Annotated in this window: 46 protein-coding genes, 1 tRNA gene and 4 pseudogenes (1 of these 51 only partly in view); 32 read left to right on the top strand and 19 right to left on the bottom strand. The window is 56.8% G+C overall.

Annotated elements, in window-relative coordinates; translation table 11 throughout:
• Nucleotides 1-104 (bottom strand): annotated as a pseudogene (locus CU103_RS32650) (polyphosphate kinase 2); the annotation flags it as partial.
• A gap of 251 nt (nt 105-355) precedes the next feature.
• On the opposite strand from CU103_RS32650, the gene CU103_RS17140 reads away from it, so the two are divergent.
• A complete protein-coding gene (locus CU103_RS17140; RefSeq protein WP_106665242.1) occupies nt 356-550 on the top strand; it encodes a hypothetical protein in 195 nt (64 codons plus the stop codon).
• A 60-nt stretch (nt 551-610) separates the two neighbouring features.
• On the opposite strand, the gene CU103_RS17135 is transcribed toward CU103_RS17140, so the two are convergent.
• Nucleotides 611-2215, bottom strand: a complete 1605-nt coding sequence (locus CU103_RS17135; RefSeq protein ID WP_162707084.1) for a CYTH and CHAD domain-containing protein — start codon at nt 2213-2215, stop codon at nt 611-613.
• 394 nt (nt 2216-2609) lie between these two features.
• Here CU103_RS17135 and CU103_RS31450 point away from each other — a divergent pair, with 394 nt between their 5' ends.
• Entirely contained in the window at nt 2610-2933 is a 324-nt protein-coding gene (locus tag CU103_RS31450; RefSeq protein ID WP_162707085.1) for a hypothetical protein, read from the top strand.
• A 114-nt stretch (nt 2934-3047) separates the two neighbouring features.
• On the opposite strand, the pseudogene CU103_RS32805 reads toward CU103_RS31450, so the two are convergent.
• Nucleotides 3048-3158, bottom strand: a pseudogene (locus CU103_RS32805) (IS1595 family transposase); the annotation flags it as partial.
• 43 nt (nt 3159-3201) lie between these two features.
• Here CU103_RS32805 and CU103_RS17125 point away from each other — a divergent pair.
• The 7 genes and pseudogenes from CU103_RS17125 to arsH all read left to right on the top strand — a co-directional run bounded on the left by CU103_RS17125 (nt 3202) and on the right by arsH (nt 6468).
• On the top strand, nt 3202-3558 hold the full coding sequence (locus CU103_RS17125) for an ArsR/SmtB family transcription factor (protein WP_106665239.1): 357 nt from the start codon (nt 3202-3204) through the stop codon (nt 3556-3558).
• Nucleotides 3551-4075, top strand: a pseudogene (locus CU103_RS32085) (arsenate reductase ArsC); the annotation flags it as partial. The gene CU103_RS17125 and the pseudogene CU103_RS32085, both read left to right, overlap by 8 nt.
• Nucleotides 4049-4483, top strand: a complete 435-nt coding sequence (arsN2, locus tag CU103_RS32080) for an arsenic resistance N-acetyltransferase ArsN2 (RefSeq protein ID WP_410010385.1) — start codon at nt 4049-4051, stop codon at nt 4481-4483. The pseudogene CU103_RS32085 and the gene arsN2, both read left to right, overlap by 27 nt.
• A 9-nt stretch (nt 4484-4492) precedes the next feature.
• Nucleotides 4493-4633: a hypothetical protein gene (locus CU103_RS31445; protein ID WP_162707086.1), complete on the top strand. Its 141-nt coding sequence runs from the start codon at nt 4493-4495 to the stop codon at nt 4631-4633.
• Entirely contained in the window at nt 4633-5340 is a 708-nt protein-coding gene (locus CU103_RS17115; RefSeq protein WP_106665237.1) for an aquaporin, read from the top strand. The genes CU103_RS31445 and CU103_RS17115 overlap by 1 nt, the downstream gene beginning before the upstream one ends.
• A complete protein-coding gene (arsC, locus tag CU103_RS17110; RefSeq protein ID WP_210203776.1) occupies nt 5337-5765 on the top strand; it encodes an arsenate reductase (glutaredoxin) in 429 nt (142 codons plus the stop codon). Before CU103_RS17115 ends, arsC begins: the two co-directional genes overlap by 4 nt.
• Before the next feature lies 1 nt (nt 5766).
• Nucleotides 5767-6468, top strand: a complete 702-nt coding sequence (arsH, locus tag CU103_RS17105) for an arsenical resistance protein ArsH (protein WP_410010384.1) — start codon at nt 5767-5769, stop codon at nt 6466-6468.
• Nucleotides 6469-6638: 170 nt separating this feature from the next.
• Here arsH and CU103_RS17100 read toward each other — a convergent pair.
• From CU103_RS17100 to CU103_RS17070, 7 genes are all read right to left on the bottom strand, one after another.
• Nucleotides 6639-6728, bottom strand: a tRNA-Ser gene (locus CU103_RS17100).
• 158 nt (nt 6729-6886) lie between these two features.
• Nucleotides 6887-8269, bottom strand: a complete 1383-nt coding sequence (locus tag CU103_RS17095; RefSeq protein WP_106665235.1) for an FAD-binding oxidoreductase — start codon at nt 8267-8269, stop codon at nt 6887-6889.
• Nucleotides 8266-9078 carry an ABC transporter permease gene (locus CU103_RS17090; protein ID WP_106665234.1) on the bottom strand — a complete coding sequence of 271 codons (813 nt, stop codon included), beginning with the start codon at nt 9076-9078 and terminating at the stop codon, nt 8266-8268. Before CU103_RS17090 ends, CU103_RS17095 begins: the two co-directional genes overlap by 4 nt.
• A gap of 4 nt (nt 9079-9082) precedes the next feature.
• Nucleotides 9083-9916, bottom strand: coding sequence for an ABC transporter permease (locus tag CU103_RS17085; RefSeq protein WP_106665233.1), 834 nt, complete (start codon nt 9914-9916; stop codon nt 9083-9085).
• A gap of 42 nt (nt 9917-9958) precedes the next feature.
• Complete coding sequence (locus tag CU103_RS17080) at nt 9959-11074, bottom strand: ABC transporter substrate-binding protein (protein WP_106665232.1); 1116 nt, start codon at nt 11072-11074, stop codon at nt 9959-9961.
• A gap of 46 nt (nt 11075-11120) precedes the next feature.
• Nucleotides 11121-12227 carry an ABC transporter ATP-binding protein gene (locus tag CU103_RS17075; protein WP_106665231.1) on the bottom strand — a complete coding sequence of 369 codons (1107 nt, stop codon included), beginning with the start codon at nt 12225-12227 and terminating at the stop codon, nt 11121-11123.
• Nucleotides 12228-12356: 129 nt separating this feature from the next.
• Nucleotides 12357-13247 (bottom strand): LysR substrate-binding domain-containing protein, encoded by an 891-nt coding sequence (locus tag CU103_RS17070; RefSeq protein ID WP_106665230.1) that lies wholly within the window; start codon nt 13245-13247, stop codon nt 12357-12359.
• Between the two features lie 111 nt (nt 13248-13358).
• Between CU103_RS17070 and CU103_RS17065 the strand changes: the two genes are divergently transcribed.
• The 12 genes from CU103_RS17065 (at nt 13359) to CU103_RS17010 (ending at nt 25396) form a co-directional block, all read left to right on the top strand.
• Nucleotides 13359-14951 carry a zinc-binding metallopeptidase family protein gene (locus tag CU103_RS17065; RefSeq protein ID WP_106665229.1) on the top strand — a complete coding sequence of 531 codons (1593 nt, stop codon included), beginning with the start codon at nt 13359-13361 and terminating at the stop codon, nt 14949-14951.
• A gap of 11 nt (nt 14952-14962) precedes the next feature.
• Nucleotides 14963-15898, top strand: coding sequence for a dimethylarginine dimethylaminohydrolase family protein (locus CU103_RS17060; protein WP_106665228.1), 936 nt, complete (start codon nt 14963-14965; stop codon nt 15896-15898).
• Nucleotides 15899-16072: 174 nt separating this feature from the next.
• Nucleotides 16073-16954 (top strand): glycine betaine ABC transporter substrate-binding protein, encoded by an 882-nt coding sequence (locus CU103_RS17055; RefSeq protein ID WP_106665227.1) that lies wholly within the window; start codon nt 16073-16075, stop codon nt 16952-16954.
• 114 nt (nt 16955-17068) lie between these two features.
• Entirely contained in the window at nt 17069-17686 is a 618-nt protein-coding gene (locus tag CU103_RS17050) for an ABC transporter permease (RefSeq protein WP_106665226.1), read from the top strand.
• A 4-nt stretch (nt 17687-17690) separates the two neighbouring features.
• Nucleotides 17691-18332, top strand: a complete 642-nt coding sequence (locus CU103_RS17045) for an ABC transporter permease (RefSeq protein ID WP_106665225.1) — start codon at nt 17691-17693, stop codon at nt 18330-18332.
• Nucleotides 18329-19261, top strand: a complete 933-nt coding sequence (locus CU103_RS17040; protein WP_106665224.1) for an ABC transporter ATP-binding protein — start codon at nt 18329-18331, stop codon at nt 19259-19261. Before CU103_RS17045 ends, CU103_RS17040 begins: the two co-directional genes overlap by 4 nt.
• 28 nt (nt 19262-19289) lie before the next feature.
• Nucleotides 19290-20039, top strand: coding sequence for a DUF427 domain-containing protein (locus tag CU103_RS17035; protein ID WP_162707087.1), 750 nt, complete (start codon nt 19290-19292; stop codon nt 20037-20039).
• Nucleotides 20039-21121, top strand: a complete 1083-nt coding sequence (locus tag CU103_RS17030) for an LLM class flavin-dependent oxidoreductase (protein WP_106665222.1) — start codon at nt 20039-20041, stop codon at nt 21119-21121. The genes CU103_RS17035 and CU103_RS17030 overlap by 1 nt, the downstream gene beginning before the upstream one ends.
• Nucleotides 21118-22443 carry an LLM class flavin-dependent oxidoreductase gene (locus tag CU103_RS17025; protein WP_106665221.1) on the top strand — a complete coding sequence of 442 codons (1326 nt, stop codon included), beginning with the start codon at nt 21118-21120 and terminating at the stop codon, nt 22441-22443. The genes CU103_RS17030 and CU103_RS17025 overlap by 4 nt, the downstream gene beginning before the upstream one ends.
• Before the next feature lie 14 nt (nt 22444-22457).
• Nucleotides 22458-23459, top strand: coding sequence for an ornithine cyclodeaminase family protein (locus CU103_RS17020; RefSeq protein ID WP_106665220.1), 1002 nt, complete (start codon nt 22458-22460; stop codon nt 23457-23459).
• A complete protein-coding gene (locus CU103_RS17015; RefSeq protein ID WP_106665219.1) occupies nt 23456-24931 on the top strand; it encodes an HAL/PAL/TAL family ammonia-lyase in 1476 nt (491 codons plus the stop codon). The genes CU103_RS17020 and CU103_RS17015 overlap by 4 nt, the downstream gene beginning before the upstream one ends.
• Before the next feature lie 39 nt (nt 24932-24970).
• A complete protein-coding gene (locus tag CU103_RS17010) occupies nt 24971-25396 on the top strand; it encodes an OsmC family protein (protein ID WP_106665218.1) in 426 nt (141 codons plus the stop codon).
• A gap of 10 nt (nt 25397-25406) precedes the next feature.
• Here CU103_RS17010 and CU103_RS17005 read toward each other — a convergent pair whose 3' ends face one another.
• Nucleotides 25407-25940, bottom strand: coding sequence for a carboxymuconolactone decarboxylase family protein (locus tag CU103_RS17005; protein WP_106665217.1), 534 nt, complete (start codon nt 25938-25940; stop codon nt 25407-25409).
• Nucleotides 25941-26171: 231 nt separating this feature from the next.
• Between CU103_RS17005 and CU103_RS32800 the strand changes: the two are divergent.
• The 9 genes and pseudogenes from CU103_RS32800 to mazG form a co-directional block, all read left to right on the top strand.
• Nucleotides 26172-26837: pseudogene (locus CU103_RS32800) on the top strand (septal ring lytic transglycosylase RlpA family protein); the annotation flags it as partial.
• 574 nt (nt 26838-27411) lie between these two features.
• Nucleotides 27412-28641, top strand: coding sequence for a D-alanyl-D-alanine carboxypeptidase family protein (locus tag CU103_RS16995; protein WP_210203775.1), 1230 nt, complete (start codon nt 27412-27414; stop codon nt 28639-28641).
• A gap of 85 nt (nt 28642-28726) precedes the next feature.
• Nucleotides 28727-29398: a dTMP kinase gene (tmk, locus tag CU103_RS16990; protein WP_106665215.1), complete on the top strand. Its 672-nt coding sequence runs from the start codon at nt 28727-28729 to the stop codon at nt 29396-29398.
• On the top strand, nt 29395-30456 hold the full coding sequence (locus CU103_RS16985; protein ID WP_106665214.1) for a DNA polymerase III subunit delta': 1062 nt from the start codon (nt 29395-29397) through the stop codon (nt 30454-30456). Before tmk ends, CU103_RS16985 begins: the two co-directional genes overlap by 4 nt.
• Nucleotides 30457-30539: 83 nt before the next feature.
• Nucleotides 30540-32087, top strand: coding sequence for a methionine--tRNA ligase (gene metG, locus CU103_RS16980; RefSeq protein ID WP_106665213.1), 1548 nt, complete (start codon nt 30540-30542; stop codon nt 32085-32087).
• A 6-nt stretch (nt 32088-32093) separates the two neighbouring features.
• A complete protein-coding gene (locus CU103_RS16975) occupies nt 32094-32882 on the top strand; it encodes a TatD family hydrolase (RefSeq protein WP_106665212.1) in 789 nt (262 codons plus the stop codon).
• The gene (locus tag CU103_RS16970) at nt 32875-33684 is read left to right on the top strand and encodes an MBL fold metallo-hydrolase (RefSeq protein ID WP_106665211.1); all 810 of its coding nucleotides are present in this window, start codon (nt 32875-32877) and stop codon (nt 33682-33684) included. Before CU103_RS16975 ends, CU103_RS16970 begins: the two co-directional genes overlap by 8 nt.
• Entirely contained in the window at nt 33681-34151 is a 471-nt protein-coding gene (locus CU103_RS16965) for a YbaK/EbsC family protein (protein ID WP_106665210.1), read from the top strand. Before CU103_RS16970 ends, CU103_RS16965 begins: the two co-directional genes overlap by 4 nt.
• Before the next feature lie 131 nt (nt 34152-34282).
• On the top strand, nt 34283-35104 hold the full coding sequence (mazG, locus tag CU103_RS16960; RefSeq protein WP_106665209.1) for a nucleoside triphosphate pyrophosphohydrolase: 822 nt from the start codon (nt 34283-34285) through the stop codon (nt 35102-35104).
• Between the two features lie 20 nt (nt 35105-35124).
• On the opposite strand, the gene hflX is transcribed toward mazG, so the two are convergent.
• The 8 genes from hflX to CU103_RS16920 form a co-directional block, all read right to left on the bottom strand.
• Nucleotides 35125-36495 carry a GTPase HflX gene (gene hflX, locus CU103_RS16955; RefSeq protein ID WP_245448844.1) on the bottom strand — a complete coding sequence of 457 codons (1371 nt, stop codon included), beginning with the start codon at nt 36493-36495 and terminating at the stop codon, nt 35125-35127.
• A gap of 50 nt (nt 36496-36545) precedes the next feature.
• Nucleotides 36546-36785, bottom strand: a complete 240-nt coding sequence (gene hfq, locus CU103_RS16950; RefSeq protein WP_008129219.1) for an RNA chaperone Hfq — start codon at nt 36783-36785, stop codon at nt 36546-36548.
• A gap of 122 nt (nt 36786-36907) precedes the next feature.
• The gene (locus CU103_RS16945) at nt 36908-37774 is read right to left on the bottom strand and encodes a D-amino-acid transaminase (protein ID WP_106665207.1); all 867 of its coding nucleotides are present in this window, start codon (nt 37772-37774) and stop codon (nt 36908-36910) included.
• Nucleotides 37775-37785: 11 nt separating this feature from the next.
• Nucleotides 37786-38889 carry a lactonase family protein gene (locus CU103_RS16940; protein WP_162707088.1) on the bottom strand — a complete coding sequence of 368 codons (1104 nt, stop codon included), beginning with the start codon at nt 38887-38889 and terminating at the stop codon, nt 37786-37788.
• Between the two features lie 8 nt (nt 38890-38897).
• Nucleotides 38898-39662: an MBL fold metallo-hydrolase gene (locus tag CU103_RS16935; RefSeq protein ID WP_106665205.1), complete on the bottom strand. Its 765-nt coding sequence runs from the start codon at nt 39660-39662 to the stop codon at nt 38898-38900.
• A 19-nt stretch (nt 39663-39681) separates the two neighbouring features.
• Nucleotides 39682-41058: a Trk system potassium transporter TrkA gene (gene trkA / locus CU103_RS16930; RefSeq protein ID WP_106665204.1), complete on the bottom strand. Its 1377-nt coding sequence runs from the start codon at nt 41056-41058 to the stop codon at nt 39682-39684.
• A gap of 7 nt (nt 41059-41065) precedes the next feature.
• Nucleotides 41066-42427: a nitrogen assimilation response regulator NtrX gene (gene ntrX / locus CU103_RS16925; protein WP_106665203.1), complete on the bottom strand. Its 1362-nt coding sequence runs from the start codon at nt 42425-42427 to the stop codon at nt 41066-41068.
• On the bottom strand, nt 42428-44692 hold the full coding sequence (locus CU103_RS16920; protein WP_106665202.1) for a sensor histidine kinase NtrY-like: 2265 nt from the start codon (nt 44690-44692) through the stop codon (nt 42428-42430).
• Between the two features lie 251 nt (nt 44693-44943).
• Here CU103_RS16920 and CU103_RS16915 point away from each other — a divergent pair, with 251 nt between their 5' ends.
• Together CU103_RS16915 and CU103_RS16910 are read left to right on the top strand one after the other, a co-directional pair.
• Complete coding sequence (locus CU103_RS16915; RefSeq protein WP_106665201.1) at nt 44944-45297, top strand: DUF1428 domain-containing protein; 354 nt, start codon at nt 44944-44946, stop codon at nt 45295-45297.
• Between the two features lie 213 nt (nt 45298-45510).
• Nucleotides 45511-45881, top strand: the 5' portion of a protein-coding gene (locus tag CU103_RS16910; protein WP_106665200.1) for a DUF1993 domain-containing protein. 139 nt of this gene lie beyond the right edge of the window; the window shows 371 of its 510 coding nt (coding positions 1-371); it begins with the start codon at nt 45511-45513; its stop codon lies off the right edge, out of view.

Genomic DNA, 45881 nt, shown 5'->3' with positions numbered 1-45881 from the left:
AGCGCCGGTTCGGAAAGTTCGAGTTCGTAGTCCTCGTCGAGCGTATCGGCGAGCTCTGCTTCCAGCCAATCCGTATTTTCGCCCTTGTCCTTCGAATAAGTCATCGCACCACTCCAAATCTGGCCAACTGTTGCGCCCGTTTTATCCCTTTATGCCAGGATCGCGTGACGGCAATCTAAAGTTTCGTCGCGATCAAAACCGTGCCGTCGATCCAGCGGCTCGAAGGCAGGCTCCGCCTGCAGCTTGGTCCTGAAGCCTGTAGCGGCCAAAACGGGCGTGATTTACCGTTTCGACTCTTGATTGTGACAGAGACATTGCGGATATGTGACGCCCGTCGTGACAATTGGAAGAGAAGATGCGCCTCAGAGAACTACAGGAAATGAGATACGATCAGGACACCGGGCAGCTCAAGCTTTCCGGGCTGAATGCTTTCAACAAAGCAAAGAGTGTCACGGTCTCTATCGATAGCCCCGAGGAGTTTCTCAACGCGGTCAAGACAGCGCTTGCGGATGCCGACAGCAAACCGATTGCCATGGGCAAGGACAGATAGCACCCTCCAAGCGGTCATTCTGAATGAATTATCGGGATTAGGGGTCTTGCATCAGGCGGGTCAGTGCGGCCAGAACGATTTGGTGTGCAGAAACTTGCGCCAGCATCTGTTCAATCCGCCGGCCCCGGAAATCGCAACATGGCCCTGCCAGCCAATCACTGCGCCAATCGCACGTTGCACGTTGGAATCCTCTGTCGTTTCACGCACATCGGATAACAATCCCCGCGTGGTCTGGATGTCGTTAGCCACGCCGAGTGCGTCCTGCAGTCGCGAGAGGGACTTGAGATATTTTTGGGTGGCCGCCTGATTGCCATAGAGCGGCTGGAAAAATTCCATCGCGTAACGAAATTTCTTCAACAGAATCCGTAATTTGTGTCGTGCTTCCGGTTGCATATGACGAAAATGACGTCCGCGCTTTCTTGCCTTGCGCTCAAGCCCGGCAAGGACGCGCGCCGCGAGCGTCTCGATGGGGTCAGCCAATGTGGCGAGATCCTTACTTTCGATATCGCTGCGCCAGCTTCGTTGTTCGATGGCGAGCCCCAGCGACAATAGGAAACGGTTGGTTTGGCGGTCGGAGATTGCCTCCCGCACCTGCAGGTACGCTTGGTCATGAAAGGGCATGGAATTCGCATGCAGACCTGAAAATTCAATGTCAACGAGGCCTGCCTTTTCGATCGCCGGAAGCGTCGAGCCGATAAAGACATCCCAATTCCGCGCTGAATCCAACCCGTGGGCAAAGCGTTGGGCTTGCGTGTCGAGCGCCTGCAGCGACGGAGCATCAAATTCGCGGCGCAACAGGTAAAGCGCCGCGCGCAGTCGCCGCAAGGCGACGCGCAGTTGGTGAACAGCTTCCGGTTCTCGTCCGATTGCGGCCGGGCAAAGATTTGCCAGGATCTGGTTGTGGCATGCTGACAACAACGTGGCGATCCCCTCGTCGACAGTCTCACCGCCGCGCAAATTAGACTTACCCGCCTTACAGGCAGCGGGTTGACTGCCTAAAGCAAGGGCATAGCCGCGGGCCGATTTCGACTGCGTTGCGACACGCAGCGAGGAAACATCCATCAATGCCAGTCCAAGCTGGTAAAGAGTCGCGGCCTTGCCCTGTTTCAATTCGAGTTCGATCTCCGATATAGGCTCCTGCAGGGCTCCTGCCTCGATCAATCCTTCATCGAAGGCCACCTCGATTTGTCCATCGGTTAAGTCAACAGCGATCGTATGCCGCCGAACCTTGGTGATAAAAATCGGCACCAACTGATTGACGGTGATCTTGCTGAAAATCTCGTCGATTTCGGCGGTCGGCAATGCGCCAAGATCAGGTTGAAGCGCCGCCACGGAGGCTTCCCATTCGTCGCGGGAAAGCCGATCCTTGTCTGACAGGCGTTTAATCGTTTGCACATAACGCCTTCCGCTGCGTCGAACACGGAGGGTCAGGCCGGCACAAAGTAGTTGATAATCTGCCGTGTCGTAGTACGTCGCTTCAAGCCGCCGGAAATTTCCCTTGTTGCGTGAGAACTGAAGGATAACGGGTGAATTTCTCAATTGGACTAGCGTCTCGGGATCACAATGCAGTTTCAACTCGGTCTCGACCGGAACAGACTGCTGTTGCTGAGAAGCGGTTTTCCCCGTCTCGGGCCGATTTTCTGCGTTATCGACAGACACCACCATTATGCCGCTACCCACATCCCTTATGAACCGGACCATGGTACCGAATTGACTGAGCTTTGGAAAAGGTAAATTGGCTTTCGGTCCGTGATCAGCCCGACCAGAAGCATCAGACAGCTTGAACGCGGCCTGAGTCGTAAAGAGTTGCTCTGGCTGTTCGCCGGACGCTCGGGATAACGTTAAGCAGATGACATATAAATCGAAGGAATGTTCGCCGACTTGACGCTCTCATTCGTGCCCGCTGCATCAAAAGGTGGAGCGGGCACATGCTTAATCTAACTTCCAGCCTTTTGGCTAGAAACCTCGTCGAGGCGCTCTGCTCACCTTAGGTTGAATTCAAGGTAAACGCCGTTTCTGCGACCATAATAATACGGATCGCCGTAGTAGGGATCATAGTATGGTCGATAATAGTATGGGCGGTATGGGCGATAATACGGACGGCGATAATAGCGACCACGATAATATCGACGGTTCCATCCAAGGTGGCGGCCACGATTCCAATGACGATGATAGTATCGACGGTAGTGGACTTTCTCACCGTTCGCAACTGGAGCAGTTGTCGTTTCCAACGGTGGCTGAATTATCAGCGGTGCAGCGCTTGGCGTTTCGACGACGCCAAACGTCCCGGCCGTCAGCAGGACTGCGCAAAGTCCTGAAATCAATCTTCTCATTTTGTCCTCCAATCGAAGGTCCAAGCTTCGGAAGGCATTCAACATGTTAACTGAAAATTAAACATACGCTCTGTCCCCTGAACGACAAATGAACAACACGGAGGACACTGCTTCATTCTTCTCGATTAATTGAGCACCGCTGCGGGTCCCACACCGGTAGGCACCAGAAACCACGTCCTAAGCGGCAGACGCCTCCCATGCATCACTGTCCCGGCAATCAGGGAGGTCTGGCGGCCGCAAGCCGAAGATTCCGCCCATAGCCGCGACTCGAGCCGAAGAACCTTGACGGCCTAGCATAATATCGGTAAATCCCGATATATGGAAAAAGATCGCACCATCGAAGCCTTTTCGGCTCTTGCACAACCTACTCGCATGGATGCGTTCAAGCTCATCGTCATGCATGAGCCCGACGGGATCGCAGCCGGCGAAGTCTCCCGAATTCTCGACGTGCCTCAGAACACCATGTCGACGCATCTTGCGATCCTGTCTAGGGCAGGATTGATCTCTTCGGAACGGCAGAGCCGTTCGATCATTTACCGCGTCAACTTCGAGAACCTTCGCGAGGCGATCAATTTCCTTCTGAGGGATTGCTGTGCCGGACATCCGGATATCTGCGCACCGCTCATCGCCGACATCGTTCCGTGTTGTCCGCCCAAGGAGAGATTCAATGGCTGACCATGTCTACAATGTCCTCTTTCTCTGCACTGGGAATTCTGCTCGTTCGATCCTCGCTGAATCCATTTTGACCAAGGAAGGCAAGGGCCGCTTTCGGGCTTTCTCCGCAGGAAGCCAGCCGAAGGGTGAAGTGAACCCGTTCGCGCTGAAGGTTCTTGACGCGCTCGGCTATCCAACTGAAAGCTTTCGATCGAAAAGCTGGGATGAATTCGCTGTCCCGGGCGCTCCGAAGATGGATTTCATCTTTACGGTCTGCGACACCGCCGCAGGCGAAACGTGCCCGGTCTGGCCGGGTCAGCCCGTCACGGCTCATTGGGGTATCGAGGATCCGGCCGTGGTCGAGGGAACCGATATCGAAAAGGAGACTGCGTTTTCATTGGCGGCACGCTACATGAAGAACCGGATCGGCGCGTTTCTAAACCTGCCGTTGGACTCTATCGACCATTTGTGGCTAACAACACAGCTGCAGGCCATTGGCCGTCGCGAAAAGATCGAAGCCCACGAGATTTCTGCATCCGACGTTGCCTTTAGGGACGCGCTGCGCGCTGCGTCGCTCCCAGTCGAAGATCTCAATGAGTCGAGCGGAACATTTTTTCGCTTCTTCGACAAGAACGGCGCTGCCATCGGCTATGGCGGCATCGAAATTTACGGCAAGAATGCTCTGCTGCGCTCAATCGCAGTGCCAGAACAGCTGCGGAAAAAGGGTCACGGCAGTGCTATCACGCGTCTGTTGCTTCGCCTCGCAGAAGCGGAGGGTGCGGAGTCAGGCTATTTGCTGACGACCGACATTGCGCCGTTTTTTGGCAAGTTGGGCTTCCACGTCGTCGACAGGGCAGCGGCACCATCTGAAATCCTGGCTACTCCTCAGGCCTCCAGTCTCTGTCCTTCGACGGCGTTAGTATTGACCCGACGCGTTTCCCTCTAAGGAGATACAATGTTCGAATTCGACCGTTATCTCCCGCTGTGTGTGTCCTCGTGCAACGTCCTCGGTATCATGCTCGGCCATGCGATGGCGGACATATCTCAAGCCATCTGTTCGTCCGAAATTGGCCGCAATCTGCCGAAGGTGGCTTAATGGCTGTAATACCCGACCTGTCCCGCCGCCTCGCGGCAGAAGCACTCGGCACGGCGATGCTCGTTACCACTGTCGTCGGTTCGGGAATCATGGCCGACCGACTGACCAACGATGTGGCACTTTCCCTGCTCGGCAATACGATCCCCACTGGCGCGATCCTGGTGGTGCTGATCACCATCCTCGGACCAATCTCGGGCGCGCATTTCAATCCGGTGGTGACGATGGTCTTCGCGCTACGGCGGGATATCGAGGCGAATGCATCATTTCTCTATATCGTTGCCCAGATCGCGGGTGGCATGGCCGGATCACTCATAGCCCACGCGATGTTCGAACTTCCAATCATCGAAGTTTCGGCCACGGTTCGCACCGGGACGGGACAGTGGCTTGCGGAAGCCGTGGCGGCCTTCGGACTCGTCTTTACCATTCTTGCCGGCCTCCGCTTCCGGCCGGATGCAATACCCTGGCTGGTCGGACTCTACATTACCGCCGCCTACTGGTTCACGGCCTCGACATCGTTTGCCAATCCGGCCGTCGCGATCGCACGGGCCCTGTCGAACACCTTCGCGGGCATCCGGCCCGCCGATTTGCCTGGCTTCATTATTGCAGAGTTCCTCGGCGCTCTGCTGGCTATGGCGCTGGCCAGTTGGATACTGACAGATCAGAAACCCGCCACCCAAGCGCTCAACAACCTGAAAGGTGCTGAATGACCATGAACGTCACCATCTACCACAATCCGTCTTGCGGCACGTCCCGCAACACATTGGCTCTCATCCGCAATGTGGGCATCGAACCGATCGTCATCGAATATCTAAAAACGCCACCCAGCCGTCAGGAGCTCAAAGACTTGATCCGCAGAGCCGGACTGACGGTCCGGCAAGCCATCCGCGAAAAAGGCACCCCGTATGCCGAACTCGGTCTGGATGACAAGACGTTGACCGACGAGCAACTGCTCGACGCGATGGAAGCCCATCCGATCTTGATCAATCGTCCTTTTGTCGTCACGGAGAAAGGTGTGCGTCTCAGTCGGCCGTCGGAAGTGGTCCTCGACATTCTGCCAAGGTCGCAACAGGGGGCGTTCACAAAGGAAGATGGCGAGGTCGTAATCGATACCGAAGGAAAGCGTGTTGGCTGATCTGCCGAATATTCAATCCGATGCGCTGCAGGTGCCGGAACCATCGAAGCTTTCTCCTCCGCGATCCACGCACTGTCCGCGCATTTTGCTTCTCTATGGATCGTTGCGGAAAGTCTCATATAGCCGGCTCCTGACGCAAGAGGCGGCGCGGCTGCTGGAGCATTTTGGAGCCGAAACCCGCATTTACGATCCGGCCGGGTTGCCGTTGCCTGACGACGCGCCGGTCGACCATCCGAAGGTGCAGGAACTGCGCGAACTATCTCTGTGGTCGGAGGGCCAAGTCTGGACCAGTCCGGAACGCCACGGAGCGATGACAGGTGTGATGAAATCGCAAATCGACTGGATACCGCTGGCAATGGGTTCGATCAGGCCCACCCAAGGGCGTACGCTTGCGGTCATGCAGGTGTCAGGCGGTTCGCAATCGTTCAATGCCGTCAACCAAATGCGGGTGCTCGGGCGCTGGATGCGGATGATCACGATTCCCAACCAATCATCGGTGGCCAAAGCCTACCAGGAGTTCGACGAGAACGGCCGCATGAAGCCGTCGGCCTATTATGATCGCGTCGTCGATGTGATGGAGGAACTGGTCAAATTTACTCTACTGACACGAGATACTTCCGGATACCTGACGGATCGATACAGCGAGCGCAAGGAAAGTGCAGCCGACTTGGAAAAGCGCGTCAATCTCAAGAGTGCGGTTTGAATTTCCTCCGCACTTTTTGACCACCTTGTGACCTCAGTTGCTGGCGCGAGCCATCACAATCGAGCAGTTCAACGACGGCAAGAAGGGCAACAGGTCAACGCCCGCCACGCCGATTGCCAAAAATGGCGACATCTGCAAATGATCCAAAGGTTCGCACTTATATCGGTAACTGGCGGAAGAGGTGAGATTCGAACTCACGGTACGGTTCCCCGCACGACGGTTTTCAAGACCGTTGCCTTAAACCACTCGGCCACTCTTCCAGCCTCGTATAGCGCTTGCCGCTTTTCAACGGGCGAACAACCAGACTCTGGTTTCCAGTGCGTTACACGCGGCCTTTATAGCTTTTCGAATTGCGGCGTCAACCTGCTCCATTGAGGTTAATTGACGGGTTGTTCCGGAGATTGGGCGAGTAAGCTCCTTATCCAATGATCTTTCCTGGATTCATGATGCCGTTGGGATCGATCATCTGCTTGATCGACTGCATGAGCCTGAGCTTCACCGGATCGATGAGCGCATGCAATTCCGGCTTCTTTTCGAGTCCAATTCCGTGCTCGGCGGAAAATGATCCGCCTGTCTCGCGTATATTTGCGTAGACAATTGATTTTATTTTGTCTTTGTCGGGTTTTGCGGTTTCACCTGCAACACCGATATGCAGGTTGCCATCGCCCAGGTGGCCGAATGCGAAGCCTTTTATATCGGATCCTAACGCGGCGATGCCGTTGTTGAATTGCGTCAACCAGCTTTCAAGATGTTGCAAGGGAATGGAAATATCGAACCAGTAGCCGTGCGGACAGACGCGCGTGACCACATTGCTGTCTTCGCGAATGTTCCAGATTTCGTTCCGCTCTTTCTCACTTTGGGCGAGGATCGCATCGAGGACAAGACCTGCGTCGATCGCTGCCGCCAGCGCCTCTTCCAGCGCCGTTTGCGCAATTTGCTGATCGGTAGCATCGCTCTCAATAATGATGTAGGCGGGCGCACGGGTGAAGGCAGCCAATGAAGCGGGACCGAGGTTGCTCGAAGCCAGCGCAAAATACTCCCGCGCCATAAATTCCGCGCGCAGGAGATTAAGGCTGCGATTGCGCTGCAGTGTTTGGAATAGTGCGACTGCATCGGTTGCGGAGGGGCACGCAACGAGCGCCGTGGCGGTGAATTCGTCGCCAGGTGCAAGCCTGATGACGGCGCGTGTGACGACCCCGAGTGTGCCTTCCGCGCCAACGAACAATTGCTTGAGGTCGTACCCTTCGTTGGATTTGGTGACCTGTGCCATGTCGCTCATGATGGAACCATCCGGCAGTACGACTTCGAGGCCAAGCACGCGTTGACGCATGACGCCATGACGGAAAGCATCCATGCCGCCAGCATTGGTCGAGATCATGCCGCCAATCGTGGCGCTGCCGCGCGAAGCTATATCGATGCCGGTGGAAAGGTTCACCCGCGCTGCAGCCTCTTGCAACGCCTGCAGTGTGACACCGCTTTCGACGATGGCGGTGCCGGCGGAAGCGGTGAGGGATTCGATCCTGTTCAAGGCGGAGAGCGACAGGATGATTTCTCCAATCGCCGATACGGCGCCACCTGCCAATCCTGTGCGCCCGCCATGCGGCACGACGGCAATGCGGTGTTCGTTGCAAAAACGAAGGATGGATGCGACCTGCGCGGTATTTTGCGGGACTACCATGACACCGGCGTCGAGATTGTGCTGGTCGGCCCCGGGATCAAGAACACTGAGCGCGTCGCCGGTCTTCAGGCCGCTTGCCCCCACGATTTCACGCAGGTCAGCTAGAATGTCGCCGGCGATCATTGGGGTTCTGACGCTCCGCGTCTTTCGATGAAGATTCGAAAGCCAAGTATGACCGCCGTGATCACGATCAGCAAGACGGAGATGGCGGCGATTGCCGGATCGATATTGTCGCGCAGCCCCATCCACATCAGGCGGGGCAGGGTGATGGCGTTTACACTGGTGATAAACAGGGTGACACCGATCTCTTCCCACGAAAGCACGAAAGACAACAGCGCGGCCGTCGCGATGCCGAACTTGATATTGGGGATGATGATCCTGAAGGCGCGTGTCGCCAGATTGGCGCCAAGGCCGCGCGCAGCAAGGTCGATGCGGCGGTCGACCTGATAAAGGGCAACCAGGATGAGGACGACCGCGAACGGCGTGATCATCACGGCATGCGCCAATGCAACGCCGAGCCAGGTGTCATAGCCGATCCAGTTGTTGAAAGCCGAAAGGGTGGTCATCAGGAAATACAGCGTCATGGCGGAGACAACGGGCGGTACCACCAGTGGCAGGAGCACGAAGCCGATCAGTACCGCAGCAAATCGCGGCTGGAACATCCAGATACCGAGCCCGAACATGGTGGCCAGCGCCGTTGCGATGGCACTCGACAGAATGCCGATGCGCAGGCTGAGCAGGATGCTTTGGCCCCAGGCCGGATTATCGATCAACGCCTGATAGTGCCGCAGCGACAGGGTCCCGGACGGCATGGAGAGAAAGCGTGCCGGTGTGAACGATACCGGTACGACGGCAATCAGCGGCATCAGCAGGAACAGGGCGACAGCTGTTGCGGCGATGAGCAGAACGGGGCCGGGACGGGATGATGGCATGATCCTATCCCACCAGGTGCGCAGGTTTGATGAAGCGCCGCATCAGCGCGAGGAGCACGCCGATGAACAGCACCAGAACGACGCTGATGGCCGCACCGAGACCCCAATCCGGGCTCTGGAAAATGCGCAGATAAACGAGTTCCGCCACCATGACGCTGCGGCCGCCGCCGAGGATGGCCGGCGTGACGAAAAAGCCGAGCGCGAAGACGAAGACGATAAGCGCCGCGCCGATCAGTCCGCCATAGGTGAGCGGTACGAAGACGGTCCAGAAGATGCGGATACGCGATGCACCCATGCCGCGTGCCGCCAGCAGGACACGCTCGTCGATACTGCGCATAGCTGAGGCAATCGGGAACACCGCAAAGGGAATGAGAAAATGCGTCATGCCGATGATGACACCGAGCTCGTTGCGTGCCAGCGCCAGAGGTTCGCTGATGATGCCGGCGGACTGCAACCATGTGTTGATAAGACCGCGGTTCGACAACATTGCCAGCCAGCCGAAGGCGCGCGTCAAAACCGAGATCCAAAAGGGGACGAGGATGCAGAACTCCGCCAGCATGCGCTGCACCGAACTGCCGCGCACCCAGACATAGGCGATGGCATAAGCCATGACGAGTGTTGCGGCGGTCACGACCAGGCAGATGCGCAGGGTGCGGGCGAAAACCGACTGGACGAGGGGGTCGGTGAGCAGCGCGCGGTATTGGCCCACCCCCGGCTCCGGCAGCGTGAAACTCCAGCGAACAACACCAAGAAAGGGAACCACATAGGCAAGCCCGAGGAACAGCAGCAGCGGTGCCAACAGCAACATTTTTCTGGAGGTGGCTGACTTCCCGGTCATTCAGAGTCCTTCGTGTGGTGAAAAAGTCAACGAAGCGGCGCCTCAAGCCGAGATGACTTTCGTATATTCGTCGAACGCCTTGCCGTAGTTTTCAGCATACCATTCCATATTGAGCGGGATCTGCTTCGTCATATTGGCCGGATCGACGCAGTTCACCCGCTTTTTGTCGGCCGGGATCAGCGCATCGGTCGCCGGATTGGCTGGACCCTGACCGAGCAGGTTGAACATTTCCAGCTGGCGTTCCGGCGTCTGGGCGCTTGCTATGAATTTCATCGCATTGTCCTTGCCGCCGGGATTGCCCTTCATTACGCCAAGCGCGCCGGGCGAAATCAGGCCCTGATCCCAGATGAATTTGATGTTGCCGCCGGAATCCTGTTCGAGCAGTTGTGCCCGTGTGGACCAGATGATCGCCATCGACGCTTCGCCGTCCATCAGCACTGACTGGCTTTCGGCGCCGCCGCCCCAATAGGCCACGACGTTTTCCTTGAACGCCGCGATCTTGTCATGCGCGCGCTTGAGATCCAGCGGGTAAAGTTTCTCAGGTGCAACTCCATCGGCGAGTAGAGCTGCTTCCCACATCGCCGATCCCCACTTGTAGAGCGATCGTTTGCCGGGGAATTTTTTGACGTCGAAGAAGTCGGCCATGCCGGTCGGCACCTGGTCGCCGAATTTCGAAGAGTCATAGGCAATGATATAGGAGAAGAAATAAGTCGAAGCAGCATGATCCCAGCCGAAGCCTGGCCGCATCTTGCTCTTGTCGACGATTTTATAATCGATTTCCTCAAGCATCCCCTGCTTGCCGAGCGATATTCCGGAGAACGGGTCTATGTCCAGCAGGTCCCAACTCGGCTTACCGCTCTTGAACTGGGCAGTGATGGCGCCTTCCGTCGGGCCAGAGCCGTCCATCTTGACGGGAATGCCCGTCTCCTTGGTGAAGGGCTGACCATAGGCCTTGTCATAGGCGGTCATGGCATCGCCGCCCCAATTGACCAGGACAAGCTCCTTGGCCTGGGCGGAGGATTTGGTCGAACGCAGAAGTGCGGGCGCTCCGGCAAGCAGCATCGCCGCCATCTGCGTGAAACGCCGCCGGCTGATTTCACCATTCTCGACCTTGCTGGCCAGTATCTCGAGGCAGTCTTTTTGAAATGCGTTATCCATTTTGTTTCCCTCTGGATTGTTATTGTCACATTCCTGATGCTGCCGCTTAACCTCCGGCAGGCAGCAAAAAGCCCTGATGCACCGGCCAGGACACCCACACATCTGTTTGCGGTGCGATGGGCGATGTCGCGGCAGTTGGCATTGAAACCGCCAGGCTGGTGCCCCTACGTGTCTTCAAATGGTATTTGGTCGAGGCGCCGAAATAGGTCGCGCCCTCGACCCGGCAGGTGATGGCATTGCGGTCGCCATTCTGCGGACCCGTGCAAATGACCATATGTTCGGGACGTACGGCCGCCACTGCATTTGGTCCGGTCATGGCCATGGTCCTGTTCAGAACGATCGTCCGCTCCTCGAATTGGCCTGCCGCGCGATCGCCTTCAAGCCGTAGAGCATCCAACGGCAAGAGATTGATTTCGCCGAGAAACTCGGCAACGAAACGGCTTTCGGGGCGCTCGTAGACGTCCTGCGGCTTGCCCACCTGCAACAGTTCGCCATGGTTGAAGATGGCGACGCGCGAGGAAAGGGCAAGCGCTTCGGACTGGTCGTGGGTAACGAAGACGAAGGTCGTTCCGGTCTCTTCATGCAGCCGCTTGACTTCCTGCTGCATCATTTCACGCAGGTTCTTGTCCAGTGCAGAGAAAGGCTCGTCGAGCAGCAGAACCGAGGGTTCGAAGACGAGGGCGCGGGCCAGGGCCACCCGCTGCTGCTGGCCACCGGAGAGCTTGGCCGGAAGCTTCGTCTCATGGCCGGTGAGGCCGACGCGCTGCACCATCTCACCGACCTTGCGCTTGATATCGGCTGAGGAGCGCCCCCGGACTTTCAACGGAAAGGCGATGTTCTGTTCGACCGTCAGATGCGGAAAGAGCGCATAACCCTGAAACACCATGCCGTAGGAGCGATCTTCGGCAGGCACATTGGTGATATCCTTGCCGTCCATCATCAGTCGCCCAGTGGTCGGCGCGGTGAAGCCGGCAAGGATCATCAAGAAGGTCGTCTTGCCCGATCCGGATGGTCCAAGGAGGGTCAAAAATTCGCCGCGACCGATGTCGAGCGAGAGATTCCTCAGCGCATGAAAAGCGCCAAATGTCTTGCCAATCGATACAGCCTTGATCTCGGCGGCTTTCGCATCGCCCAGTTGAATGCTTTGAGGCATTGATTGACCTCTTTCCCCTTATTTTGACAGGAGCCTAGGCACAATCTGCGGTTCCGACAATTGAATTATATTACCGCGATACGTGAATGAAATTCACGCCAACCTTCTTCCTGGCTCATGGCGCGGACTTCAGGCATTGCGGGTCTGCGAAAGGCGCGATTTCAACCATTCCGTGAAAGCAAGCTGGGCCGCATTGTCAATCCTGGCATAATCCGTCACCAGAAAATAGGATTTTGGCGACTTGATGCTGAGGTCGAACGGCCGGATGAGTTGACCGGCCCTCATGGCTTTGCGGCAGGTGAGTTCGTCCCCCATGGCGATGCCCTGGGCGGTGATAGCGGCGGAATAGACGAGATTCATGTCGGAGAACACAATGCCCCGCTCCGAATCCGGATTATCGACGTTGGCCAGTGCCAACCAGCGGGTCCAATCCTCGAAATCGCCAAGGTGCAACAATGGCGCGCGCAAGATATCTTTCGGTTCGGCGATACCGCCCAGATTGTTTAGGAGCACCGGGCTGCAGAGTGGCGTGAATTCCACCTCGCACAGCAGTTCGACCGAACGGTTGGGCCAATTGCCATCACCAAAAGCGATAAAGAGATCGACGCTTGCATCCGTGACGTCGTCGAGTTTGCGCGGGGTTATGATGCGTAGTGCCACTTCCGGATATTTCTCCTGAAACTCAGCGATATGGGTGCACAACCAGAGAGATGCGAACCCTGCGGTGCAGCTTACGCACAATGATCCGCCGGTACCTGCAGGGTTTTGCCGGCCGCCAGCATCGTCAATGACAATCAGCGCCTTGCGAACATCGTTGGCATATTTGCGCCCGCGCGGCGTCAGCGTGATACCCTTGCCATCCCGCTGCAGGAGTTCAAAGCCGAGGTCCCTCTCGAGCAGGCGCAATTGATGGCTGACAGCGCTGCGGGTCAGATGCAACTCTTCGGCTGCCCGCCAGACGCTGCCATGTCTGGCAAAACTTTCCAGAGCACGCAGCGCCTGAGTGGATGGTATGCGCATATTTGTGTCCTTGGGGATGAAGAGGTGAATAGAATTTGCACGTTTTGAAAAAACATATCACTTTTTGTCCCGCCTTTCAGATGATTATCTCCCGGCAGCGGGAGGCGGAATGTGGTTACGGCAACAGCAACATCGGCACTGAATTTTGTTGACGATCACAAAGCCGATCTGTCGACCTGGACCCGAACGATTTTCGATTTCGGTGAAACCGCATGGCGCGAATATCAGTCGGCTGATTGGTATGTGACCCGGCTGCGTCAAGAGGGGTTTGACGTCGAGGCCGGCTCCGGCGGCATGCCGACTGCCTTCTGCGCGCACTGGACCAACAAGGCCGGCACCAACGGCAAGGCACCGACAATTGGTATGTATGCCGAATATGACGCGGTGCCGGGCAACTGTCAGGACGCATCCACGGTCAAGCGGCCACGACCCGGCCTGAACGAACATGCGGGCGGCCACACCGATCCGCATTCCGGTCTCGGCATTTCCAGTCTCGGCGGTTTGCTAGCAACAAAGGCGGCGATGGAAAAACATGGCATCACCGGAACTTTGAGATTTACGGGTGAGCCTGCGGAAAAGGTCCGTGGCTCAAAGCCGATTCATGCCGCCAAGGGCTATTATGACGGGTTGGATGGCATGATCTCCTTCCACCCGTTCTATATGCTTCCGCTATGCAACACGGTGCGCTGGGATACGCATTGCGGTGCTGCTTATTCGATGGTCTATCGCTTCATCTGCGACCAGCCGGAGCGCTGGGGCATCAGTGATGGTGCCCCGATCCCTCAATCGCATTCCGCGGTGCGGGCGCCTGGCGCCAATGACGCACTGATGATGATGTATATGGCCTCGAAGGCGCTGCGCGATTCCATGCTGCCACATCAGGGCGGCTGGTCGATCAGCGAAGCGATCCTGACGGCGGGGCAGGCGACGGCTGACAATCTTCCGGCAGGCCTGGCTGAAATCCAATACATGATGCGCGTACCGACCATTGCCATGGCCGAGCAGATCACAGCAGTGCTTGATCGTAATGCGGATCATGCGGCCGCGATGACGGGATGCCGAGTCGAGCGGCATTGGGTTTGCAAGTCCCGGCCGGGCCTTGCCAATCATGCGATGGCCGGGATCACCTGGGATGCGCTCAATATTGTCGGCGCGCCGCGCTGGAACGAGGCGGCAAAGGCCATAGCACGTGAGATTCAGGTGAATACCGGGGTGGAAGCGATGGATGAGCCGTTCATCGATGCATGTGAATCGCTGATTTCGCCTCAGGAAGCCGAGACGATCCTGCGCCACGATTTGCCGCCATCGCAGATCAACTCCACATCCGACGATTACACGGACATGACCTGGCATGCGCCGACGGTCCGCTTTTACGTAGCGCGCCCGGCATTGAAGGCGCCGAAGGGATTTTCCTATCCGGGCTGGGTGATGAATGCGCTCGGCGGCATTTCCGAAACCATCGAACCAATGGTGATTTGCGCGTCGAAGACAGTGGCGCTGACGGCACTGCGCCTGCTTGAGGACGAAGGCGCGCGGAGACGAGCAAAAGGCGAATTTATCGAGCGCACCGGTGGCGGCGTTGGCGGTTCAAAATGGATCGCACCGCTTTGCGATTATGAGCCCCCGGTCCATTTCCGCTGGCCGGAATATGTAACAACCGCGCGCGGACGCGAGTGGTGGATACCCACTGGCGGCGTGCAATGAGGAGACAGTCCATGACACGTCACGAAAAGGGCTTCGCGGCCGATGCGTTCACGCTGAAGCGGCGCAATCCGAATGGCGGCACCAAGCCTCTCAATGGCTGGGGTTTCCGTAATGAAACCGATCCACTGACCGATGTGCTTCTTGGTTCGCCCGCCTTCCTCAGGCATTTGGCGACGAGCTCCCTGTCTCGCAAGCACCTGCGCGAGGCGCCATGCAACATTCAGGCTGCGCAGGCACAGCACAAGGAACTTGTTGCTGCGTATGAGCATTTCGGCGTCAAGATTCATTGGCACGATCCGGAACCCGAATTGCCGATGCAGGTCTATTCGCGCGATTCCAGCATAATGACGCCCTATGGCGCGATCATCACCGCCATGGCCAACTGGTGGCGGCGCGGCGAGAACTATGCAGCCATCCGTACTTACGAGCGACTGGGCATCCCGATTTATGACATGGTCACCGCCGGAACATTCGAGGGCGGCGATTTCAACGTCATCGAGGAGGGCTGCGTGTTGATCGGTTGCGGCGGCGCGCGCACACAGGAGGAGGGCGCCCGTCAGATAGAGGAATGGTTCCGCAAGGAAGGCTGGGAAACGCGGCTTGCCTTCATCGACGAATATTATGTCCATATCGATTTGATGGTGGTGCCGATCGCGCCGAAACTGACTGCGGTCTGTCTCGCTTGCACGGAGCCCGCTATCGTTGACTGGCTGAAAGGAAAAGGTCACGAAATCATCGATGTGCCATTCCAGGATACTATGAATCTTGGCTGCAATTTCATGTCGCTTGGCAACGACCGGATCATCGCGCCGACGTCGAGCAAGACTTTGATTGAAAAGTTGAGGGCGAGGGGGTTCGAGGTAGCGGCGGTTGATATGAGCGAGATCTCCAAGACCGGCGGCGGCATTCATTGCATGGCGCAGGCGCTCTTGCGCTCACCTGATTGAAGTTACGACTGACAGGTGTCGTCAGTTGCAATTCGCTAGTAAATAATTTCTACTTCGACGGGAAACATTGGAATATTCATCTGCGAACTTGCCATCTGAGATTGCTAGCATGCGAATTCGACAACGAAACCAGTAGGATCGAATTAAATCCTACAGTAGCTTGCAGGGAAAATCGTGATCTTGAAAAGTGTCGCCTCAATCGGGCTGGGCGTGTTGGTGGCTTTGACGGCGGCAACGACCGGCTTCGCCCAGACGGTGAAGATTGGCAGCAAAAACTTTACCGAGCAGTTTGTAGTCGCCGAAATTTACGCTCAGGCGCTTGAGAAGGCCGGAATTACGGTTGAGCGCCGGCTTAATCTCGGTGCGACGCTGATTGCCCATTCTGCGCTGACCAATGGCGAAATCGATCTTTACCCGGAGTATACGGGGACGGCACTTGCCGCTGTCGTCAAGGGCGATTTGTCGGGCTCGGCAGAGAAAATCTACAAGGACGTCAAGGATTACTACGAGAAGAACCTGCAACTGACGCTGCTCGAGCCGACACAGATCAACAATGGCTATGCGATTATCACGCTTCCGGAAACAGCCGAAAAATACAAGCTGAAGACCCTGACGGATCTTGGTCCAGCGTCGAAGGAACTTTCGTTCGGTGCGGAAGGCGGCTTTGGCGAGCGCAAGGACGGGCTGCCGGGCTTGAAGAAAACTTATGGTATCGAGTTCAAGGATTTCCGCATCTTCGCCAAGCTCGGCATCCGCTACAGCGCACTAACGAGCAAGGACATCGATGTGTCCTACGGATTTAGTACCGATTGGCAGATTGCCGACAGCAACCTGGTCGTGCTTGACGATGACAAGCATCTGTTCCCGCCTTACTACCTCGTCCCGGTTGTTCGCCAGGATGCTCTGGCCAAGAACCCGAAGATTGCGGAAGTCCTCAACAAGATCAGCCCGCTTCTCAACAATGAAAACATGCGCGCGCTCAATGCCGCCGTGGAGCGGGACAAGAAGGAACCGAAGGAAGTTGCCGAAGAGTTCCTGAAGGAAAAGGGCATTTGATCGGATTGCGGCGGAGCTAGCCGGTTTCGCCAATGATTTGAACGCGGAGCGGCGGAGATGGTCTCATCTCCGCTGTTTCGTTGCTGATTTGACCATGCAGGCAGGGCGGCACTCTTGAACTGGGCTCCAAAAAACATTCCGGAAATTCTCACCGCGACCTGGCAGCATCTGGTCCTTTCGGTATCATCGGTGCTGATCGGGCTGATAATTGCGCTGATACTCGGGATCATCTGCGCACGCCGGCCAAAGGTCTACGCCGTCGTACTGACGATCACCGGCATCATCTTTGTCATACCGAGCCTTGCGCTGTTCGCGCTGCTGATTCCGTGGCTTGGCCTTGGGACAAAACCGGCGCTTGTCGGGCTATCCTCCTACTGTCTGCTGATCCTGTTGCGCAATGTCGTGACCGGCCTGCGCGGTGTTCCGGCGGATGTGCTCGATGCGGCCGACGGCATGGGCTACAGTGGCTGGCAACGACTGCTCCGTATCGAGCTGCCCCTGGCACTGCCGCTCATTGTCTCGGGCATTCGCATCGCGCTCGTCACCGTCATCGGCATCGCCACTGTTGCAGCTTTCATCGATGGGGGCGGATTGGGCACGATCATACTCATGGGGATCGACCAGAGCTACACGGAGAAAATCCTGGTCGGCGGAATTCTAACGGCACTCATGGCGACGTTCTTCGATGTGCTTCTAAGCCAGGCCGAAAAACTACTGGTCCGGGGGCGGTGACGAAATGTTGAGCACTGCATTCGTCTGGATTATCAACCACCAGCCGGAGTTTTATCAGGCACTCGCCCGGCATCTGGTGATGTCGGGCGTTTCACTGGCCTTTGCGCTGGCTATTGGGCTGCCGCTGGCGATCCTGATTATCAATCGCGGGGGTCTTGCTTTTGCGGTAATCAACACGATCAACGCCTTGCGCACGATACCAAGTCTCGCGATCCTCGCAATCATGATGCCGCTGCTCGGCATCGGGCTGTGGCCATCCATCGTTGCGCTGACCATTCTCGCTCTGCCGCCGATCCTGCTCAATGCGTTCGTCGGCCTGCGGGATGTCGATCCCGACGCGGTGGAAGCCGCGATTGGGATGGGCATGAGCCGTGGCCAGGTCCTGCGCAAGATCCGTATCCCGCTGGCGGCGCCGGCGATGTTTGCTGGAGCGCGTACCGCAGCTGTGCAAGTGCTGGCCGGTGCGACGCTGGCACCATTCATCGGCGGTGGCGGGCTTGGCGATTTCATTGCCGTGGGCATCAGCATGATGGATATGTCCCGCTTGCTCGTTGGCGCCATTCCGATTGCCTTGTTGGCGCTAGGGACCGAATTCATTCTCGGCCTTGCCGAAAAGTTCTTTTTTGCAGAAAGATCGACCGCATGATCACGATGGAACATGTCACCAAACGTTACGTAGAGGGCGGCGTTGCCTCAGTTGATGATCTGTCGCTGGTGGTGCCCGAGGGTACGACCACTGCGCTGATCGGCCCGTCCGGCTGCGGCAAGACCACCACGATGCGGATGATTAACCGACTGATCGACCCTACTGACGGCAAGATCGTCGTCAATGGTGAAGACGTCACCAAGGTTGATCCGGTGAACCTGCGCCGCCATATCGGCTATGTGATCCAGCAGGTCGGGTTGTTTCCGCACATGACCATTGCCCAGAACATTGCCGCCGTTCCCAAACTGTTGGGCTGGGCGGAGGCGAAAATCAAAAGCCGAACGGAAGAGCTCTTGCATCTTGTCGCGCTCGATCCGCGGGAAATGCTCACACGGTATCCGCGGCAGCTTTCAGGCGGCCAGCGCCAGCGCATCGGCGTCGCGCGCGCGTTGGCAGCGGATCCGCCGGTGCTGCTTATGGATGAGCCTTTCGGCGCTATCGATCCGATTGCGCGGACACGACTGCAGGACGAGTTTCGCCAGATCCTGCAGCGTGTCCGCAAAACCGTTGTGCTTGTCACCCACGATCTGGACGAAGCCATTCGGCTTGGTGATCGCATCGCTATCATGAAAAACGGGAAGATCGTCCAATATGATACGCCTGATACGGTGCTGTCGCATCCTGCCGACGCGTTTGTCGAAAATTTCGTCGGCATCGATCGCGCGATCAAACGGCTCAGCCTCTTTACCGTGAATGATGCGATGAGCGGCAGTACGCCGCGCGAAGGCGCCAGCAAAGTTGCTCCGACGAGTAGTTTGCGCGATGCACTGGCGTTGATGGTTGCCGCCAACAGTGACGTTCTCGCCGTAGTGGACGAGAGGGGCGCCATAAAGGGGCAACTGACGCGGGATGCCATCTTCTCAGTTTGATTTATGCTCACTTTGGAGGAGTCAAGAAATGTCTGTCGCCTATCGTTCCTCGGAAATACCTGCTGTTTTGATTGAACCGACCAGCCGGCGTGTTCGCCTGAAGCTCGGGGATCAATTCATCGCCGACTCGACTGAAGCCGTAGTCATCTACGAAAATGGCGTGCGCCCAACGTATTACTTGCCGAAGACTGATTTTGTTGGCGGCACACTGACAGCCACGGAAAAAACCGAACCGGCGCCACTGTTCGGTACGAAGGCATTTTGGTCGCTGCAGTCGCGGGGCGTATCGTTGCCCGACAAGGCATGGAGCTATGACGGAGCGAAGCTTGGACTTCCGGAACTAGCCGACTATGTGACAGTCGATTGGCGCTCTGTGCGCTGGTTCGAGGAGGATCACGAAATCTTCGGGCACCCGCGCAGTGCCTATCATCGCATAGATACCATACCGAGTTCACGTCTTGTCGAGGTTGTCGTCGACGGAAAGCCGGTAGCGCGTACCAGGCGGGCGATCTTCCTGTTCGAAACCGGAATGATTGCCCGTTATTATTTTCCAGTCGATGATCTGGTTGCGGGGACGCTCGTACCAAGCGATTACACGACATACTGTCCCTACAAGGGTCCGGCAGCCTACTATCATTTCGAACTCGGCGGCCAACGCCATGAGAACATCGTCTGGTACTATTCCGAGCCCTTTCCGGAAAGCGCCGAGATCAAGGGGCTGATCTCGTTCTATAACGAGAAAATCAATGAAATCCGTATCAGCAATGGCGAGGCATAATGCACATCGGCATTTCCATCACGCCGTTCGGCCATCATCCCGCCGCATGGCGAGAGAACGGGTCACCGGATACGATGGACTTCAAGCACCTGGCGGCGCAGGTCAAGAAAGCCGAGGACGGAGCGCTCGATTTCGCCTTTTTTGCGGACCGGCTGGGCCGACGGCCAATCGATGATCTGTCTCCGCAGGCAGTGCCTTTCGAACCGACGACTCTGGTCGCGGCGCTTGCCACCGTCGCGCGCAAAATCGGCCTTATCGCGACTGCTGCAACCAGCCAGCACGAGCCGTACAATCTCGCTCGTCGCTTTGCTTCGCTTGATACGATCAGCAAAGGCAGAGCAGGCTGGAATCTGGTGATCTCGCCGGAAACAGTCGCGCGCGAAGAGGAATATATCGACGTTGTCAGCGGGCTCTGGGACAGCTGGGAAGATGACGCCTTCGTATATGACAAGGCGTCGGGGCGATTTTTCGTACCTGGGAAGATGCACGTACTTAATCACGCGGGTGCGCATTTCAAAGTGCGCGGTCCGCTCAACGTCAATCGTTCGCCGCAGGGCAAACCGCTCATCTCGCAACTGCTAACCGGGGATACGCTGGATATCGCAGCGCGGTCGGCGGAATTGATTTTTATCGGCGCGCGATCGCCGGATGAGGCGAGGGCACTCGTGGCGGACATAACGCAGCGACTGGGGAGACATGCGCGCATGCGATCCGATGTCAGAATCCTCGCAAACGTGGTTCCGTATATCGCAGGGACCGCGGGCGAGGCACGGGAAATCCGTGACAGGCTCGATGCGTTGCCCGCCGCTGGGGAAAAGCCCGCCGGGCTTGAAGTCTTTGGCTCGCCCATTGGAACAGCGGATCGACTGCAGGACTGGTCTGAGACGTTCGGGATTGACGGGTTCATGATCCTGCCACCGCTTGTTACGGAAAGTACCCATGCGTTTATCGACGGCGTTATTCCGGAGCTCAGCAAGCGTGGTATGTTTCGCAATGCTTATATGGGAAGCACGTTGCGCGAGCACCTTGGTCTTCGGAGGCCGCCGCATCCGGCGAGCCGTTCAGCGGGAGCGTCGCGATGAGCCGAGCGAACTCTCGACAGATGAAACTCGGTGCGTTTCTGATGGCCGGCGGGCACCATATCGGAGCCTGGCGTCATCCGGACGCCGTTGCCGAAGCTGGCGTCGATATCGATCATTTCATTGGGCTGGCGCAGATGGCGGAGGCTGCCAAGTTAGACATGATTTTTGTCGAGGACGCTGCGGCAATCCGCGAGCGCAATGTCAACATTGCCAGCCAGGCCGCGCGCTCGACGGGTTTTGAACCGCTCAGCCTTCTGGCGGCACTTGCGGTCAACACTTCGCATATCGGATTGGTCGCTACCGCCTCCACAACCTATAACGACCCTTATGGGCTGGCGCGAACATTCGCCTCAATCGATCAGTTGAGCGGCGGGCGTGCAGGCTGGAATCTGGTGACGTCAGCGAGCGAACTCGAGGCGGAAAATTTTGTCTCGAGCGGCCTGCGACCGCATGCACAACGCTATGAGCGCGCGGAGGAATTTGCGGCAGCAGCAACCGCGGTTTGGGACAGTGTCGATGCGGGCGCTTATGTGGTCGACGGGAATGTCTACGTCGATCCCGGCAAGCTTCACCCGGTTGACCATCGAGGCACACATTTCACTGCCGCAGGGCTTCTCGACAGTCCACGCTCACAGCAGGGGCGCCCGGTGATGGTGCAGGCCGGCGCATCGGATGCTGGAAAAAATCTCGCGGCGCGTACTGCCGATGTCGTTTTCACCGCGGCACAGACACTTGAGGAGGGGCAGGAATACTACGCTGATCTCAAGGCGCGCATGCCTTCCTTCGACCGCGAGCCTGATGATCTCAAAATCCTGCCCGGTGTATCACCCATTGTCGGGCGCACCGAGAGCGAGGCGCGGGCAAAATATGATGCCTTGCAGGAACTCATACCCGACGAGGTCGGTGTTGCGCTGCTTGCCAGCTATCTCAGTGTCAAGGATCTGTCGCAGTATCCGCTGGAAGGACCTTTGCCGGAGATGCCGCAGACTGATGGTATCCAAAGCCGGCAACAATTGATTATCGATATGGGGCGGCGCGAGAACCTGTCGATCCGGCAATTGGCCAGGCATTTCGCTGGAGCACGCGGACACTGGCAGCTGATCGGAACCCCGGCGCAGATTGCCGACGAACTCGAAGAGCGCTTCTACGCCAAGGCGGCCGATGGCTTTAATATCATGGGGGCGCTTTTTCCGGCAGGGCTAGAGGATTTCATAATCCTGGTCATTCCTGAACTGCGCCGCCGCGGTCTCTTTCGCGAAGAATACGAAGGGCGCACACTGCGCGAAAATCTCGGAACCCGAATACCCGCGCGCGGCGCTTGAGCAGAAAGAACAGCATGCAACCCATTTACATTGATTATCTGAATGCCCTGGATATCGACGCCCTTGCGCTGACCGATGCAGAAATTCTGGCCGCGATTGAAATCTCGCTTGCGGCGCAGGGCAATGGCGAGACGGTGATCGAACCTCGGGTTCATCTTGAGCCGGATGCATCTTTTCACGGGCATTTCAATGTGTTGCGTGGATATGTTGCACCTCTGAATTTGGCAGGCGTGAAAGTCGTCGGCGATTTCGTCGACAACTACAAACTGAACTATCCGTCGGAATTCGGTGTACTCAACCTGTTTGACCCGCGCACCGGCGCTCCCCGTGCCATTCTTGACGCGACCGTTATCACCGACATGCGAACAGGCGCGATTACCGCGCTTGGTGCGAAATATCTGGCGCGCAAGAGCTCGAAAATTCTGGGTCATATCGGCGCGCGCGGCACGGCCTACTGGAATGTGCGGCTGCTCGATCATCTCTACGATTTCGATGAGATTCGCGTGCATTCGCGCCGTCCTGAAAGTCGCGATGCTTTTGCGGAAAAGCTGTCGAACGATCTGGGCAAGGAGATCGTGGTCACCGATAATTGGCGCTCCTGTGTCGAGGGGGCTGATATCGTCGTCGAGGCTTCGCGCCTGCCAGAGCCGCAGCCGATGCTGAAGACAGAATGGATCAAGCCCGGAGCGTTTGTCGTGCCTTACGGAACGATGAGCGCAGTGGAATTGTCGCTGACCGACATCATGGACAAGCTGGTGGTCGATGACTGGGGCCAGTGCAAGAGCGGCAAGTTCGGCTCGCTTCGTGCACATGTCGAGGCCGGCAAGCTATCCGAGCAAACCCTGCACGCCGAACTCGGCCAGATCGTTGCGGGGCAAAAGACCGGACGCGAGAATGACGTCGAGACCATCCTTTTTTGGCACCGCGGCCTTTCGCTGAGCGATATTGCGCTTGGCCATGCCATGCTGGAAAAGGCCAAGGCTACCAATATCGGTCAGAGGTTGCGTTTCGCATGAACGCGATCGTTTTCAAAGGCTCGGGCACGACAGCTCATGATATTGCGGCAATCGCCCGGAAGGACGCAGCCGTCGCAATCGGGGCCCATGTTCATGACCGATTGGTGCGTGCGCGTGCGATGCTCGATCAAGCTGCCGCCATGGGTCAACAGATATATGGCCTGAATACCGGGCTCGGGGCCAACCTCAAGACGCCAGTAACCGAGGGTATCAACACGTTTCAGCAACAGCTGGTGCGCGGGCGAGGCATGGGCGTTGGCCCGTCATTGCCGCGCGATGAAACCCGCGCCGTCATGGCGGCGCGACTTTCAATGCTCGCTGTTGGTGGTTCCGGTATATCGCCTTCTGTTTTCAACGACTTGCTTGCTCTTTTGAACAAACATGTTCATCCGGTCTTGCCGTCGATTGGCTCTATTGGAGCAGGCGATCTCGTGCTTCTTTCAGCAATTGCCAGAAGCCTGATCGGCGAGGGCAATGCGGAGTATCAGGGGCAAGTCTATCCGTCTGGACAAGCTCTGGAATTGTCCGGACTTGCGCGATCCGCGCTTGGCCCCAAAGATGGATTGTCTCTGCTCAATGCCTCTGCCGTCTCGGTTGGCTGCGGCGCGTTGGTTGTCGTGGATACAGCGTCCCTTCTTGATTTTCAGCGTCAGGCTGCGGCCTTGAGTTTTGAGGCACTTGGCGGCAATCCACTTGTTCTCGCGCCCGCCATCCAACGCGCCCGGCAGGCTGCCGGGCAGGCCGAAGAGGCGGAAAAACTTCTGGCTCTGCTTGAAGGTTCCTCGCTTTTCGGAGCCCAGGCGGCCATCCAGGATCCGCTGAGCCTGCGTTGCGTTGCCTCTATCCAAGGCGCGCTTGCCCAGGCAGTGAAATCCGCGACAGAGGCAGTCGAGATTGAACTCAACGCGGCCGCGGACAATCCACTGGTGATCGTCGATGAAGGCCGCGTGTTGTCGACAGGTAATTTTCACACTCCGTCCTTGGCTCTGGCTTTCGAGACCCTGGGCCTCGCTATCGCGCAGGCAGCGCTGGCAAGTGCCGCACGGTTCATTCAGCTGACGGGATCAGGACGCAACGGCCTACCGCGCTATCTTACGCCTCTTGGCGGCGCCTCGGCCGGATTTGTGCCGCTGCAGAAGACGGTGGCGGCGCTCGCCGGCCGGATACGGCACCAGGCAAACCCGGTGCTGCTGGACTTCCTGCCGGTCTCCGAAGGTGTCGAAGATCACGCGACGCAGACGCCGCTTGCCGTGGCGAAGTGCGCAGAAATTATTGGTTTGTGGAGCCACGTCATTGCATGCGAGATGCTGGCTGCTGCGCAGGGGATTGATTTCAAACCCGGCCATCGATGCGGTGATGGCACGTCGGAAGTCTATGGTTTTGTGCGTGCAACAGCTTCGCGGCTCAAGGACGACAGAGCGCTCGGGGATGACGTTTCCGCTCTTGCAAACCTTATGTTGCCGCGCGCATGATCAATCACACCAATCGTTACGCTTTCAGGAATTGTGGAAATGCCGGAACTGAAGATCAGAACTCGCTCTGTTGGCGCAAGGGCCGTGCTTAAGGGCAGGGATTTACCGGTCGTCACATCCGAAACGGGCGGCGAAATCAACATCGTCACTTCCGTGTCGCAACCGGGTTTCAACCCGCTCGACCTGCTCTATGCCTCATTGTCGGCCTGTATCGTGCTTAGCGCGCGGATTGCGGCCAGCCGCTTGGGCGTGGCAGATAAACTTGAGGAAGTGCGGGTACATGTGACGGGCGAAAAAGCCCATGACGAGCCCTCACGCGTTGCCCGTTTTGAAATCAATATCGAAATCGATGGCGATCTGGATCCAGCAACGCGGCACCACATCGTTGAGATTGCCGAGGAAATCTGCACCGTCAGCAATACGCTGCGCGGGAATGCGGAATTTGTCACCAAGCTGGCTGACTGATCAGTCCAGCTCAGCTGCCTCCCGCCTTCTTGTAGGAATTGAGTTCGGGGTCGAGTTCGACGTCGACAACATTGGTGAATATGGTGGTGGCTGCCATAATGCCGGCGAATGCCACAAGGTTGACGAGGGTAGCCTCGTCATAACGTGCCTCGAGCTGCTGCCAGAGAGCATCGGACACGGCGTTGGAATCAACAATAATGGCTCTGCCGAACTCCATCAGCAATGCTTCGTTCACGTCGGGAGTGATGGTTTCCGGTTGGAATCCTGAATCGATCAGGGCGCGGCGGAAGAAGGTCGAGGGCACGAGCGCATGGTTCGCCTCGGATATGGCGAGGGAAAAAAGCCAAATAGCCCGATCCGGGATCGCGGGACGCAGCAGATCACGCAGCGTGAACCACTCGGCATAGATCCGGTGCGCGACCGGGGAGTGAAGCATTATACGCTTCATGTTTGTCATTCGACCGCGCCGCCTCAGTTCTTCATCGTGTTCGGCTCTAATTTCGGGCGAGGCCTCACTGTAGACAATCTGCGATATGCGACTCATTGGGTCCCTGCGAGCGATGTATTTCGCGCACTATAGGCGTTGTTAAGGGGCTATCAACCTATCAGTGGCACTTATAGGGTTGGTGCCACCTCAATGATGGGCGTCGGGGTTGCACCAGCCTTCTGATCCGTTTATCGATACATCTGATGTAAAATTCCTGGGGACGGCCTGTCTGGCCGGTGGTTTGCATTGTCAAAAGCCAAAGCTTTTCGAGTTGTGGGGGTTGTTGCCATGGGCGCCTTGATGGCTGCCTGCGCTTCGCCCAAGGCAAAAGTCGCCAAACGAACCCATGGCAAGGAATATTTCGCTGAATCAGAATACGGCGTGAAAGCAAGTCCGCGGGTTGTCAGTGATCTCAGGAACATCCCCCGCGGCGGCGGCCGCAACCAAATCGGGCGGCCTTATCAAGTAGCCGGAAAATGGTACTACCCCAAAGAAGAGCCGGGTTATATCCGCAAGGGCAGGGCATCGTGGTACGGCTCCGCTTTCCATGGCCGTCTGACCGCCAATGGTGAGATTTACGATACGACCCGCTTGACTGCCGCACATCCGACAATGCCGCTGCCGAGCTATGCGCGCGTGACCAATCTCTCCAATGGAAGTTCGGTGATCGTGCGCGTCAACGATCGCGGACCCTACCACAGTGACCGTGTGATCGATCTTTCGCAAAAGGCGGCGACCGTGCTCGATTATCAGCATACCGGTACGGCCGATGTGAAGGTTGAATATGTGGGCCGGGCGCCACTCGAAGGTAGCGACGATTCCTTCCTGATGGCCTCCTATCGTGGCCCGGGTGCCGCAGATCCATGGGGTCAGCCCGCATCTGGCGTCATGATCGCCATGAATGGCGCAACCCCGACACAGCGCGCACGGGTTGCGATTCCTGGAATGCAGCCACAGCAGTCCGCCGGCATCCAGGTTGCCAGTCTCGACGGCCAACCGGTATCGTTGAGCGACCAGGCGGCGCGCCTCGCCACACCGGCGCCACAGCCGGCCATGGTACCCACCGGCAATAGTGCACTGAGCTTTGATGCCGACATCGTTCCGGTTCTGCCCTTGATTGGTCCCTATATCGACGACAAGCCGACCATTCTGCTCGGTTCGCTCAAGGGTGGTAAACCAGCGGTATCTCCCTTCATCAGTTCCTATGCGAGCGAGCGGGTCGCAGACGCCAACAGCACATTACAGGCCACTACCGAGCTTCTGTCGCCGGAGACGGTTTCCACTGCATGGAAAGCCATGAACAAATTGCCGGGCGGCGTTGCACCGACGGCCGAATATGTCGATGTCGGCCTCTTTGCCGACAAGGCCGAGGCTGGCCGTGTGATGAGGGTGCTTTCGCGTCTGGGTAGAGTGGAATTGTCTGAGGTCGCCAGCCCGGATGGGCCTCGCATTGCTCTGGTAGCCCGGGCAAACACGGCAAAGAATACCGACGCGCTGCTTCTGGCTGCGTGGAACGCCGGAGCCGGCGATGCATTTGTCGTTCGCGATGACGGCAACTGATCTCCATTTATCAAAATGCCTTCCGACCCGGCCATTCCGTATCGCTGCCCTTGGCGTCGCAATAGTGCTTGCATCTATTGCCGTAGCAGGTGCGCAAGATGCGCTGTTCGACACCAAGGCAAAGCAAGCCCTGATGATCGAGGATCAGACAGGCACGATCCTTTATGCAAAATCGCCCGATACCCTGATCGAACCCGCGGCGCTTGCCAAGCTGATGACCATGGAAGTCGTGTTTCATGAGCTCAAGTCCGGCAAGATCACGCTCGCGACGCAATATACTGTCAGCGAAAATGCCTGGCGTACCGGCGGCGCGCCATCGGGTGGCTCCACCATGTTCGCCAAGCTCAAATCGTCGATCAGTGTCGGCGATCTGATCCAGGGTGTTATCGTGCAATCTGCCAATGATGGCTGCATAATCCTTGCGGAAGGCCTTGCCGGGTCGGAACCAAAATTTGCCGAAATGATGAACGCAAGGGCAAAAGAAATCGGCCTGAAGAATTCGACCTTTGTCAATTCGACCGGATTGCCCGACCCGCAGCAACGCGTTTCATTGACCGACCTCGTGGCCCTGGCGCGGCATATCTACAAGGAATATCCGGCATACTACCGCACCTATGCGCAAGACAGTTTTACCTGGAACAACATCTTCCAGCGCAACCGCAATCCGCTGTTGCGGCTCGATATCGGCGCGGATGGCATGGGCACCGGTTACACCGAGCAGTCAGGCTATGGCATCGTCGGAGCGGCGACAAGGAACGGCAGGCGCTATATCGTTGCGCTGAGCGGCCTCGCCAGCGACAAGGAACGGGCCGAGGAAGCCAGGCGGATCTTCGAGTGGGCGTATCAAGCATTCGAGGAGATCGATATCTTCGCCGAAGGTGAAGCGATCGGAGAAGCGAGCGTATTTGGCGGCGTCAAATCAGGCGTTCCGCTCAAGGCACATGAAAAGGTCAGCCTTCTCGTGCCTGTTGCCAATCGAGATCGTCTTAAGGCGCATATCATCTATCAAGGCCCTCTTGTTGCTCCGCTGAAGGCCGATGAGCAGGTCGGTACCCTGCGCATCTGGATCGGAGACGTCCTGGCACAGGAGACACCAGTCTTCACGGCGGAAGCGGTCGAGACCGGCGATCTGAAGAAGCGCTCGTTCGACGCTGTCTTCGAATTGGCCACGGGCTGGGTCCGGCAACTCAAGTTCTAAGTATTACTGCCTCGACCTTTTCAAACGTGGACGCTAGAACCATCTCAAATAGACTGAGACTCTGCATCGAAAGACGGCGACGAGCGTGCAAGGACTATTCATCACATTTGAAGGCGGCGAAGGCGCGGGTAAATCGACACAGATTGCGCGCCTGGCCGAATATCTGCGCGGGCAGGGCGATGATGTGCTGGTGACGCGTGAGCCGGGCGGTTCGCCCGGCGCCGAAGCTGTGCGCCACGTCATCCTGAGCGGTGCTGCCGAACCTTTCGGTCCTGCCATGGAGGCCCTGTTGTTTGCGGCAGCACGCAATGACCATGTCGAACAGGTACTCCGGCAGGCCGTGAAATCTGGCCGTATGGTGCTTTGCGACCGCTATATCGATTCAAGCCGGGTTTATCAGGGCGTTACAGGCGACCTTGACCCGGGCTTGATGCGTGCCATCGAACAGGCAGCCATTAACGGCCTCATGCCTGATCTGACAATCATCCTCGATCTGCCAGCTGAGGTCGGTCTACAGCGCGCCAACGCCCGGCGCGGAGCGGAAGCGGCTGACCGTTTTGAAAAGGAAACCATCGATCTGCATCGCAAGCGGCGCGATTCTTATCTTGCGATTGCAGCCGAGGAACCGGACCGGTGCAAGGTCGTCGCTGCAGACCGGCCCGCCGGCGAGATTGCCAAGGAGATTGCGACGGTTGTTGACCAATTGAAGGCAAACCGTGGGATTAAAACGAAGCGGACCGTCGAGGTGGCAAAATGAGCGATGCGGTTCTCGACGTACCGGCAACCCACGATGCGATCGACGGCGTACCTGCGCCTTCCGCCAATCCGGTATTGTTCGGTCATGCCGGGATAAGATCGTTCCTTGCGCAAGCGTATCAGTCGGGTCACATGCACCACGCCCTCCTGCTGGAAGGGCCGCAGGGCGTTGGCAAGGCGACCCTGGCGTTTCATATGACCGGGCACATGCTGAGGTATCCGGCAGAACGTGAAGCGCCATTGGAGCTTGCCGAGCCGGATTATGGCATAGCGCCTTACCGGCAGATTGCCAGCGGAACACATCTGGCTGTGTTGCACATCAGCCGGCCGGTCGATGCGAAGACTGGCAAGTTCAAAACCGCCATCACTGTCGATGAAGTACGCCGCGTCACGCATTTCCTCAATCGCACATCGCATGATGGATCATGGCGCATTGTTATTGTCGATCCCGCTGATGACATGAATCGCAATGCGGCCAATGCTTTACTGAAGACTCTTGAAGAACCGCCGCATCGAACGCTGTTCATCTTGATTTCCCATTCCTCGGGCAGGCTGCTGCCCACGATCCGTTCTCGTTGCCAATCGATCCGTTTCGAGCCGCTGGACAAGAAGGATTTGCTTGCAGCATTGTTGGCCATCAATCTCGATGCCCAACAGATGGCCGACGTGGATTCCCTAGTCGCCCATGCCGAGGGCAGTGTGCGCAAGGCAGCCTTGCTGCTGGCGTTCGGCGGGCTTGAGATTTCCGGAACGGTCGATGCCATCCTCGGCAAATCCACCTTCGACGTCCCAAAAGCGCATGCGCTTGCGACAGCCCTTTCAGGCCGCGACGCCGAAATCCAGTATGACCTTTTCCTTGAAGACCTGTTGGCGCGCATTGCCGGGAAAGCGCGACTCGGCGCGGAGCAGGGCGATGTAGTGCTGGCCAACCGCTGGTCCGGCCTTTGGAGTGACATGCAGAATGAGGCGAGGGACGCTGCTGCCTTCAATCTCGATCGCAAGCAGACAGTCCTCATTTTTCTGGGACGAATGCATCGCGCCCTGTCAGGTGCTCGATAGAGCTTGCCGGTATGGCAATCGGGCTGGACATGGGTTATGTCAGGCCACCCAAGATGCCGCAACAAAGACAAATCAGGTCACGCATGAGCCGCGAAACATTTTACATCACAACTGCCATTTCCTACCCGAACGGAAGCCCGCACATCGGCCATGCTTATGAGTTGATCGCGACGGACGCGATTGCGCGGTTCAACCGCCATGACGGTAAGGATGTCCTTTTCCTGAGCGGAACGGACGAGCACGGCATCAAGATGTTGCAGACAGCGAGAAAGGAGGGCATTTCACCGCGGGAGCTTGCGGACAGAAATGCCAAACTTTTCCGTGACATGGGGCATCTGTTGAACGCGTCATATGATGATTTCATTCGCACGACGGAAGAGAGGCATTACAAGGCTTCCCAAGCGATATGGCAGAAAATGGTCGAAGCAGGCGACATCTACAAGGGTGGCTATGCCGGCTGGTACTCCGTGCGCGACGAAGCCTATTACCAGGAAGAAGAGACGGAACTGCGGGCCGACAATGTGCGCTACGGCCCGCAAGGAACGCCTGTGGAATGGCTCGAGGAAGAGAGCTATTTCTTCCGTCTGTCGGCCTATCAGGATCGCTTGCTGAAACTCTACGCCGATAATCCGGGGTTTATCGGTCCGGACGAGCGTCGCAATGAGGTAGTCTCCTTCGTCAAATCCGGTCTCAAGGATCTTTCGGTCTCGCGGACGACATTTGACTGGGGCATTCCAGTTCCCGGTGACGAAAAGCATGTCATGTATGTCTGGGTCGACGCGCTGACCAACTACATTACCGCAGCGGGCTATCCGGACGAAAAGGCGGAGCGCTGGCGCTATTGGCCCGCCGACGTCCACATAATCGGCAAGGACATCATTCGTTTCCATGCGGTCTACTGGCCCGCGTTCCTGCTGTCTGCAGGCATCGAATTGCCAAAGCGCGTCTATGGCCATGGTTTCGTGTTCAACCGCGGCGAGAAAATGTCGAAATCAGTCGGCAATGTCATCGATCCGGTCTCGCTGGTCGAACACTATGGCCTCGATCAGCTGCGCTATTTCCTGTTGCGAGAAATACCGTTCGGCCAAGATGGCAATTACAGCCATGAATCCATTGTCAACCGCACCAACGCAGACCTCGCCAATGATCTCGGCAATCTGGCGCAACGTTCGCTGTCGATGATCGCCAAGAATTGCGGGGCCAAGGTCCCGCAGCCGGGCGCATTGATTGATGTGGACAAGGCAATCCTGGATCAGGCAACGGCGGCACTGGAGACGGCACGCGGGGCCGTTGGCACGCAAGCCCTGCACCTGGCGCTTGCGGCGATTTTTGGCGTTGTGGCCGAGGCCAATCGCTATTTCGCTTCACAGGAGCCCTGGGCGCTGAAAAAGACCGATCCAGCGCGCATGGACACGGTCCTCTATGTGACCGCGGAGGTCATCCGGCGTATCGGAATACTTTGCCAGCCCTTCATTCCGGGTTCGGCGGCGAAACTGCTAGATATCCTGGCCATTCCGGCGGACAGGCGGAACTTCTCTGATCTTGTGGGTGGTGAACTTGTGCCCGGAGCCGATCTGCCGGCCCCGCAAGCGATTTTCCCGCGTTACGTCGAAGCTGACAGAGAAGCCTAACATACGATGCTTGTCGACAGCCATTGCCATCTGGATTTTGCTGATTTTGCCGAGGAACGGGACGCCATCGTTCAGCGGGCGCTGGATCACGATATCAGGCGGATGGTGACGATTTGCACGCGCGTCCGGCGATTTGGCGATATCATCAAGATCGCCGAGCAGTACGAGAGCGTCTATGCTTCGGTTGGAACGCACCCGAACAACGCGCATGAAGAGCTGGATATAGCGGCCGACGATCTGATCCGGCTTTCGGAGCACCCGAAGGTGGTGGCGATCGGCGAAGCCGGGCTCGACTATCACTATGATTATGCGCCGCCGGAAGCCCAGATGCAGGGATTCCGCACGCATATCGCCGCGTCACGCGCCACGCAGCTGCCACTGGTCATTCATGCACGCAGCGCCGATGAGGACATGATTTCGACGTTGAGGGAAGAAACAGGGAAGGGCGCGTTCCCTTTTATTCTGCACTGTTTTTCCTCGGGTGCGGAACTGGCGCGGGTCGGGGTCGCACTTGGCGGCTATGTCTCCTTTTCCGGCATTCTGACCTTCAAGAATTCACCCGAAATCCGTGAAATTGCCCGTAACGTGCCGCGTGACCGGCTCCTGGTCGAAACTGATGCGCCTTATCTCGCGCCAGCGCCGCACCGTGGCAAACGCAATGAGCCGAGCTTCGTCCTTCATACGGCGGCGGTGCTGGCAGAGACGATTGGTGTCAGCGAAGACGAGATCGGCAAAATAACGACCGACAACGTTTCCCGCCTGTTCACCAAAATACCAAGGCCAGCAGATGCCTGACCGCTTGCGCTTCACCATTCTTGGCTGTGGCTCGTCTCCAGGCGTGCCGCGTATCAATGGTGACTGGGGCAAATGCGATCCAGCCAACCCGAAGAACCGCAGACGCCGTGCCTCCATGCTGGTCGAGCGCATCGCCGAGACCGGCGATGTAACGACTGTCATCATCGACACAGGGCCGGATTTCCGCTCCCAGATGATCGATTTCGGCGCGGGAAAGCTCGATGCCGTCATATATACGCACGCCCATGCCGACCATATTCACGGCCTTGACGACCTTCGAACCTTTGTCATCGACCGCCGGGATCTTGTTGATATCTACGCGGACGTAACAACCCAAAAGCGCTTGTACGAAGGTTTTGCCTATTGCTTCAAGACCCCGGAAGGTTCGAGTTACCCACCAATTTTGCGGCCGCATGAGATCGTCCATCACGAACCTTTCCAAATCAACGGGTCGGGTGGTGCCATTCGCTTCTTGCCACTGCCACAGGTGCATGGCGATATCCTCTCCCTGGGCTTCCGTATTGCCGATGTCGCTTATTGTTCCGACGTCAGCGCTTTCCCCGACACGACAGCTGCGCAGTTGTTCGACCTTGACACATTGATTATCGACGCGTTGCAATACAGGCCCCATCCGAGCCATTTTTCCCTTGAAGAATCAATGGATTGGATCAATAAGCTCAAGCCACGTCGAGCAATCCTGACGCATATGCACGTGCCATTGGATTATGAAACCGTGCTGCGTGACACGCCAGACAATGTCGAACCGGCCTTTGACGGGCTGTCATTCGAGGTTGAACTATGAGCAAAAGCGTCGAACGTGTTCGCCGGGCAGCCCATGCTGCCGGACTCGACATCGAAATCCGCCAGATGGCCGATTCAACCCATACGGCCGAAGACGCGGCAATCCAGTGCGGCGTTACCGTCGCGCAAATCGTTAAATCGCTGATCTTTCAAGGCGCTGATACCGATGAGCTCTATCTGTTTCTGGTGTCCGGTCCACGCAAACTGGATCTCGACAAAGCGTCCAGGTTAACGGGCGAGAAATTGCATCGTGCCGATCCAAAACACGTCCGCAAGCAAACCGGCTTTGCCATTGGCGGCGTCTCACCATTGGGACATCTCATCGACATCAAGGCTTATGCTGATGAAAGCCTGATGCAGTTTGATGTTGTCTGGGCAGCAGCAGGTGGCACTAACTTCGTTTTTCCAAGTGAGCCTATGGTTCTGGTAGAAGCTGCGAAGGCGCAAATTGCGGATATTACCGGCTGATTGGCCTGTTCAGCCATATGAAATGGTTCCATAATCTATCTTATGCGATTGTTGTATGGATGTTGTGGACAAGTCTGCAGCCGCTTCCCTCCATCATGTTCGCCACTGCTGACCTGGCCTAGTATTCGCTCATGAAACCCTCACGCGACATTACCCGTCTACTTGATATCATGACCGCACTCCGGACCCCGGTTACCGGCTGTCCGTGGGATCTGGAGCAGGATTTCAAATCCATCGCGCCGTACACGCTCGAGGAAGCGTTTGAGGTTATTGATGCGATCGAGCGCAACGATATCGATGATCTGCGCGAAGAACTTGGCGATCTGTTGTTGCAGGTCGTATTTCACGCGCGCATGGCCGAGGAGCTCAAGGCTTTCGATTTCGGCGATGTGGTACAGGCCATCACCCATAAGATGATCCGCCGGCATCCCCACGTCTTTGGCGAGCAAGCCGCACGCGGCGCTGGCTTGGCCAAGGGCATGTGGGACAAGATCAAGGCAGAGGAAAAAGCTGAACGCCGTGAGCGCCGGGCGGCACTCAATCTCGGCCTGGCTGAAGCAGATGGCTTCCTCGATGATATACCGCACGGCTTTCCCGCTTTGATGCGCGCCTTGAAGCTGCAGCAGAAAGCAGCGAAAGTCGGTTTCGACTGGTCGGAGGCCGGACCGATCCTCGACAAGATCGAGGAAGAAATCGGAGAGTTGAAAGAAGCAATCGCCAGCGGCAATCAGCAAGACACTGAAGAAGAATATGGCGATCTGCTATTCGCCCTGGTCAATCTCGGCAGGCATCTGAAGCTCGAACCGGAAAGCGCCCTGCGCGGCACGAACGAGAAGTTCCGGAAACGCTTTCACTATATCGAGCGCAAATTGGCCGAACAGGAACAATCGCTGGATGCGGCAACGCTCGACGAAATGGAAGCTTTATGGCAGGAAGCCAAGAAAACGAAATAGAGGCCGTCGCAATAGGTGGCTTACCTGTTGCTTTTGCTCACTATTTTCTCATCGAGCATTGCCTGCGAACTGACTGTCATGTCCATGGACAGCGTTATCGAACCGTCGTCGAGGTCTTTGCGCTTTACGTTGCTCGAATGCTGATAGATCCAATCCATCAGGCGCATTTGATTATGCTGCAGCGTGATCTTGACCTTCGTCAGCTTGCCGGCAATCCGGTCTTCAATCTCTTTTAGGAGGGCGTCGATACCCTCGCCCGTCATGGCTGAAACCGGAATGGGATGTTCGTCGCCAGTGGCGGCCGCGCTAAGGCGCTGAGCCGCCTCGCGGCCGGCAGCATCGAGCAAGTCAATCTTGTTCCAGACTTCGATAATGCGTTTCGCATCGCCGCGTTCAATCCCGAGGCTGTTCATGATCGCGTGTACGTCTTCGGCCTGTGCGGCGGTATCGGGGTCGGAAATATCGCGCACATGCAGGATGAGATCGGCCTCGACGACCTCTTCCAGCGTTGCCCGGAACGCGGCGACCAAATGCGTTGGCAGATTCGAAATGAAACCAACCGTATCGGAAAGGATGATCGTTTCGCCGTGTTCAAGCTTGATGCGCCGCAAGGTTGGGTCCAGCGTCGCGAAGAGCATATCTTCGGCAACGACCCCTGCTCCGGTCAAACGGTTGAAGAGCGTGGATTTACCGGCATTCGTGTAGCCGACGAGCGCGACGACCGGATGCGGCACTTTCTTGCGCTTGGCTCTGTGCAGCGTACGTGTTCGCACCACCGTTTCGAGTTCGCGTTTGATGCGCAGTATCTTTTCCTGCAAAGCGCGCCTGTCTGCCTCGATCTGGGTTTCACCGGGACCGCCAAGGAAGCCGCCACCGCCACGCTGGCGTTCCAGGTGGGTCCAACTGCGGACCAGACGGCCCTTCTGATAGGTCAGATGCGCCAGTTCGACCTGGAGAGCACCCTCCTTCGTCTGGGCGCGCCGTCCGAATATTTCAAGAATGAGCCCGGTCCTGTCGAGAACCTTCGCATTCCATTCCTTTTCAAGATTGCGCTGCTGCACCGGCGTCAGCGAATGATCGACGATCACCAATTCTGCGTGCGAAGCCTCGATAATCTCGGCAATGGATTCGACTTTGCCTGTCCCCAGCAATGTTGCGGGCCGCGGCGCGGAGACCTGTACGATGTCCGAATGAACGATATCGAGGTCGATGGCTCGTGCAAGACCCTCGGCCTCTTCAAGCCTGGCTTCGTCACTGCGCTGGAACTCATGCTGGTATTTGGGGCGGTTATTTTCGTCGGTCTTGCCGCCGTCATTGAAGCGTTGCGGCAAGATCGGCACGATGACAAGAGCGCGCGTCGGTTCCCTGGCGGTTTCGCCATTTTCGGCAATTGCGCCAGTTTTTTGTGCGTTACGCCTCGGTTCTCTTGTCAAATTTTGTCTCAGTCGCTCTCTTCAACTTCGAACATCTGCACGGGTTGGCTCGGCATGATGGTCGAAATAGCATGTTTATAGACGAGCTGTGAATGGCCGTCACGGCGCAAAAGCACACAGAAATTGTCGAAAGACGTGACAATTCCGGTCAATTTCACACCATTAATGAGGAAAATTGTCAGAGAAATCTTCTGTTTTCTGACTGAATTCAGAAAAAGGTCCTGAAGATTCTGCGATCGTTCAGCCATTGTTTTTGTCCTTTTATGCGATCAGCAAACGTGTCTCATACAAAATTCTGCGGCGGAAGCAAATCTTCTCTGCTCCAGCAGGAGGTGAAAAATACCGCTCTGTTAGTCCCCTCACTCTCCGGTTAACAGGATGGCGTTTTTTCCGCAATGTCAAAAAACGCTTCTCGCAAGGAAAGTGTAGTTGTTCCAGGGTGGCCATTTGCTACCGATTCGCCGTCAATCGCAACGATTGGCATTACGACCGTGGTCGCTGCCGTCATGAAAACCTCTTTCGCTTGTCTGGCCTCGTCCACTGAAAATCCCCGTTCCTCGATCTTCAATCCCAAATTTTTTGCCACGTCGAAAATAGTCGTGCGTGTGATGCCGCGCAAGATTCCGCTCTCCGCGGGTCTTGTGACAAGAACACCGTCCTTGGTGACAATCCACGCATTGGTGGCCGCACCTTCCTTGACCGTGCCGTCGGGATCGATAAACCAGGCTTCCTGCGCCCCCTCCTCCTTCGCTTGCTGGCGGGCAAGCACATTAGGCAAGAGACCGATCGACTTGATGTCGACGCGCTCCCACCGGTTTTCCGGCACGGTAATCACTTTAATGCCTGTTGCCGCCCTGGCCGCCGAAGCAGCGGGGTCGGTACGCTTCGCAGTGATGACGATGGATGGGGGCGTGTCCGCCGATGGAAAGATGTGATCGCGCTTGGCGACGCCGCGAGTAACCTGAAGGTAGACCAGACCGTTGCGTACCCTATTCCTGCGCACGACTTCCCGGATCACCGCCTGCAGGGCCTTGCGCTCCATCGGCCAGGCGATTCTCAATTCGGAAAGCGAACGGCCGAGACGATCGAGATGGCGCGTCATATCCATGATATTACCGCGGGCGATCTCGCAAACCTCATAGACGCCGTCTGCGAACTGATAGCCGCGATCTTCGATGTGGATGCCGGCTTCGGAGTGCGGGACGTACCGGCCGTTTACATAGGCGATGCGGGACATTGCCTTCACTCCTACTCGAACGTTCCGAAAACGATGCGCATCGGCGATTGAAGCGCAATACGCTTGCCAGAGTCCTCAAGCGTTCCGGTCTCGATATCGCGTTTGAAGATGGCAATGCCGCCGCCCTTCTGATTGGCGACCAACATGAACCTGCCAGATGGGTCAATGGTAAAATTGCGCGGGCCCAGGCCCTGGGAGGACGTCCAGCCCATCAATGAAATCGCTCCGGTCTCTGCAATCGCGTAACTGACGATACTGTTGTGGCCGCGATTGGAGCCATAGAGAAAGCGGCCATCAGCACTGACGGCAATCTCCGCACAGGTATTTGTGCCCGTGAAACCATCCGGCAGGGTTGGCAGTGTCTGGGAGATCGTTAACGCAGCGGTTGCCGAATTGTAATGCAAAACTGAAACGGTGCTGTTCAACTCATTGATGACATAGGCAATTTTACCGTTGGGATGGAATGTCATATGCCGCGGGCCGGCACCATCGGGCAATTGAGTAAACGGCGTTGCGGCAAGAGCAAGACTTTCACCCTTGGCCGGCTGTCTATAGGCCATGATCCGGTCGAGACCGAGATCGCAGACGAAAACATAGCGATTGTCGGGGCTCACAACGGCGCAATGACCGTGTTGGCGCCTCTCTGTTGGCAGGATGGCGTTCTTGCCTTCATGAGCTGCAGTGGCGAAAGCTGGATCAAGTCCGCCATCAGAACGGATGGCAAATGCGGCGACCGCGTTACCCGGACGTGCACCCAATTCCGCTACGGTGTAGTTGGATGCAAATATCAACGTGCCAGTCTGGTCGAAACCGAGATGGCATGTGGTATTGCCCAAGGTCGGCTGCATGTTGATGTAGGATAATGTCCCTGTCGCCGGATCGATGTCGAAGGCAACCGCCAGATTTTCATTCCATGCAGGAATTTCAACGGCGGCGTAGAGACGCCGGCGCTTCTCGTCAATCGCAAGATACCCCGGATTGTCGATTGGGAGATATTCACTTGCGAGCGTCAGATCGCCAGTCTGATCATTAAAATGAAAGACGCTGATGCCCTTTCCCTCACCGGGCAAGGCGTTGCGATTCTGGTTGCCGACAAAAGCGAATGTTTTTGACATGGGTGATCTCATGAATTCGGAGCTGTGAGATGGAGAGTCTCTCCATCGTGGGGAATGATGAGTCTATGCTTAGCGATCTTGAGTGTGTTCGCATAGGTCTGGAGATCGTTGCGTGTGACCGTCGCATGGTCCAGCGCCTCCATATGCGTTGCGATGATTTTTGTTTTCTCCGGAGCAATGCGGCAAACCTCGACGGTCTGTTCGGCGTCCATGACGATCAGGATGTCATCCCATTTTGCGCCGCAGGAATGGGTGACGATGATATCCGGACTTACGGCTTCGATTGTCTGCGTTACCGGAGGATAAAGTATCGTGTCCCCGGCCCAATAGATTGAGGGTTCGCCATCGGCTTCGATCGTGAAGCCCATGACCTGCCCCATCTTGTCAAGGACAGCTCCTGAACCGTGGTTGCCTTCACGGCGTTTCAGGCGGATGCCGTTGACCGTCAGTTCATCGATCAGCGGGGTCACGCCGGTGAATCCAAACGATCTGATTTTCTCCTCATCCCCCGGCTGGCAAATGAGCGGCAGGTGCTTGGGAACAAGGTCCTGCGCAACTTTATCGAAATGATCCGCATGGAGATGGGAAACGATCACGATCTCGACACCGGCAAGAATGTCGCCGGTAGCAACCGGCAGTTCCGTCATGGGATTGGGCGACCGGCCCGTAAAGGACGGCCGGCTGTGCTTTGGTCCAAAATCCGGGTCGATCAGGATCATAGATCCTGCATAGTCGAGTTTCAGCGTTGCATTGCGAAGGAGTTGCAATTTCATAGTCGGATCTCGCTATTGATCAGAAAAATTCGAGGCTGACGCGGAACATCTGTTCCACCTGCTTGACGGTTTCGGACGTGGCGAAAAGTACCACACGATCCTTCGGCTTAATACGCACATTGCCGTCCGGTTTGATAACTTCGCCGCTGCGGTAGATCGCTCCAATTCGCAATCCGGGAGGTAAATCGAGGTCGCGCAGTGACGCACCGACCATTGGTGACGTCTCCAATGCCTCAGCTTCAATAATCTCCGCCCTGCCCTTCTGCACACTGTGAACGGCGCGAATGCGTCCACGGCGCACATGCTGGAGCACGCGCGAAATTGTCACGGCGCGTGGACTGATATGCGCGTCTATGCCAAGCGACTTGCTCAAATCCAGATAGTCCGGATTGTTGATGAGCACGAGGTTTGCCTGGCAACCGAGACGCTTGGCCATGACTGCGGCGAGCAGGTTGACCTGATCGTCATTGGTTAATGCCACCAACAGGTCCGCATCTTGAATTTCGGCCTCGATCAGCAGCTTTTGGTCGAGTGCGCTGCCGTGCAACACCAGAGAATTGCGAAGGTCGTCCGCGATCACGTTGGCGCGCTTGAGACTTGACTCGATGACCTTGACTTTGGTTCTTGGCTGCCTTGCCTCGATTGTCTGTGCAACGTAGAAGCCAATATTGCCGCCCCCAGCGATAATGATGCGCTTTGCCTCCGGCTCCTCATGACCAAAGAGTGCAAGAGTGCGCTGAACCTGCAGTTTGGTCGTGGCGACATAGGCAATATCGCCTGCCCTCATCTGGTCGCTGGAACCGGGTATAAGCAATTCGTCGTTGCGAATGATTGCCATGACTGTAGCCGGCAGGTCTGGAAATAGTTCAGTCAGCTGAAGCAGTGGCGTGTTGATCAATGGACAATCGTCCAGGCATTCCACGCCAAGTACGACGATCTCATCATTGGCGAAGCGCACCACGTCGCTGGCACCTGGAAGGGCTATGCGGCGCAACACCATTTCACCAACTTCAAGCTCTGGCGAAATGATGACGTCGATCGGCATGTGATCTCGCGAGAACAAATCCTGATAGTGCGAATGCAGGTAGGCTTGAGCGCGGATGCGGGCAATCTTGGTAGGAACGTTGAACAATGCGTGTGCAACTTCGCAGGCAACGATGTTGACCTCATCATACAGTGTGGCGGCGATGATCATGTCGGCTTGATCGGCGCCTGCCGCCGCCAGCACATCCGGATGGGCCCCGTGGCCGACGAAGCCGCGTACGTCCAGTGTATCGCGCACAGCCTGGATGAGTTCCGGCGATGTATCTATCACGGAAATATCGTTATCTTCCGCGGCGAGACGCTCCGCTATGCCGTAGCCGACCTGTCCTGCGCCGCAGATGATCACCCGCATATTGTAATTATACCCCGAGGGATTTCAGCTTCCGGTGTAGTGCTGAACGTTCCATACCAACGAATTCGGCGGTACGCGAGATGTTTCCGCCGAAACGATTGATCTGGGCAATCAGATACTCCTTCTCGAAGCGTTCACGCGCCTCACGCAATGGCAACGCCATGATGTGCTGATCGGATTCCGTGGGCGCTTTCGGCAACGTATCGCCAATTTCCGCAGGCAGGAGATCAGCCGTAATCACAGCCTCGGGATCATCGCCGCGAGCCAGAATGATCAGCCGTTCGATATTGTTGCGCAATTGACGGATATTACCCGGCCATGAATGTGATTGCAGCACCGCCATGGCATCGGGACCGATCTTGCGCGGTTTGATGCCTGCCTGGTCAGCGATCTGGCCCATGAAGAACTCGACAAGGGCGGGGATATCATCACGGCGATCCGCCAATGGCGGTACAATCACCGGAACGACCGCGAGGCGGTGGAACAAATCTTCGCGGAATCGGCCTTCGGCAATCATTGCTTCAAGGTTTTGGGCTGTGGAGGAGATGATACGGACGTCCACCTTCACGCGTTTGGTGCCACCCACCCGTTCAAACTGCTGATCCACCAACACACGCAAGATCTTGTTTTGCGTCTCCCGCGGCATATCAGCAATTTCGTTGAGGTAAAGAATGCCGCCATGGGCCTCTTCCAGCGCACCGACCTTGCGCTCGCCGCCATCCGACTCCGTACCGAACAGCTCGACTTCCATGCGTTCAGGCGTGATCGTCGCGGCGTTCAAATTGACGAACGGGCCCTTGGCACGACCCGACAGCGCATGAATGGCCCGCGCCGTTAGCTCCTTGCCTGCTCCAGACGGCCCGGTAATCATGATGCGGCTGTTGGTCGGTGCCACGCGTTCAATGGTCTGGCGAAGGTGATTCATCGAAAGCGACGTCCCCAGAAGCTCGAAGCTTTCGCTGGACCGTTTGCGCAAATCAGACACTTCGCGCCGGAGTTTCGAGGTCTCCAGAGCGCGCTCGGCGATCAGAATCAACCGGTCGGCCTTGAAAGGCTTTTCAATGAAATCATAGGCGCCACGGCGGATCGCCGAAACCGCGGTTTCGATGTTGCCGTGACCGGAAATCATGACAACCGGAACTTCGGGATGGCGAAGTTTGATCTCATCGAGCAGTGCCAGGCCGTCGAGACGGCTGCCCTGCATCCAGATATCGAGGAAGATCAGCCGGGGAATGCGGTCGTCGATCGCCGCAAGGGCGCTGTCTGCGTCCGATGCAACCCGAGTCTCGTAACCTTCGTCACTCAGAATTCCTGCAACAAGCTCGCGGATGTCGACTTCATCGTCGACGACAAGAATGTCAGATGCCATTTAGTTCACCTGTTTTGCCGAGTTATCGGTATTTTCGCTGACCTCTGAGGAGGTGTGTGTGGTCGGAAAAGTCATGCGGATCATTGCGCCCCGTCCTCCATAAAAGTCGTCAGGCGCATCATGCAATTCGAGGTTTCCAGCGTGGTCCTCGACAATCTTCTTGACGATAGCAAGGCCGAGACCCGTCCCTTTGTCCCGCGTCGTCATATAGGGTTCCAGCAGACGCTGCCTGTGTTCGCGCGGCAATCCCTTGCCGTTGTCGAGAATCTCTACAATGAGCGTGTCAGCATCTCGTCTGGAACGGACGAGAATATGCCCGTCGGTGTGACCCTCTTTTACAATGGAATCAACAGATTCAGCGGCATTCTTGATAACGTTTCCAAATGCCTGTCCCAATAGTCGGCTGTCAAACTGGCCGATCAACGGTGCGTCGCCGAAGTCCCGTTCAAAACGGATATCGCTTCGGCTTACTTCGACCAGAAAAGAGGCCTCCCGCAGGGCTTCACGCAAATCCACCGGTTTGATTTCCGGCTTTGGCATACGCGCGAATGATGAGAACTCGTCAACCATGCGGCCAATATCTCCGACCTGGCGAATTATGGTATCCGTGCACTGTTCAAAAACTTCGCGGTCCTCGGTGATCACTTTGCCATACCGCCGGCGCAAACGTTCAGCGGATAGCTGAATGGGGGTCAACGGATTCTTGATCTCATGAGCAATGCGCCGGGCCACGTCGGCCCATGCCGACGAGCGCTGCGCTTCAACCAGATCGGTAATGTCATCCACGGTCACGACATAGGAATGCTCAATCGAATCAGCGTCTTCCAAGGTGATCTGTACATTGAAAGTGCGGGCACTGCCACGTCGTGACATGGTGACCTGCTCGCGATAGACAGACCTCCCCGTGGCGTGCGCGACCTCGAAGACAAGTCCGATTTCGGGCACAAGGGCGGTGAGGTTCTTGCCCACCACCGCTGCGGGATCGAGCGAGAGCATTGTCTCAGCGGAGCGGTTGATGATGCCAATCGCTCCATCGCCATTCACACTGATGACGCCAGCAGTCACACCCGACAGCACCGCTTCGGAAAACCGCCTCCGCTCGTCGATCTGATCCTTGGCCGCGACGAGGTCACTGCGTTGCGTGCTCAGTTGCCGAACCATGGTGTTGAAGGTTTGCGACAGTGAGCCAACGTCACCATCGGAGCGGCGGACGGGGACCGAGACATCAAGGTTGCCCGTCGCCACATCGTCCGCTGCACCAATCAGCAACCGGATGGGGCGGACAAGGCGGTCGGCGACCGCAATGCCGGTCCAGATAGCCGACAACAGCAACGTCAGGGTAAGGCCAAAATAGAGCAGCGCAAAAAGGATCTGGGTTGTAATCCCGTTACCATCGGCCTTCTGCGCCTCCTCTGCCCGCCTTTCCATTACACGGCTGGAACTGAGGATGTCGGCATCCACGGGTCTGACTGCATAGAGAAAAAGCCCTGGAATTTCTCGCAGCTTGATTACCGCACTGAGCAGATTTGTTCTCTCCGGCGGGATAAGTACGGGTTTGCCATCAGCGGCCGTATCGAGCACAGACTTCGCCACGGCCGGTATCTTGATATCGGTTTTGATATCTGCCCGTACCGCGGTTTCTCCGTTCGGCCTGATAAGGGCGGCGCTGATAAGACCCCGGCCGATCGCCTGTTGTGTCACCAGCCGGGTGAAGCCGCTGCGATCGAGGTTATATAGTGTTCGTTGTCCATCGAGGTCATTGACCATCTCAAGCGTCGTGCCCTGCAGGTTGCGGGCACTTTCCTGGATATATGAATTGGCGAGGTTGATGGATGAATTGACGATCGTCGTTGTCCGCATCTCGAACCATCGATCGAGACCAAGATCAAGAGTAATCGAAGCAACGATGGCGACGATCAATGCCGGAACAGCGGCAACCAGCGAAAAAAGAACAACAAGACGTACATGCAGACGCGACGCTGCCTTACCCCTACTTCGAGCTTGGGCAATGCGGAAAATCTCCCGGGCAATCAGGGCAATCAACGCTATGATCAAGACCGCATTGATGCTTGTCAGCAGCAGGGTAATCCGGCTATCGGGGACGATTGGCGTCATCCCAGTCAGGATGAAAAAAGTGACGCCGGTGGTCAGCAATGCCAGAACAACGGTTGCAATACCTATCCGCGAATAAAACCTCTGGTTGCTGCCGCCACCAGCGCCAGACCCTGAAGTCCCAAACAGATTGACCGAGTTTGATAAGAGCATCGCTTGTGTGATTCCAGCCACGTGGCACTCATGCAACACATTGTGGCGGAAATGCAACGTTTTGTCGTTGCGCTAGGCGAATGTTCAACAATTTAGATGGGCCGTGGCGACCGCCACAGAATTCTTTCGGCATGAGTGAGAAGGGTTCGCCTAAACCGGCAATCGGTGTAGTCTATGCGCGAAATCACAGGCAATGCCATCCTTAACAAGCCTTGGATCTCATTTGTCAGTATCGTCTGGAGGAAGCGACTATGCCTTATGTTGACGGTTTCGTGCTCGCGGTGCCCAAGAACAAGATTGATGCCTATAAGGAGCTGGCGCGCAAAGCTGGGGATATTTGGAAAGAATATGGTGCGCTATCGTACGTCGAATGCATTGGTGATGACGTACCCTACGGTGAACTAACTTCCTTCCCGCGCGCCGTCCAGGCCAAGGACGATGAGATCGTGATATTCTCATGGATCACTTATGAATCGCGTGAGCAGCGCGATGCGATAAATGCAAAGGTCATGGAAGATCCGCGCCTGAAGGGTGGCGTGTCGGACATGCCCTTCGACGGCAAACGCATGATCTACGGCGGCTTCAACGCATTCCTGGAACTGTAGGGTCAGCAATTCCGGCAAACATGGCAACCATAAGAAATCACTCCGGCCACGGAGCGATTTCTTCCCGGCCGTCCATGTGATGCGAATAACATTTCCACACGCCCCTTGAAAAAGCGGAGCGGCGGCGTATTTGCGCAGGACGACAACAGCGGTCGGAGCGCCTCGTCAGGTTGCTATTTCAGAAACCCGCCAAATGCTTTAGTGGAGCCTTCTATGTCACTTTCCATGCACAAAATTTCAGTCCCGGCGTTTATCCGCGGCTTTTCGGTTCTCTCAACATTGATTGATAAGGCAGAGGCGTTCACAGCGGAGAAAAAGATCAGTCCCGCGGTTCTATTCAGCGCCCGCCTTGCGCCGGATATGCTGCCGTTTTCCGGTCAGATTCAGCGCGCCAGCGACACGTCGAAAGCGACGATCGGGCGTCTCACGACGATCGAAGTGCCCAAATTTCCCGATGAGGAGGCAAGTTTTGCCGAACTGCGGCAACGTATTGCCAACACTGTCGCATTTCTTGAAAGTGTTGGACAATCGGCCCTCGACGGCAGCGATACCAAGGAGGTTACGCTGAGTGCCGGCCAGCTAAA

The organism is Phyllobacterium sophorae, assembly GCF_003010965.1.
In the GTDB taxonomy this organism is placed as follows: Bacteria; Pseudomonadota; Alphaproteobacteria; order Rhizobiales; family Rhizobiaceae; genus Phyllobacterium; species Phyllobacterium sophorae.
This window is presented reverse-complemented; position numbering and strand designations above follow the sequence as displayed.

Excerpts from the sequence above, each read along its gene's own strand:
- arsC (WP_210203776.1), top strand. The coding sequence starts at position 5,337 with ATGACCATGAACGTCACCATCTACCACAATCCGTCTTGCGGCACGTCC.
- CU103_RS17080 (WP_106665232.1), bottom strand. The coding sequence starts at position 11,074 with ATGGATAACGCATTTCAAAAAGACTGCCTCGAGATACTGGCCAGCAAG.
- ntrX (WP_106665203.1), bottom strand. The coding sequence starts at position 42,427 with ATGGCATCTGACATTCTTGTCGTCGACGATGAAGTCGACATCCGCGAG.
- CU103_RS16970 (WP_106665211.1), top strand. The coding sequence starts at position 32,875 with ATGCCTGACCGCTTGCGCTTCACCATTCTTGGCTGTGGCTCGTCTCCA.
- CU103_RS17085 (WP_106665233.1), bottom strand. The coding sequence starts at position 9,916 with ATGACCGGGAAGTCAGCCACCTCCAGAAAAATGTTGCTGTTGGCACCG.
- CU103_RS17090 (WP_106665234.1), bottom strand. The coding sequence starts at position 9,078 with ATGCCATCATCCCGTCCCGGCCCCGTTCTGCTCATCGCCGCAACAGCT.
- CU103_RS17020 (WP_106665220.1), top strand. The coding sequence starts at position 22,458 with ATGCAACCCATTTACATTGATTATCTGAATGCCCTGGATATCGACGCC.
- CU103_RS17115 (WP_106665237.1), top strand. The coding sequence starts at position 4,633 with ATGGCTGTAATACCCGACCTGTCCCGCCGCCTCGCGGCAGAAGCACTC.
- CU103_RS16920 (WP_106665202.1), bottom strand. The coding sequence starts at position 44,692 with ATGCTCTTATCAAACTCGGTCAATCTGTTTGGGACTTCAGGGTCTGGC.
- CU103_RS17125 (WP_106665239.1), top strand. The coding sequence starts at position 3,202 with ATGGAAAAAGATCGCACCATCGAAGCCTTTTCGGCTCTTGCACAACCT.
- CU103_RS17015 (WP_106665219.1), top strand. The coding sequence starts at position 23,456 with ATGAACGCGATCGTTTTCAAAGGCTCGGGCACGACAGCTCATGATATT.
- CU103_RS16975 (WP_106665212.1), top strand. The coding sequence starts at position 32,094 with ATGCTTGTCGACAGCCATTGCCATCTGGATTTTGCTGATTTTGCCGAG.
- CU103_RS16935 (WP_106665205.1), bottom strand. The coding sequence starts at position 39,662 with ATGAAATTGCAACTCCTTCGCAATGCAACGCTGAAACTCGACTATGCA.
- CU103_RS16995 (WP_210203775.1), top strand. The coding sequence starts at position 27,412 with ATGCATTTGTCGTTCGCGATGACGGCAACTGATCTCCATTTATCAAAA.
- CU103_RS17045 (WP_106665225.1), top strand. The coding sequence starts at position 17,691 with ATGTTGAGCACTGCATTCGTCTGGATTATCAACCACCAGCCGGAGTTT.
- CU103_RS17095 (WP_106665235.1), bottom strand. The coding sequence starts at position 8,269 with ATGATCGCCGGCGACATTCTAGCTGACCTGCGTGAAATCGTGGGGGCA.
- CU103_RS17005 (WP_106665217.1), bottom strand. The coding sequence starts at position 25,940 with ATGAGTCGCATATCGCAGATTGTCTACAGTGAGGCCTCGCCCGAAATT.
- CU103_RS16965 (WP_106665210.1), top strand. The coding sequence starts at position 33,681 with ATGAGCAAAAGCGTCGAACGTGTTCGCCGGGCAGCCCATGCTGCCGGA.
- CU103_RS17025 (WP_106665221.1), top strand. The coding sequence starts at position 21,118 with ATGAGCCGAGCGAACTCTCGACAGATGAAACTCGGTGCGTTTCTGATG.
- CU103_RS16940 (WP_162707088.1), bottom strand. The coding sequence starts at position 38,889 with ATGTCAAAAACATTCGCTTTTGTCGGCAACCAGAATCGCAACGCCTTG.
- mazG (WP_106665209.1), top strand. The coding sequence starts at position 34,283 with ATGAAACCCTCACGCGACATTACCCGTCTACTTGATATCATGACCGCA.
- CU103_RS16985 (WP_106665214.1), top strand. The coding sequence starts at position 29,395 with ATGAGCGATGCGGTTCTCGACGTACCGGCAACCCACGATGCGATCGAC.
- CU103_RS17035 (WP_162707087.1), top strand. The coding sequence starts at position 19,290 with ATGTCTGTCGCCTATCGTTCCTCGGAAATACCTGCTGTTTTGATTGAA.
- CU103_RS16915 (WP_106665201.1), top strand. The coding sequence starts at position 44,944 with ATGCCTTATGTTGACGGTTTCGTGCTCGCGGTGCCCAAGAACAAGATT.
- CU103_RS17135 (WP_162707084.1), bottom strand. The coding sequence starts at position 2,215 with ATGGTGGTGTCTGTCGATAACGCAGAAAATCGGCCCGAGACGGGGAAA.
- CU103_RS31445 (WP_162707086.1), top strand. The coding sequence starts at position 4,493 with ATGTTCGAATTCGACCGTTATCTCCCGCTGTGTGTGTCCTCGTGCAAC.
- CU103_RS17075 (WP_106665231.1), bottom strand. The coding sequence starts at position 12,227 with ATGCCTCAAAGCATTCAACTGGGCGATGCGAAAGCCGCCGAGATCAAG.
- CU103_RS17060 (WP_106665228.1), top strand. The coding sequence starts at position 14,963 with ATGACACGTCACGAAAAGGGCTTCGCGGCCGATGCGTTCACGCTGAAG.
- CU103_RS17040 (WP_106665224.1), top strand. The coding sequence starts at position 18,329 with ATGATCACGATGGAACATGTCACCAAACGTTACGTAGAGGGCGGCGTT.
- CU103_RS17010 (WP_106665218.1), top strand. The coding sequence starts at position 24,971 with ATGCCGGAACTGAAGATCAGAACTCGCTCTGTTGGCGCAAGGGCCGTG.
- metG (WP_106665213.1), top strand. The coding sequence starts at position 30,540 with ATGAGCCGCGAAACATTTTACATCACAACTGCCATTTCCTACCCGAAC.
- CU103_RS16945 (WP_106665207.1), bottom strand. The coding sequence starts at position 37,774 with ATGTCCCGCATCGCCTATGTAAACGGCCGGTACGTCCCGCACTCCGAA.
- CU103_RS17140 (WP_106665242.1), top strand. The coding sequence starts at position 356 with ATGCGCCTCAGAGAACTACAGGAAATGAGATACGATCAGGACACCGGG.
- CU103_RS17070 (WP_106665230.1), bottom strand. The coding sequence starts at position 13,247 with ATGCGCATACCATCCACTCAGGCGCTGCGTGCTCTGGAAAGTTTTGCC.
- CU103_RS31450 (WP_162707085.1), top strand. The coding sequence starts at position 2,610 with ATGGTCGATAATAGTATGGGCGGTATGGGCGATAATACGGACGGCGAT.
- trkA (WP_106665204.1), bottom strand. The coding sequence starts at position 41,058 with ATGCGGGTGATCATCTGCGGCGCAGGACAGGTCGGCTACGGCATAGCG.
- CU103_RS17030 (WP_106665222.1), top strand. The coding sequence starts at position 20,039 with ATGCACATCGGCATTTCCATCACGCCGTTCGGCCATCATCCCGCCGCA.
- hfq (WP_008129219.1), bottom strand. The coding sequence starts at position 36,785 with ATGGCTGAACGATCGCAGAATCTTCAGGACCTTTTTCTGAATTCAGTC.